This window comes from Rothia sp. HMSC065D02 (assembly GCF_001815285.1).
In the GTDB taxonomy this organism is placed as follows: Bacteria; Actinomycetota; Actinomycetes; order Actinomycetales; family Micrococcaceae; genus Rothia; species Rothia dentocariosa.
This window is the reverse complement of sequence record NZ_KV820089.1, coordinates 202,088-259,074: the sequence shown is the minus strand read 5'-3', so window position 1 is coordinate 259,074 and position 56,987 is coordinate 202,088. Positions and strand designations below refer to the sequence as shown.

The window sequence follows — 56,987 nt, the reverse complement described above, 5'->3', positions numbered from 1 at the left end:
ACCATTGCGTGCGTTCTTCTGTTCGGGCAGAACGGGGTCTACAGACTCAGCGGTGGTTTCAGGCTCGTCAGCTTCCTGAGTGAGAGTCTGCGGGGTATATTCCTCACCGGACTCGTTGGTTTCCTCCTGAGAAACGACCTCGGGATTCTGCTCTTCAGTCTCCATCTGAGAGACGGCATTGTTGATCTCCTGCTGGGGATCCTCTACGTTATCTGCAGGAATAGCGTTTTCCATACGCTCGGTCGTCCAATAGGTAATGACTCGCGGGTCTCCCTCGGGAATAGCCCCCGGGTTCTCGCCTTCCTGACCTGCCACAACCGATGCCTGGGGATCGGCGTTAAGAACGTCGTCGCTGAGAGGTGCTACTGCGGAAGCGGAATCATCGCTTCTCTCAGAGACGGTGTGGGTGTACGATGCGGAGTCGTTAGGGGTAGAAACCGCATTCGCGGGGATAAAACTTGTCGATACAAGCAAAGATGCTGCAAGAAAAAAGGGTGCACGCTGCACGGCACCCTGAAGTGAATGGCGCACGAAAGTGTCCTTTCAGGTGGGTAGAGTGGTGATTCAAGAGTCGCTATGTAATTGAGTGAATGATATGTCAACACTTGAAATTACCATTAATGTAAATAAAGATTTTTTCAAATGTCAATATGACATGCAGAAAAGGTATAGATTATGTCATGAAAAACTCACGATGTGGGAACATGTGAGATCCGTCCGCAGCATCCCACATTCCCTGTGGGTATAAAGAGAATCTTTATGTGAATGAAACGTTAGAAAAATTTCTTTATTCGCATAAGGAGCCTTTTTAGTGTGGGGGAGATGCTGGTAGGATGGCGGGAATAAGCGGTAAAAACAGAGTTCAGGGCGTTTTCGGCAAAGTGGTGCGTATTCTTAATACCCTGTAAAAACCTCAACGGTATTACTCAATAGATTTAATCCATGTAGCCATACTGAAATAGCAACTAAAATACTGTAGATTAGTGCAACAATTCCTGCTTGTTTGAGTACGGGTATAAGCGCCGGTCCCTGTTTAAACAAAACCGTTACGCAAGAATGAACGGTGGGTCCTAGAAGAATAAAAGTTACCAAAAACCAGGGATTATGTGGAACCACAAAAGCCCCTAAAAGAAGTGCTATCAGCATTTCCGCACAATAGGCGATGCGCGCTCGCCAATCCCCAAGCCGCACCGCCAGCGTGAGCTTACCGGATTCACGGTCGGTCGGAATATCGCGCACGTTATTTGCCATGAGCAGGGCGCAGGATATGAGTCCGATAGCTATCGCAGACACCCACCCGGTTACCGTCAGCTCATGAGACTGCGTGTAGAGGGTACCTAAGGTGGCGACCAGTCCGAAGTAGACAAACACGAAAATATCGCCCAAACCCATATAACCGTAGGGGCGTTTACCGCCGGTATACCCCCAAGCGGCGAAGACCGCGGAGGCGCCAATCGCCAAGAACCACCACTGGTTTGCCAACGCCACCAGAATCAAACCGGAACACATGGCTAGGCCAAAACACAAAAACGCGGCGTATTTGACAGATTTCGCGCTTGCCGCGCCGGAACCGACGAGGCGCATCGGGCCAACCCTGCCCTCATCGGTGCCTTTGATACCGTCGGAATAATCGTTTGCGTAATTCACCCCGACCTGTAGAAAGAACGCCACCAAAAACGCTAAAAATGCATACCAAGGTTTGAAAGCATCAATCTCGTACGCTGCGGCTGATCCGGCGATGATAGGGGCGACGGCAAGCGGTAAGGTGCGCAGGCGTGCGCCTTCAATCCACTCTGCGGGTGTTGCCACGGTGATCCCTCCGATAGCGAGCGTGCGAAAACTGATTCTTGGCGGGGTCTTTAGCCCCTCGTATTTGTGTATTCTCTGTACAGCATACTGTATATAGCCCGCCGGTCGGGTTTGCCCGTGCTCGCGGTCGGAAAATCGGCGAGTATCCTCAGGAATTTGGGGGCACCCGCCACACCCAGCTTGTCGGTGCAGAACTCACGCAGTATATCGCATGTAGCCCGGGGAGCATCGGGTGCACTCTGCGCCCCGGATGCGCCCCGCAGGGTGATCGCGGCAGCCAGCGCCGAGCCCCAGTGCGCATCGGGAATGCCCATGACCGCAGCTTCACGCACCGCCGGATGGCTTTCAAGAACGGCGGCAACTGCCCGAGCGGAAACCTTGACCCCTCCGGTAATAATCACATCATCGGAGCGCCCAACAATGTTCAGCATCGGGGCTCCATCGTTCTCTGGCGCATTCGGGGCAGAGGGGGTGAGCGAGCCGTAATCGTCGGTGCGGTACCACCGGCACCCGTCGGCATCAACGAAGAAATGCGATGCGGTGCGCGCGTTATCGCCCATATACCCGCTGGCAAGGTGCTCACCACCAAGCCAAACGCGCCCGGTATTCTTGGTGTGCCCTGGCGCAGAGTCGCCGTTCTGCCCGGCATCCGCAGCAGAACTCGCCACAAAACTGTCTAATAAACCCGCGTCCTCGGGAACCACACGCAGCCGCACCCCGGGCAGCGCTACCCCCGAATAGACGCACCCACCGGCGGTTTCTGCGCTGCCATAGGTGGTGACCACGTTCAGCCCAAGCTCTCGTGCTGCCTTCAGCAGGGACGCGCTCGCCGGGGCACCGCCAAGCAGGATGCCGGTAAACTGACCGAGCGCATCGTAAATCTCTGATCCCAGTGCGGGGCTGTCTTCGGCGGCTTCTAGGAGCTTATGCACCTGCGTGGGCACAAGAGAAACGAACCGGCGGGCGCAGCTGAGCCGTTCGGCGGCGTTCAGAAAGACCCCGGGTGTGAAACTAACCCCGTCGGTGATCGATGCGGCAACTACCGGCGTCGTTCCGGCGAGCACCGACCGGGCGAGAACCTGGGCTCCCGCCACATAGTGCGCGGGCAGGGCGAGAAGCCATTGCGCAGGGTCCTCAGAAACTGCCCGCCGCTGCTTCGCCGAACCAGATGAAGGGTAATCCGCAAAAAACCTCTCGGTCGCCCGAGCGGATGCCCGCAACGCCCGTACGCTTAACGCCGTCTGTTTGGGTGCACCCGTGGACCCGGAGGTGCCCACCACGAGCGCAATAGACTCCGGGTCTTGTGTTTGCCCGCGCGGGTCTTGATTATCGCGAGCATTGTTCAGTAAGTCCCCGGTGAGAGAGCGCTCGAAGGCGCGCAGAATCTCCTGCGGATCGGCGGGCTCATCGGCGCTGAGGATGACCGCGTGCGGATGCAGCGCATCCTTGTGCGGGGCAGGAAGCGGCGTGAGTGAACCGGGGAATGTGCTTATCGCGGTGTCTACCTCGCCGCTATCCGCCCGGGACTTACGGGGATTGCGGGGGCCTTCCGACACAATAGAACGGTTATTCTGCAACGTGTGAAACCCTAGAAATAGTAGGGATAGTTCGACCAGTCAGGATCACGCTTTTGCAGGAACGCATCGCGCCCCTCAACAGCCTCGTCGGTCATATACGCCATGCGGGTTGCTTCGCCTGCGAAAACCTGCTGCCCGAGCATACCGTCATCGGGCAGATTGAAGGCGTACTTGAGCATGCGAATAGCCTGCGGAGACTGCCGGGCAATATGAGCCGCATATTCCAGACCCTTGTTTTCCAACTCTGCGTGGGGCACCACATCGTTAACGGCACCCATCTCGTACATGCGCTGCGCATCATACTCTTTGGCAAGGAAAAAGATTTCGCGCGCAAACTTCTGCCCAACCTGCCGCGCCAAAAGCGCCGAACCGTAGCCCGCGTCGAAAGAGCCAACAGTCGCATCGGTCTGCTTAAACTTGCCGTACTCTTCGGAAGCAATGGTCAAGTCCGCAACCACGTGCAGGGAATGCCCGCCGCCCGCAGCCCACCCGGAGACCAGAGCGATCACGACCTTGGGCATGGTACGAATCAGGCGCTGCACCTCCAGAATATGCAACCGCCCGGCACGTGCAGGGTCAATAGATTCGGCGGTGTCGCCGCTGGCGTAGTGGTAGCCATCGCGCCCGCGGATGCGCTGGTCGCCGCCCGAGCAGAACGCCCACCCGCCATCTTTGGGGGAGGGGCCGTTCCCGGTCAGAAGTACAGTGCCTACATCCGAGGTCATGCGGGCATGATCGAGCGCCCGGTAGAGTTCGTCCACAGTATGCGGGCGGAAGGCGTTACGCACCTCGGGCCGGTTAAAAGCGATGCGTACGGTCGGCAAGTCGCGCAGGATTTCACCCGTCTCGTCGCGCTGCACCTGGCGGTGGTAGGTGATATCGGTAAAATCCTCAAACCCTTCAACGATGCGCCAGTGCTGCGGGTTGAAAATATCGGAAACCTGGGGAGGGAACGTAACAGTCATGCCCCCTATTTTACGCAGTATGAACCCGCCTATGCTCCAGACCCAAGAGGATACTCCCGTCACCCTTAAGCGATAAACCGCGAAGCAGATGTCAGTGTACGCACATTTCCCCGATAAAACCCGTTGATTCCTTGAAGAAATATTGCAGGTCTGGGCGCCATATTCAAGGGTTTTGTCGTGTGTTTACCCGATATCGTGGCAAACACGACGAAACATGTCACGTTCATATTCCTTGCGCATCCACTCCTGCTATAAGATGCTGGAAGAGCCTATTTATGCCCGCCCAGCCACCAAGGACAGAAGAATATGTCAGAGTACACGTCGCGAACTTCTGCAACACCCGATGATTCCCTCATCCACCTTCATGCAATGCGGCATGAACGGTATGCGGCGGCGACCGCGCTTTTAGGGAAGAGCGGATTTGCCACGCGCGTGGGAGGGTTTAACGCTCTGGTGCGTCTTGCCGATGAATGGCTTGCGGATGAGCGCGCCCCCGAAGAACAGCGCCTTGCCGAGGCACAGGTTATTATCGATACGTTTTGCGCGTGCATCTATGCCCCATTCCTGCCCGCCTCCAGGCATAAAGACTACATGCGGCTGAACCGAGAACCAAAGAAACGCTGGGATTCGCAGAAAAAGGCACGTTTCCGCGCCGAACAAGCCGAATTTCGTGCTGAGGCGCGGTTCTGCCAAACCGTTCTCGATACCATTCACCTGCGGGTTATGCCCCGCTACGAGGGACCGGGGCCGTGGAGCCGCCTCTCCTTCGATTTTTCGGGCAGCGTGTTCTTCTATCCGGTTAGCTTTGGGCGCTCGCAATGGGAGGGGCGTCTGAACCTGCGCGGGTGCACCTACTACGCTGAAGCCGATTTTTCGGGTTCCACCTACACCTGGTATTTAGATTGCAGCAATTCCGCTTACTACACAGAGGCCGATTTCAGCGCTTCGACTTACAACGGAGGGGTTAACGCGAGCTTCTGCAACTACCGCGGGAACGTCGATTTCAGCGAGTCCGTGTACCGTGCCAACGCCAGCCTGAGTTACAACGTGTACTGGGGTGAGGCTGCCCTGAACGACAGTATTTATGAGGGGCACGCTGATCTTGCCTGCTGCACCTACGTGGGTCACGCAAGCCTGGGGAACTGCGATTACAGGCGCGGCGCAGACCTATTCTTGAGCACCTACGCGACCTTCGCCGATCTTGACCGGTGCACCTATGGCGGGCGGGCGAACCTGAGCAAGAGCGTCTATTACGGTCGGGCATGGTTCTGGCATTCGACCTATTTGCAGGAGGCCACGTTCGGGGATTCTATCTATAACGATTCCGTCGATTTCTCCGATTCGCATTTTGCCGGCCCCGTCAATCTTGAGGATTCGGCGTATCTCGACACCACGAACTTTCAGAACACGATTTTTGAGGAGGACAGCCCCTCTTTCGCCCGGAGCGTGTATGTTCCCGAGAATAACGAGCACACGGGGTACAACTATGGGGTGGTGCGCGTGCTGACGCTGGACGAATTGCAGCATCTCGACCAGCTGCGAGAGCCGCGCTACGAGATTGAGCAAGAACTCTTCAACGTTGATGACGCTACGGATGCGAAAACGTACCGCATCTTGCGCAGAGCCTTGCTGGAGGTGAGCCACCCGATCCAGAAATGGTGCCAGGAACTGATGGCGGGCACGCTCTAAAAGCCGCGTGAATTAGTCCCTAGACAGAGGCTAGAGCTGAAAATATTAAAAATTTGCCCCGATCCGTAATGCGCGGGTCGGGGCAAATCTGTGAGCAGAAGTTCAGACCTTAGCCAGCCTTGGCGAGCTCTGCGGCCTTATCGAACTCTTGTTCAATTTCCTCGTTCTTCTCATAGGTTGCAAGCGAGACCACGACGGTCACCAGGAAGGCTAGGAAGAACCCGGGGATCATCTCGTAAACATCGATCGTTTCGGTGAGGTTGAAGACCTGGCGCCAGAAGAAGGTGACGACAGCACCCACGACCATGCCCGAGACTGCGCCCGGTAGGGTGAGCTTGCGCCAGTACAGCGAGAGGATCACGATTGGGCCGAAGGCCGAACCAAAGCCTGCCCATGCGAACTCCACGAGCGAGAGAATCGAGTTGTTCTTATCGAGCGCCATGAGAGTCGCGATGACCGCCACAATCGCTACGCCCGCACGTCCAAGCCAGAGTGACTGGTTTGAGCTGAGCTTCTTCTTCACAAAGACACCGTAAAGATCTTCCACGAGAGCCGAGGAGCAGACCACTAGCTGCGAGGATAGCGTGGACATAATAGCCGCGAGAACGGCAGCCAGAATCATGCCGGCGATAAAGGGGTGGAAGAGAATCTGCGCGAGATCCAGGAAGACTGTCTCCGCACTTTCCTTATCGGTGAGAGAAACTTCGGGGTGGGTTGCAAAGTAGGCTACGCCCACGAACGCCGTGCTGATGGAGCCTACCACGGTCAGGAGCATCCAGCTCATGCCGATGCGACGCCCGGCTTTCGCATCTTCGGGAGTGCGCAGGGCCATGAAACGCACGATAATATGCGGCTGTCCGAAATAGCCTAGGCCCCAGGCGAGCGCCGAAGCGATGCCGATAAACGTAGTTCCCGCGAAAAGTCCCAGGGCGTCGGGGCGAACGTTGGCGACGGCATCCGTGACGTGGTCGAGTCCGCCCATATTGGTAATAGCCACGATCGGCACAGCAATCAACGCGGCGAGCATCAGAAGACCCTGCACCATATCGGTGTAGGAGGCACCCATGAACCCGCCGAAGAAGGTGTAGAACATGGTGATACCGGCGACGAGAAGCATACCGGTGAGGTAGTTCTGGTGGAAGGAAGACTCGAAGAATTTACCGCCAGCAACCATGCCGGAGGAGACGTAGAAGGTGAAGAAGACGAGGATAATGATGCCTGCAAAAATACGCAGAATATTGTACTTATCGTGCAGTCGGTTGCTGAGGAACACAGGGACGGTAACGGCATCGCCAGCGACTTCGGTGTAGGTACGCAGACGGGGTGCAATATATTTCCAGTTGACCCATGCGCCGATTGTCAGACCGATAGCAATCCATGATTTGGAAAGACCGGCTAAATAAACAGCGCCGGGCAGACCCATCAGGAGCCAGCCGGACATATCTGCGGCGCCTGCCGAGAGAGCCGCGACGGTGGGGGAGAGCTGTCGTCCTCCAAGCACATAGTCGTCAAGGTCGTTGTTTTTACTGTTTGCCCACAGACCAATCACAATCATGGCGATAAAGTAAATCGCCAGTGCGATGACTTGGAACGTACCGTCGGTCATCTCTCATTCCTATCTAGTGGTTGGGATTCCGTCACGTAACTATCTGTGTAATTATGCGCAACTCTATGACTTTATGAGTGGCTTGGGATACAGTCTAACCTCTCGGAATGGATTTACCAACTCGTAATGCATTCAGCGTGTTTGCATACTACTGAATATATATTCACATCAAACGAGGTATGCCGTGGTAAAGCGTGGTTTTATGTGGGAAATTTTGACGAAACGACCCCGAAAATTCGCGGCTCTTGAGGTTGCTTTGACCACAACGTGAACGGGTAGCGTGTGGTGATGCTTTTGCTTCTTATAAATCTAAAGGATTTGTAATGATCCACGGCTTGGGGCTCATGGCTTTAGGGTCGAAGTATTCCAGAAAATCCTGCGCCGATTTCGGGAACTGTGGGGCATCTAGAATGGGAATGGAGGCGCGAATCCACTCCAAAATATCGGACTCTGCAAACCCTGCATCCCGAAGCTGTCTCAGCGTTACCGCGCCGTCGCGTTTCGCTAGACGCTTACCTTCCGTGTTGAGGGCTAGGGGGACGTGGGCATAGTGGGGCGGTTCATACCCCAGGAGTGCTGCCAAGTATGCCTGGCGCGGAGCGGAAGATAATAAATCGTCTCCGCGCACCACCTGGGTTACACCCTGATAATGGTCATCGACCACGACGGCTAGGTTGTAGGCGTAGGTGCCGTCATTGCGGCGAACCACCACGTCATCGACGGCGCCCGTGTACTCACCGGCAAACATATCCTGTACCGTAAATTCGCTGATTTCGGCGCGCAAACGCAGGGCGGGAGGGCGTATCTCACGGCGAGATTTACGCTCGGTATCACTCAGATTGCGACATGTCTCTGGATAGGAGCCGGGGATGCCGTGCGGTGCTGAGGTTGCCTCCAAAATCTCGCGGCGCGTGCAATAGCATTCGTAGAGCAGCCCCGCATCCTGGAGCTTCTGCACGGCGGCATCGTAGGCGGCAAGTCGTGTGCTCTGGCGTAAAACATGGTCGTGGCGCTGCGGGTCTTCGCCGGGCGTTGCATCCCAATCGAGCCCCAAAGATTTTAAGTCGGCGAGCTGCTGTTCGGCGGCGCCGGGGCGCACGCGATCGAGATCTTCGATGCGCATTACAAAGCGTAGCCCCTCTTGTCGCGCGAGAAGCCATGCGAGAATTGCGGTGCGCAGATTGCCCAGATGTAGGTCTCCAGAGGGGGACGGTGCGTACCTGCCTGCGCCTACTGAAGCAGGATCGTGCATTGTGAAAGAATCCTGGGTGGTGGTGCTGCGTAAGCTCATGGTTTTAATCCTAGCGGTACCTCTAAAAGTGCCTCACGCCATAGGATGCGGCAAAAAATAACAAAATAATAACAACCTCACGGGGAACTTCGTGATAAACATTCGCAAGTGTGTTATTAAACCTTTATAAAAATATTCCGTATCTGACGCTAAAGTCGAGTACCGTTAGAAGTATGGCAACCACGATTGAACTAGCGGACGGTGTTTATCGTATTGCAACCGATAACTACTGTCTAAATACCGGACTCATCCTCGGTCTTGAGAAAGCACTCGTGATCGATACCGGTGCAGGACCTCGACAGGCAACCGAAATTTATGATGAGGTTCGTCGTATTACCCGTATGCCCCTCGTCGTCGTCAATACGCACGCACACCCCGAGCGTTACTTCGGGAACGACGTTTTTGCGGCTATGGGCACCGAAGAGTTTTGGTCGCACCCACGGGCGGCACGCGCTATCAAGAAGTACGGAGATAGGCAGCGCCTGTATGTGGAGACCCTAGAACCTGAGATGGCACACCACCAGGGAGCGGCAACCGATATCGTGGTGCCAAATCATTTGGTTGCCCAAAGCGGGGAAGGCATTACCTTTACCCCGGTTGATCTGGGGGAGCGCTCGGCAACCCTCATCTACTTGGGTCCCGGCCATACCGAGGGCGATATCTTGGTGGGCATCGACGACGTGCTCTTTACGGGCGGTCTGCTGGAGCAGGGGACCGACCCATCCTTTGAAGACTCTTTCCCCGATCGTTGGGTAGAGACCCTAGGCGCGCTTCTTGAGCTTGATCGTTACCGCGTCTATGTGCCTGGCTGCGGCGACCCCGTAGAGCGTGACTTTGTGGAACGTTTTCAGGAAACCATGAAGAAGGCTATTTACGCTATTCGCCATTCGACTATTGACCCGAATGATGCGAGTACCACCGCCGCCATGTACCACCTGCCGTACGCACCCGGACCTACCCGGTTCTTGCTAGATCGTATGGCACAGCTTGACGGTACCGAAGTGCCTACCGACAGCTCTGAAACCACCGGATACACCGGTCCTATCACGATTGGCAGCCTGCACTAGCATAAGCGCAGACATATGACGACTGGGTATGACATATATTGTCATATTCATAAGAATTTCTGAAAACCTCTGCATAGGGTACGTACCATTTCGAGGTTATGGTGCGTCCCTGTGCGGAGGTCTTATTCTGCGAATCTTAGAAGGGGTAAGGCGCAGCCTAAGCTTGGGTATCGAAAATATCGTTCGGGCGGTGAATGCGCACCCGAATACCCGACTCCTCACCGAAGCCCGCCGCCATGCGTTCCAAATCCGTATTCGGTGCCGCCTGAACCGTGAAGAACCGCTCGATGGCGCGGGTAAATTGTGGATTCTGCGCAAGAGTGCCGTGTTCCAGCGCGGTGAAAATGCCGCCTCCGGCGTCGTCATAGACGACGACGTCAAGATCGGGCAGAAGCTCAGTCATGGGCAGGTTCAGCGCAGAAATATCGTATTGAAAGGTCAAATCGCCGCATATGAGGGTAACCGGAATCGGCGCGCCCGCCACATGGGCGGAAGCATCGACAGCCGTGCGTGCGTTGCCGGTGGGGTAGTAGCCCGCTAAAGAAACACCGACAGCCGTTGCGATAAGCCCGTCAATGCCGGAAAGCCCGCGGTTTGCGAGAACCCGTGCGGGCGCATCGGCACCAAGAGCGGGGGCGATAATATCTAGATCGCGCACAATACTCGACGAGCCGACGACAAGGGTTCGATGTTGCTGTGCGCATGTATTCCAGGTTTGGAGTGCAAGCGCCTGAGCGGGAATTCTAGCAGGCTGAGAAGTATGTGCACCGTCTTGGTGACATTCTTCGGATGGAGCAGAGGTCTGCGGCTGCACTGTTTCAGACTCGGCATAACGATAGGCTTCGATCGACGTGAGCGATGCCTCCTGAGCTCGCTGACCGGCAGTGACCCAAGCATCAAGCCAGGTATCATCGGCCCGCACGCCCGATCCCATAAGCGCAAAGGCTTCAAGTTCGGCGGGCGAATCAATCTCGCGAACGGCACGGGTGCCGGGTTCGTACCAGCTGGCGCGCCGAGGCGCATAGTAAGCATGCTGTACGTCGGTACGCGCTAAAAGCGCAGAAATAGGGCGCGAAAGCGTGGGATGCCCGCATAAAATAGTTCGCTCGATGCTCTGCCCCAGCTCGGAAGCCGCATGTTCCCCGAGCACCGTCGTGTACTGGGGAATCGAGGTAGCGCCGTGCCGCGCCTGCGAAGAAGGCTCCGCCAGTAGCGGCAGATTCAACGCGCGGGCAAACTCGGCGGCGAACGGCCCGGCACCGTCTCCCGCGATCACCACCGTTTTCGGGCAGTCTGGTGCGTCTTCGGGTTTAAGCGGCGAGGTCTGAACCACCTGTTCATGCTGTATCAGCCAAAGCTTCTCGACAGTGCTCAGCCGCGCAGGTTCAAGGTCAGTGGGGTATGATGCGGCCCCCGGGGCAATATGCTCGGCAAGCGATGCGGCCCAGGTGGGAAGAATCTCGGCTGTCCGAGCCGAAGGTGTGAGCGGGGTATCGAAACACACGTTAATATGCGCTGGCCCCACGGGCTCATCGCTTGCGCGCGACCAATCCTGCGCATCGCTGCCGGTCAGCGCCGCTAAACATGCCATAAAATCGGCGGTCTGCTGCCCAGGATTATGTTCGGGGTATGAGGTCAAATCAGCGCTTGCGCGCACAAAGGGAGAGAAAAAATCGGTTTGAATCGTCGTCTGATTAGCACCGGTTCCACGCAGCCTTACGGGACGGTCTGCGCTCATGATCGCCAGTGGAACCCCGGCATGGTAAGCCTCCATCACGGCGGGCAGATACTCACCCAGCGCCGTTCCCGAGGTACACACTAACCCCACGGGCAGCCGCGAAGCCTTCGCGATACCCAGCGCCGTAAACGCTGCCACGCGCTCATCAACGCGCACGTGGGCAACCAACGCACCTGCCTCTTCGGCCGCCGCAACCGCATACGCCAAGGGGGCGCTTCGAGAACCTGGGGAAACCACCACATGCCGCATGCCCGCGCGAATCAGGGAATCGAGCACGGCGACGGCGGAGAGCATGGAGTCTGGAGCGGGGGGAGTTTGAACGGTGTTGGCACAGTCGGGGTTTTCAGTCACCCGTCTATTCTAGACCGGTGTTTGGGCGTGTGAAGAATATGGGTTCCCTAAACGGGCAGTTAGCCCCCAGAACACTGACCAGAACGTTCAGAACATACCTGGCTAAAGACTCGTGGGCAAGGCTTCTTGAAGCACCAGGTAGCACCGTCGGATGCGCTCCATCCAGGCATCCCGCACTTCGCCCTCTGCTTCAACGCACCTCAGTGCCGATTCCGTAGGCGTAACCCGTCGCACTTCGAGCTCGCCGTCGCGAGCAAGCAGCGAATTTTCGGTCACATCGGCGCTCATCAGCGAGACCGTACTCAGCCCGCACGCATAGGGAAGATTCGGCAGAGCCGCCGCCAAAGACACACCGGTTGCAATACCTACGGAAGATTCCAGCGCCGAAGACACCACCGCGGGTAAACCCGCCTGTTCAACGATCTTTAGTGCGCGCCGAGCCCCGCCTAAAGGCGCCGCCTTGACGATAAGCACATCGGCGGCGTGCGCCTGCGCCACCTTGAGAGGGTCACTAGCCTTACGTACGGATTCGTCGGCGGCGATGAGCATCGAAAGGCCGTGCTCGCGCACCAGGGCACGCACCTGCGCAAGCTCATCAACCGTGGCGACGGGCTGCTCGGCATAAAGCAGATCGTACTCGTTCAGCGCCGCAAGGGCTTCGAGAGCTTCGGGGACGCTCCACCCCGCATTAGCGTCCACCTTCAACCGTGCATTCGGGAGGGCACACCGCGCCGCCGCAACGCGGGCAATATCATCGTCGAGAGTCTGCCCCTTCTCAGCAACCTTGATTTTAAGCTCGTGGATGGTTCCACGATAGTTGTTCAGCACTTCGGGAACCTGCTCGGCGCTCACCGCGGGAAGGGTCGCGTTCACCGGAATAGTGGTTCGTCGAACGGGCGGCGCCCCCAGCCAGGCAGACTCTAACGCACAGGCTAACCACGCCGCCGCCTCATGATCGTCATACTCTAAAAACGGCGCGAACTCGCCCCATCCGGCGGGACCCTGTATCAGCGCACTCTGGCGCCGATTGACTGAGCGGAAGGTCACCCGCATGGGAATATCAACCACTCGAACGGCGCGTAAAACCTGCTCTAACGGCGGCAAAGCTAAGCCCTCAGTGATGAACCCGTATCCTAGCGGCGGCACGGATGACATGGCGTTTCTCCTTAAGGTATTCTCGGTAAACTCCCAGCTTGGAATTTAGAAAACACGTATTTTTCATAGCTTAACCTGAGATAGTGTTTTCTATGTCGTGTTTACAGACACCGCATCACAGACATTTTGGAGGGAAAAAGTATGTCACAGGGTCCTCACACATCGCGTGGTCATGTTCCTCGCCATACCAGTACCTCGAATGACACGGATGATGCTACGCGTATTCTATCTCCTCAGACTCTAGCCGATAACGACAGTGCCGATGCCGATGCGACGGTTCCGTTATCGAGCATCCAATCTTCCTATGAAACCGATGATGATGCGACCGAATTTCTGAACCTTCAGGATCTGCCATCTTCCTCACCAGATACGGACGCAACCCGCGCCATCCCGAACCCGCACGAGGCGCCTAAACCCCGTGAAAGCTCTGACACAGTAGCCCTCGACGCTCTTGACGATTCTCCAACCGAAGCCATCAGCGCATCGCAGGATCCGCGTGCTCACTACGTTCAGCACACGCGTGCCGCCCAGCCGCAAACCCGTGTGCAGCCGGATATAACCCCTTCGGCTGATTACCCTGCCACGGTCGCCATGCCAACGGGTGCTCCCGGTATGCAGACCACGCCCCCGGGCACGCCGCAGTACAATGCCGCCGCGCATCCCCACGCCGCTAACCCGACGATGAGCGCCGCGAACTATGCCGGATACGGCGCTCGCCCGAACCCTGCGGCCCCCGGGGCAGGCGTTCCCGTAGAAGCCCCCATTCCTAATGATCCGCCGAGTACCAAGGTTGTGGCGCAGCACCTGGGCGTTATGGTGCTGTTCGGTGCTCTGCTCTACGCCACGCTCCAGTTCTTCATCTACAGCCGTACCGGGCAGCAGCTCGACGAAAATGCGTTTACCGAATATGCCAGCCAGTTCGCGGAATACCAGCGTCCCACCCTGGCGGCGCTCGATAACCTGCCGACGATTACCGGCGTAATCGCGGTGATCGGCATTATTATTGGGCTGATCTGGAAGCACCGTATCCTGCCCGCTATCGTGGGTATTCTTGCGGGCACGGGCGCGTGTTTGAGCGTCCACGCTCTCAAGAATTATGTGGTCACCAAACCTAATTTCGGTATTCAGGAAGCCCTCTTGAACTCCGCACCAAGCGGGCACACGGCATTCGCCGCTTCTGCGGGCGCCGCTCTGTTTATCGCAGCGCCTCGCGCGCTTCGACCCACGATTGCGGTCTTGGCGGCGATGGCGACCTGCGCTACGGGCGCATCTACCATTATTAACGGCTGGCATCGCCCAGCGGATGTTATCAGCGCGATTTTGGTAGTTGCTCTCTGGACCGTTCTCGGCTTGGGCGTTCTTCGGTACCTGCGCCGTGCAGAATTTAACGCACCGACCCCTCGCGTGGTGGGAGCCATCGCGGTGCCTCTGCTGACGATTGCAAGCCTGTTCCTCTCGTTCTGCGCGGTCGCGATGTATGCGGTCACCATGTTTTCCACCATGCCCGGGGGAGTGTTCGTTGCCTCAACCTGCCTGATTTTGGCGGTTAGCACGGGCACCACGGCGATACTGGTGCGGCTTCTGCGCCCGCGTAACCAGGTATCTTCTCCCTATACGCGCGTGTGGGAATACTAAGGACGTATTCGTATCACGTTATGAAATATATGCCTCACTTTTTGCCTAGCCCCTAACACAGGCATAGAATTTAGTACAGTTCATGCAGATTTTAGGACGTTCGTATCCTAAAAGAACAACCATCATCGGCGAAAGGTTAGAACTCATGGCGGGTACTCACGAAGGGCGTGTGATTGTTTTCCCACAGCTCACCGAAGTTCTTACCCCCTTTGAGACTAAGCCGCAGGCAAAGAAACTTCTTGATGCCGATGGTGGCAGCATCACCCTAATGGAGCTGGCAGGCGGTCAATCTTGGCACGAACACCACAGTGTACATCCGGTGATTGTGCAGGTGCTTAAAGGCAAGGTTGATTACAGCGCCAAGGGGCAGAGTATTATTCTGGAACCCGGTAAAATCATCCACACCACGGCAAAGCTGTTGCACTCGGTCACGGCACTCGAAGACTCGACCCTGATGGTCATTATGCTGACCGGAGAATCACATCCGGAGCCTAATATCACTATTGAGGTTGAACAGGTCTAGGGCACAACGCCTTAGAAATAAATAAATCCCTTTAAGCACGGTAATGTCCCGTATTCAGCGACGGATACGGGACATTGTCGTATATTCTCCCCAACAGGCAAAGCTGTTATGAGCAGGTTTTCTGTGAAACGGTAAAAACCCCGCAGATACCTTCCTCACGGAGCACTTGGAGGAAAACGTATCTGCGGGGCTGGTCTGAAACAGGGCAAACGGACTAGGCGTTTGCTGCCGCATCCTGATCTGCGGGGGTTTCATCCACGTGGGTGGGATCAAGCACACGCGCTAAGAATGTTTTGGTACGTTCATGTTGCGGGCTGCCGATCACCCGCTCAGCGGGTCCCTCTTCGACGACCACGCCATCTGCCATGAAGACGACCTTATCGGCGACATCGCGGGCGAAGCTCATCTCGTGGGTCACCACGATCATCGTCATACCTTCGTCGGCGAGATCACGCATAATCGTAAGGACATCGCCCACCATTTCGGGGTCGAGCGCGCTTGTCGGCTCGTCGAAGAGCATGAGTTCGGGGTTCATCGACAGCGCCCTAGCGATCGCCACACGCTGCTGCTGGCCGCCCGAAAGTTTACTCGGGTAGGCATTTTCCTTATCTGCCAGCCCCACTTTCGCCAGCTGTTCGCGGGCAATCTTCTCTGCCGTTGCACGATCGCGCCCCAAGACCTTAATCTGAGCAATCGTGCAGTTATCAAGCACGCTCAGATGTCCGAACAGGTTAAACTGCTGAAACACCATGCCCATGCGGGTGCGCAAGGCGTTAATATCGGCATCCGGATCGGTTACCTCGACACCGCCCACGGTAATGGTTCCCGCATTGGGCTCTTCGAGCAGGTTTACACATCGCAGAAGCGTTGATTTACCCGATCCCGAAGGGCCGATCAGACAGACGACCTCGCCCGGTTCAACCTGAATATCAATACCGCGCAGCACCTCGTTTTTGCCATAAGACTTGTGTAGCCCCGTGATGCTCACCGATGCCGCCGATGTTACTGTGTCAGTCATGACAATCTCCCAAAGTCTTTGTCGTGGTTACTTGCGTGATGCGCCCGTGCGCTTCTCAAAATATGCGGATAGCTGCCCCAGCGGCACGGTAATAATCAGGTAGCACAGGCCCGCGACCACCAGGGGAGTGAGCCCTGCGCCGGATGCGGTAATACCTTCACGCCCGAATTTCGCCAGCTCGTACTGCGCGATTTGTACACCCAGCAGGTACACGAGCGAGGAATCCTTAGTCAGCAGAATAACTTCGTTAGTCAGCGGGGGGAGCACGATGCGGAATGCCTGCGGAATAATTACCGAGAGCATCGCCCGGGTGTGCGACATGCCCAGCGACCGTGCCGCCTCATACTGACCTTTCGGAACCGACTGTAGTCCAGCACGCAGCACCTCGCTGATATAGGCAGAGGACACCAGTCCAAGGGAGAGTGTTACCGGAATGAGGTTATCGACAAACCGGATTTTGAAGGCTAGGGGAATGCCGTAACCGAAGGCAAAGAACACCAAGAGCGCCGGAATGCCACGGAAAATTTCGACATAGATTGTAGCCAGCCACCGATAGGGTGCGATCGATGAGATACGCATGAGTGCCAGGATAAGACCAAGGCTTAGACCCACGGCGAAACCCAGGGCCGTGTAGATCAGGGTATTCTTGAGCGCTACCGTAATAACGTTCGGGAACTGCTTTTGCGCAACCTCAAGGTTGAATACCTGACTGGACAGCGTTTTCCAGTCGGCAAGGGCAATAATAAGAACCGCGATAACCGCCAGCAGAGCGTACTGGGAGTACCGGAACATCGCCTGTTTTTTGCGGGGAGATAGTTTATTCTGTGCCATCGTTACACTAACGTAGTCTGTGTTTATCGTGATATTCAGGATGCGCGGTGCACGTGAGCGAACGAACGCGCACCGCGCTAATCGCGGTTAGTTTGCGCTGGATGAAGATGCGGATGAGGGCGAAGACTTAGCCTTGGTCCACTTTTCCTTGATCTTATCGAGTTCGCCGCTGGACTTGAGCTGCTGAATTGTCTTATTTGCTTTATCTAGCAGGGCTTTCTTCTCGGGGGCTACTGCACCGGCAATCTGGTCGGCGTTTTCCGAGGTCTGGTAGGCGATCTTGAAAGAGCCGGGGTCTTTGGTTAGCGCCTCAGAAATAACCGAGAGGTTTGCCGAGACGGCCTGCACTTGACCGGTCTTCAATGCCGAGAACATGAGCTCGTTGTCCTCGTACTGCACAACATCCGCACCTTTTTCTTTGGCGTAGGATTCGCCGCTGGTTGCCTGCTGAGCGCCTACTTTGGCGTTCTTAAGATCTTCGACGGAGGAGATCTTAGAGTTTTTGGGGACCAGAATTGCCTGATTGTCTTCAAAATAGACATCGGTGAATTCCATCTTGGATTTCCGCTCGTCGGTCACGCTGATACCCGCGAGAGCAATATCGCATTGTCCGCTGGTGAGTCCGGTGCCCGAATCGAGGCCTTCAAAGCTGATGGAGGTGAGTTGTGCTTCTGCGCCCAGGTCTTTGGCGATAGCGTTTGCGATATCTGCATCGATACCTACGATTTTTCCGTTTTCTTCGTATTCGAAGGGCATGTAGGGGGTGTTGGTGCAGACGGTGAGGACGCCGTTGTTGATAAGGTTTACTTCTCCATTTTCGCCGTCGGATGCGGTTGAGACGCATCCGGTGAGGACGAGGGGTGCGAGCGCGAGGAGTGCGAGGGACTTTTTGAGGTTGGGTTTTGCGGTGAAAATCGACATGGTGTGCTCCGTGTGTAGAAAATTTTGATGTTTTCCATTGTGCACCTGTGCGATAAAGAATGCAAGTATGCCTATAAATATTCACTATTTTTCTGAGTAAATGAAGAATTATGTATGCATAGTATGCATAAAACCAGGAATACTGTCGCGCCGTGGCGGGCGGCGGGAGAAACGTGCTGCACGTGCGCAACACCGGGCACAAGAGTGCATATTTTCGTGAGTTAAAGTGTTCGCCACCTCAGATGACGCATCAGGAGGTGCTCAACTACCCCACGGGCGGTAGAACATGCCACAATTGAAGGCGTGAGCAACGTAGAGAAAAATGTTCAGGGTACCCGCGCAACCCTTGACAAGAAGACCGGCGATATCGCCGCCATGTTTGACACCGTCGCAAAGCGCTACGATCTGATGAACGGCATCTTGTCGCTGGGACGGCACATCTACTGGCGCAAGCAGACCGTCGCCGCCGTGGATGCGCATCCCGGGCAGAAGGTCCTCGACGTTGCCGCCGGTACCGGAACCTCATCTGAGCCTTTCGCTGACGCCGGGATTGATGTTATCGCCGCAGACCTTTCCGAAGGGATGCTGGAGGTCGGGCGCAAACGCCGCCCCGATATGACCTTCGTGCGAGCGGACGTTACCGACCTTCCCTTCGAGGACGACAGCTTCGATGCCGTCACCATGTCCTACGGTTTGCGTAACGTTGCGGATTACCTCCGTGCGCTAAGCGAACTGTACCGGGTTACTAAGCCCGGCGGGCGCATCGTGGTACTGGAATTCTCAACCCCAACCTTCGCCCCTTTCGGTAAGGTGTATAAGGAATACATTATGAAGGCGATACCGCCCGTAGCGCGCGCGATCTCCTCGAACCCGGAATCCTATGTATATTTGGCGGAGTCGATTATCGATTGGCCGGATCAGAGAACCCTTGCCCACAAGTTCGCACAGGCGGGCTGGCAGGATGTCAAATATCGTAATCTCAGCGGCGGAATTGTTGCCATTCACCGTGGCTTCAAACCCCAAAACTAACACTCAGCACATCATCATTGAGCAACACGCAGCATACAGCTACGCACCAACACACCGAAGAAGGCATCGTGAGCACCTCAGAGCAATCCATTGCAGCCACCGACCTGATGGCAGGACTCGATTTCAACCTGCCCGCCGGGTTTGAGCTCATTGCGTCCGACCCGCAGCTTGGCCCCCAGATTCTTACCTCGCTGGCGCGGATTGAAGAGCGGCTTGCCGAGGCTATCAGCTACACCGATAAGCTCGCCGATGTTGCCGCCCGACACTTACTGCTCGCCGGTGGAAAGCGCGTGCGTCCCCTCTTGACTCTGCTTGCCGCCGCTGTGGACGGACAGATTAACGACGACGTGATTGAGGCCGCAGTGGTCGTCGAACTCACCCATCTGGCGACCCTCTACCACGACGATGTGATGGACGATGCGCCCAAACGCCGCGGAGTCGATACCGCCCAGACCATTTGGGGAAATTCCGTCGCCATCCTGACGGGTGACCTCATTTTCTCGCGTGCCTCGCTGCTGGTCTCCGATCTGGGCACGCGACCCATGAAAATTCAGGCACAAACCTTCGAACGCCTAGTGCTGGGGCAGCTCTACGAAACAACCGGTGTACGCGAAAACCAGGATATTCTCGACCACTATATCGCCGTGATCGAGGGGAAAACCGGCTCGCTGATCGCGGCGGCGGGGGAGTACGGCTCACTCTTGGCGGGCGCCTCCGAAGAGGTTATTCAGATGCTCGCCACCTACGGCGAACTCGTGGGCGTGGCATTCCAGCTCGCCGATGACGTGATCGATATTGTCAGCGATGGTGCATCCTCCGGGAAAACCCAGGGCACCGATCTGCGTGAGGGCGTGCCGACCCTGCCGACCATTCTGCTCAACCGTGCCGCAGAGGCCGGGGACGAATCAGCCCGTCAGGTTCGAACGCTCATTGAGGCAGACCTGAGCTCTGACGAGGCGCTTGCCGCTGCCGTATCCGCGCTCGCCGCGCATCCGGTCATGCAGGAAGCGTGGCAGATAGCCTATGACTGGGCGGATCGCGCGATTGCAGCCATTGCACCGCTGCCGGATTCTACCGCGAAGGCGGCACTGGAATCCTTCGCGCATGCCGTGGTGCATCGCGAGGGCTAAACCGCGTGATACGGTTGCTTCAGGAAGACTTCTTCACGAGAATGTGTATATCGATGCAGCGTAGTGTGTGAAGAACGCCCAGGTGGAGCTGAACTCGATAGAGTTCTTTAAGGGAAACTATGGCCCACAAAACCGTTACCGCATATCAATCTGCCGCAATATTCCTCAGCTCGGTTATAGCGGCTGCGGCAACGTTTGCTATATCGGTTATTGCTGCGTACTTTTTATCGCACAGTGAGTTTAGGCAGTTTCAGTCCGCATTCTGGCCTCTCGTGTTCGGAATTTACGGCATAACCGGCGCTATTCAGCAGGAGACAACGCGGGCAGTCGGGGAGTCCCTTCTGCAGAATCCGGAATCACGAACACACACCAATAGACTTTCATATTCCGCCGTGGCAGCCCTGTTAGGTCTGGGTATTGCCGTGATCGTCGTCATGACTTCACCGCTGTGGTTCTCCGCTTTCCCCACCTACCCGCAGATGAGTGTTGTACTGATAGCGTTTGGCGTCGTAATGTACGCCGTCTATGCTGCGGTTAGTGGCGCATCCGCAGGGCGGGATTCCTGGTATTTTTACGCCGCTTTAGGCAGTGGTGAGGCACTGATACGTTTGGCGGCAACACTGGCGGCGGTAGCGTTGTCGTGGCACCTGCTCGGATTTGAGACCGCCGTGGTTGTTGCCTCGCTGATCTGGCTTCCGTGCGTCGTATTTTCACGTACCGGGCGGCGCGTCTGGCACGCGAGCATTGATGTTAGTTCGCGGCGGTATGCACGAAATATTGTGATGCTCATGCTTTCATCCGCCGGTGCATCGATTCTTATGACGGCGTTCCCCTTTTTCTTACAGTTCACAACGCAGGATCAAAGCGCACAGTTCAATGCCTTGGTTGCCGCTATTGGTGTTACACGTTCGCCGATTATGATGCCGCTTCAGGCCTTTCAAGGGGTCGCCATATCGGCTTTCTTAAAGCACCAAGATCACCCACTGCGCGCTTTAGCACGCCCGTGTCTGTGGGTCCTGGGAATCGGCGGTTTCGGTGCACTGCTTGCCTATCTTATCGGACCTTTTCTCTTTGACATTTTCTACTCTAAATATGCCGGTCTTGCACCCGGATTGATGCTTGCTATGTTGACCCTCGAATCCGCGATTATCGCCTTGCTTGTGCTCGCCGGAAATCTGGCTATTGCCTTGAATATGCACCGTTTATATGTGAGCGGTTGGGTTTGTGCGGCTGCGTTGGCCTTGCTCCTGCTGCACGTGTCGCTGGATGTGGTGAGCCGTACCGAGCTCGCCCTCGGGGCTGCTCCGCTGTGCGGATTCACGGTAATTCTGGTGGGAATCTTGAGGGGCTCAAAAGCAGAGACCCATAAAAGTACCGATAAATCTGGCCTCTTCCAGGATGCACCTGCTGCTCGGCATGAGATGCCGTGAGGGCTGAAGATCGAGAAGCGTTAGTTTAAGAATGCTTGTGTTTATCTGTTACATTCCCCTCATAAATCCCACAGAATCCCACATGATGGGCTATCATTGACCAAATAGCCTACATCAGGTAAACCTAAAGAACGTCTGTGCCCACACATCATTGAGAGCACAGAGCACCCGGAGAGTCGCGCCCAAACCCTAGCGCGCCTCCGTTCACGACGACATGCCCCATCTACCCTCAAGGCGCATCGTCGCGTGACGTGCATACATGAACATCTAGACCGAGGTAACCACTATCATGGGTACAAAACCCGCCAAGACCCCGGCGAAGCGTGAAGGCTTCTCCAGCCGCAGGGTCTTCCTTTTTGCCGCCATCGGCTCAGCTGTTGGTCTGGGAAATATTTGGCGTTTCCCCGCTGTTGCTTACAAGAACGGTGGCGGCGCCTTCATGATCCCGTACATCGTGGCGTTGCTGACCGCAGGCCTCACCTTCCTCTTCTTCGACTACGCGATTGGCCACCGCGGGCGCGCATCGTCTCCGTTGGCATTCCGCCGCCTCAACCGCAAAACCGAGTTTATCGGTTGGTGGCATATGGGCATTAGCGCGGTTATTGCCATCTACTATGCCGCAGTTATCGCCTGGGCAGTGCGGTACATGATTTTCTCATTCAACCAGGAATGGGGCAGCGACGCGAAAACTTTCTTCATGAAGGACTTCCTGAAAGTGGGGGATCCGAAGCTTTCCTTTGACTTTAACCCCGGCATTCTCATTCCGCTCGTGCTGGTGTGGATTTCCCTGATCGTCATCATGGCGCTGGGCGTACAAAAAGGCGTGGGTGCCGCCAATGTGGTGTTTATGCCCCTGCTGATCTTTATGTTCGTGGGTCTGGTCGCGTACTCGCTCACCCTGCCCGGCGCGATGAACGGCCTGAACACTCTGTTCACTCCCAACTGGGGTGCGCTAACCAATGGCGAGGTGTGGGTCGCCGCCTACGGACAGATCTTCTTCTCGCTCTCCATTGGCTTTGGCATTATGGTGACTTACGCATCCTACCTGAAGCCCAAGACCGACCTGACCGGCTCGGGTGCCGTCGTGGGCTTCGCCAACTCCGGATTTGAGCTGCTGGCGGGTATCGGCGTGTTCGCGGCGCTGGGCTTCATGGCGCAGGCACAGGGCATCGCCGTGGATAAAGTTGTCGAAGAAGGAATAGGTTTGGCTTTCATTGCCTTTCCCACCATTATTTCCCAGGCGCCAGCGGGGGCGCTCATCGGGTTCCTGTTCTTCGGTTCGCTCCTCTTCGCAGGGTTCACCTCGCTCATCTCAATTCTTGAGGTCATTATCGCCGGTGTACAGGATAAAGCAGGCACCTCACGCCTGACCTCGACTATGATCGTGATTATCCCGCTGGCGATTATCTCGACACTGCTGATGCCCACCGCATCCGGCCTGTACATGCTGGATATACTCGATACCTTCGTGAATAACTTTGGCATTCTTGCCGCTGGCCTCACCTCTATTGTCGTGATCACCTATGGCGTGCGGGCTCTGCCGACCCTGCGGGAGCACCTAAACTCTGTTTCCTCCTTCAAAGTGGGTTGGATCTGGATGATTCTCTTGGCGGGCGTTACCCCGCTGATCCTGGGGTACAGCCTGATCTCCACGCTCGTGAAGACAATTGCCGAACCCCATGGAGGGTACCCTGCAGATTTGCTTGGTATCTTCGGCTGGGGCATGGTCGTACTCCTGATCGTTGGTTCCATCGTGATTTCATTCCTGCCGTGGTCGCATAAGTCACGCGCCGCCGAGGAACCCCCGGCACCGCCCGTTATCGGCGGTAAACTCGCCCACACGCATGTGGACGATGCCGCGCTGAAAGCACATGCAAAAGCACAGGGTGAGGAGGCATAATGAGCGGTGCAGCTATCGCTATGATGATCGTGGCAATCCTCATTATCTGGGGCGGCCTGGTGTTTGCCCTCGTAAACCTGAGCAGGCACCCCGAAGAACCTGAGGATGATGCTGTCGAGCAGGCAGCCACCGAATAATACCGTCGCGCGGGCATGTCTGCGGACCGTGCCCGGCACGTAAAAACATAGAATACTCGCGCATTCGGCGCGAATAAAAAGTGTTGGCATGAGGACTCTGATCGGTCCTCATGCCAACACTTTTATGCATGTACGGCAAGAATTCAGGATTTATCGCGGGCGTTCGCCGCAGAATCCTCGGTGTCTTCGGGCGAGAGCTGCACCGCATCCAGAAGATAGTTCTGCTCGCGGTCTTCGCCACCCTCAGAGGACTGAGAAATCTGCACAATAGGGATCATGCCGGTCTCGACCGCCGTGAGTTTCGACGGGCGCGAGGTGCGTGAGGCGCGCACCGCATCCACCGTGAAAATTACGATAGCCACCCAAATCAGAGATAAGCCAATCCACTTATCCGGGGTAATCCTATCGTGCAGCACGAAGAGCGCCAGGAAGAACTGAATGGTCGGGCCCATATACTGCACCATGCCGATCACCGACAGAGGCAGCGCCCGCGCCGCCGCCGAGAAAAGAACCAGCGGAGTTACCGTGACAATGCCGGTGGAAGCGAGCAGCCAGAAATGCCCGGGGCCTTGCGAAAACAATGTGAGTTGTCCCTGCGTATTCATCCACCACAGCACCACGAGCGCCACCGGAAGCAAAATAAAAGTCTCAAGCGATAGCGACACCACCGGATGCACACTCGACCCCACCCGCGCCTTGAGCAGCCCATACGTTCCGAAGGTGAAGGCAACACCCAAACCCAGCCACGGAATCTGTCCGTACACCACGCTCATAATCAGCACCGCCACGGTCGAAATCCCAATAGCGATCCACTGAACTTTTCGCAGCCGCTCGTGCAGGAACACGACCCCCAACGCCACGGAGACCAGCGGGTTAATAAAATACCCCAGCGACATGTCGATCGTATGCCCGTGCGTGGTGGAGTACACATAGATCATCCAGTTCGCGCCAATCAGCAAAGACGCCACCGTCAAAATACCCATAGTGCGCGGAGTACGCACCGCCCGGTTAAATGGCTTGGTCAACCGAAAAATAGGGAGCAGAACCGCGCAGAACGCCAGCGAAAAAATCACACGCGAGAGCACAATCTCCAGCGCAGACGAAGACGCCATGAGATAGAAATACAGCGGCAGCATACCCCAGATCGCGTAGGTGGTAAAAAGGCAGATAAAACCATTGCGGGTCTGTGCAGCGTGTGCCGCCGTGCCTGATGCGGGTGCTGTAGCGCTGTGAGCGTTCTGCGCCATAGTGTGAGGGCTCCTCCCTACCTGTGAACGAAAGATGAGATGTGAACTTCTAACAACTCTACTCTTCACCGCACTCTTGCACGAGTGCGAGGTATCGGCTGGCGGAGGGGAGTTGCCTATTAAACGCCGATGGGGCGCAACATAATACAGCGTTGCGCCCCACCGGAATGATGAAATTTCTAGGTCAGGATAATATGCCGCAGGTACGGATTAAAGACCCTGTATGCCTGCTGATATCGCGTTGTCTACAGACCGAAGAACCGCGAGAAGAAGCCCTTCTTCTTGCCGGTTTCCTGAGTCTGCTCCTGTTCCTCGTGCTGATCGGCCTTCTGCTCGGCGGGCTTGATCACCGGAATTGCAGTTGCCGGGGTGCTCTCGGTCTGCGGTGCGGATACGTCGGTACCTGAAGCGGCAGGTTTGGGCGCCTGCTTCGGCTGCTGCTGGGCACCTGCCGCAGCGGGCTTCTGTGCGCCGGGCTGAGGAGCTGCCTGTCCCTGACCTGCACTCGCGCCGGGTTTGCCAGCTGCGCGCGGGGTGATCGATGTGCGGGACTTCGAGGCATCGGAGGCACCGGGCTTCGCCGCCTTAGCCTGACCCGCAGGTGCGCCGGTCTGTGCCGCGGCAGCGTTCGGAACAACATCGCCGGGTAGGGTATTGACCGTTACGCGACCGTGCTCGGAATCCTCGCGCGGATCCTGATCGAAGGGAGCCTCGGTATCCGGGTAGAGGTTCTCGGTCGTGCGTACACCCGCCACCGGTTTCTGCGATGCGCCAGCGGGTACAGCGCGCTTTGCGGCCGCCGCGGGAGCCTGAGGCTGAGCCGGTGCTGCTTCTTCCGGTTGTGCATTTTCCTGTGCGGGGGCGCTCTTTGCTGCCTGTGCGTCCTTAGGCGTCTGGGCGTCCTCGGGTTCCTGAACGGCGGGTGCCTGCTCGGCTTCGGCACGTGCTGCCGCACGCTCTGCCGACTGCTGTTCGCGCAGAGCCACCTGCTCTGCAGCCTCGGCAGCGGCAGCCTGCTCAACTTCGGTGCGTTCAGCCGCCAATTCCGCACGGTACTGCTCAGCCTCTGCGGCAAGCTGCGCAAGTTCTTGGGCGGTAACCTCGGGCTTTGCGCGCTCGATACCGCTGATGCGCCCCTCATCGAACCATAGCCGCAGGGCGCCGTCGGTCATGGTGAGTACCACGGTGGCCTCGGTATCCCAAGCGGTATGGAACCCGCGCTGACGCGCATAAGAATTAACGGCGAGTGGATGATCGTGAATATCTTCGCTTTGCAGAGCCTTCGCAATCACGCGCCCTACACCTTTGTACGTGGGCGCATCCAGGGTCAGTTCGGGGCTGTCGATCAGGCTCCATGCCCGCACAGACCCCGACGGCAGGGGATAGTGGGCGTACAAACCGGTCACCGTCTTAGTTGCCAAAGTCAGGCGACGCGCCAATCCCTCTGAGAGCGGAATTTCGTCGGTACTCAGCTCCAGAACTGAGTCGCGTTCACCGGCATCTCGCGCCTGCAGCGCCGCTGAGACTACCGCATTTGGAAAATATCCCAATTGCTGCCATGACCAAATCCAGGTTCCACGGTTTTCAGATTCGGTACCGAGCAGGTAGGGTTGAAAAGACACCGGATCGGCGGCCTTGAACGTGAGGGACTGTTCGGCGAAGTTTACGTCGTAGTCAGCAGACCCAATAAGTTCAGCCAACCGCGCCTGGTATTCGGTCGAGATAAAGATTGATGCGTCAATAAGATCCTGCAAAGAATTCGTCATAGGTTAAGGGTAACAACCTTTTTGGTGTGAGTACCCACAAACTGCACCAATTTTGTGGGTCGGATGGAGAAAAAATTTGAACAAGAGACAACTCGGTAACCGATGCTAGAGCACACACGCAAAAGTGTGTTCCCTAACCTATCATGACGTTATAAATCGGCGTGACGGCGGATGCTTCGCTAAAATCAATAGAGTAGCGGGTAGCTTCCCGCCGGGACCTAAGATGCAAGCTGACGATAAAGGAATGGAAAACCATGACGGATACCCGACGTTCTGAACCGACGAGTAGAGCCGCCCGCACCCAGGATGCGCTCAACCGTATCGGTAGCTGGCTTCTTGATGTCGTCAAGGCTGAGCCCGGGTGGAGCGAGATGATCCTCGACGTAAAACCCCTCGCCGGGCAGGTCTATATTCGCGTGCGTGAATTCCGTGACGGCGAAGAGTACATCGGTTCGGTGGGCCCCCTCAAGGAGGATTCGCCCGTACTGCCCGATCTTCGCAAGCTCCAGCGCGCCGCCTACGACGGCAACCGCGGCACCTGGTTTACCGCATCTGTGGTGGTGGCGGCCAATAACTGGCCCGAACCGAAGTTCAGCGTGGGGGCATCCTATAACCGCGACGAAGAACCGGAAAACTGGGGTACTGAAGGAACCCTGAGTGCTTCAGATGTACGTGAGCATCTGCACATGTTCCCGCGCGATTCCGAGCGTATTCCTGCTTGGGCGACCGAACGTATGCACGGTCGTGCTCGCGATGTTTCAGGTTTGCATAAAGAAACCGATTACGAGATCCCCAATCCCTACCTCGCCGCTGCACTCGAAGCTTTCAAGAAGGATGTCAAAGAGCGAACCCTCATTAACGTAGTGCGCACCATGCTCGGCGGCGATTTGCTCGTGGATGCTTCCGGCTCAACTATTGTTCCCGCAGGGCACCTTGATATTGGTCCCGAATCGCAGCTGCGCTACCAGGTTATTCGCCTTGAAAACGGGATGCAGGCGCTATGCGTATTCTCGTCGGCAGAGTACGTTTCGAAGAGCTACATGCGTGAAAACTCCGACGATGACGAGCTGATTCTGCGCGAACCCGCCGTCAAGATTTTCATGGATTTCTTGAGCAACCCCGACCTTGATCTGATTGCGATAGATCCGGGTTCCAACCACGAATGCTATATTGAGCGCGCCCAGGTGCAGTGGGTTGTGAACTCGCCCCGTAACGACGGCGCGAAAATGGCTCTTATCAACGACAATATGCAGCAGCTTCTCGGTTCGTTGGTGGCACCAAACTCTATTCTGGTGGTGGCGATTGACCCCAAGAGTAAGGTACAGGGGCCAGCATTCGTCCCCGATGATGAAGGCAACCCCACGAATATGCTGGCGTTCACCTCGCCGATTGAAGTTGCCGCTATCGACCCTGCGATTGAGGTGCGTGTAGCGCATGCGATTGAGGTGCTGACCCTCGCGGAACAGCTCAATGCCCCGGGTATTCAGATCAATTACTTCAACCCCAGCGCTGTGCTCGACATCAAGCAGATCCGCGAGCTCCTCGATATTGTGCGTGAACAGGAAGCGGTCTTCGGCGCTTCTCCCGCTGGTGCTAGTGCATCCGCATAGTTCGTAAAACCCGTCACGCTAAAATCGCCCGGAAGAAACACCCACACGGTGTTGTCTCTTCCGGGCGATTTTGCGTTTGGAGAGGGTTGTAATCCTGTAAACGGGTTTAAAATATGGGGCCGGTGACTCCACCTCACTGAAAGTCACCGGCCCCATGCTGCAGCCGTGCGTCATGTTCTCGAACCTACAGGAGAACAGACGCTGCCGTATCTTACGAACCAGATGCGGCGGCTGCCACGGCCTCGCGAACACGAGAACCGAGCTCAGGGTGAACGCTATCCCAGTATTGGAACGCGCGTTCACGAATCTCGTCGGAACGAACAGCGCCTACGTGACCGGAGATGTTGCTGATCAGGCGTTCGCGTTCTTCGTCGTTCATGGTTACCTCGTAGAGGGTGCGTGCCTGCGAGAAATCATCATCATCCGGGCGCAGGGTGTAGGCGGTGCGTACCAGCTCGCCATCAGACTCCCAGCTACCTTCGCCAGCGCGTGCCGCATCTGCATGCGGTCCACCCAGACTATTCGGCGCGTAGGTCGGAACGGACGGGTCGTTGAAGTTATAACGCATCGAACCGTCATGCGAATAGTTGTTCACCGGCGCTGCGTGTGGTGCGTTCACGGGCAGCTGTGCGAAGTTGGTGCCGATGCGGTAGCGATGCGCATCCGGGTAGGAGAAGATACGACCGAGCAGCATCTTATCGGGCGAAGCCGCGATACCGGGCACAAAGTTCGAGGGGGAGAAGGCAGCCTGCTCGATCTCGGCGAAGAAGTTCTGAGGGTTGCGATCCAGCACCATGCGACCCACCTTGATCAGCGGGTAATCTGAGTGCGGCCAAATCTTCGTCAGATCGAAGGGGTTAATGCGGTAGGTCTTCGCGTCCTCATAGGGCATGATCTGCACATAGAGCGTCCAGGCGGGGTAGTCGCCGCGCTCGATAGCCTCGCGCAGGTCGCGGCGGTGGAAGTCAGCATCCTTGCCTGCCATTTCATCGGCCTGAGCCTGGGTGAAGAACTCGTTGCCCTGCTCGGTCTTGAAGTGGTACTTAACCCAGAAGCGCTCGCCTTCGGAGTTAATCCACTGGTAGGTGTGCGATCCGAAGCCATCCATATGGCGCAGGGTTCGGGGCAAACCGCGGTCGCCCATCAGCCAGGTTACCTGATGTGCTGATGCGGGGTTTAGGCTCCAGAAATCCCACTGCATATCGTTATCGCGCAGACCCGAACCGGGCATACGCTTCTGCGAGTGGATGAAGTCGGGGAACTTGATGGCGTCGCGAATGAAGAAGATAGGAGTGTTGTTGCCTACCAGGTCGTAGTTGCCTTCGGTGGTGTAGAATTTCACCGCGAAACCGCGTGGGTCACGCCAGGTATCGGGGGAGCCGGATTCGCCCGCCACGGTTGAGAAACGAATCAGCAGCTCGGTTTTAACGCCCGGCTGAAAGAGCGCCGCACGGGTGTACTGCGAAACATCTTCGGTGGTTTCAAAGTAGCCGTATGCGCCGGTTCCCTTCGCGTGCACCACACGCTCGGGCACACGCTCACGGTTGAACTGAGCGAGCTTTTCAACAGCGTAAGCATCGTGCAGAACGATGGGACCATCAGCTCCCACGGTGAGCGAATGATCATCTGAAGCCACCGGCGTGCCAGTGCTCGTGGTGGTGTAAGAACCGGGATGAATGGGGTTCTGCGGGGTCTGATACATATTTGCTTCTCCCTGTGTTTTTGGTGATGCTATGTGGTTTTCGACGAGCATTCTTCCTGTTTTAGGGTGCAGCTAACGAACACCGAGGCGCTGTTTCACGCCCGGAGTAAGGTGTGGGAATGTGGTTCGTTAGTGCTGAACGCTCGCTGCGGCTTGCACCTGGCTCTTCGCCAGTTCTGCTTCTGCCTCAGTTTGACAGTCTGCGCAGACGCCTCGATACAGTACATCTGCGCTGATAATCGCCATGCCGTGGAAGTCGCTGGGAGTTAGGCAGGGCGCTGAGCCGATAGCGCAGTCTACATCCTGAACTTTTCCGCAGCGAATGCAGAATGCGTGGTGATGGTTATCGCCCGTGCGAGTCTCATAGAGCCCTGGGGTTCCCGGCGGCTCAAACTTACGCAGCATGTCGATATTCGTCAGATCCGTGAGGATCACATACACCGACTGCACGGTAATGGTAGGAATCTCTTGCCGCACAGCGGTAACTATTTCCTCGGCATTGGCATGGGGATGAGCCTGAACCGCACGTAGAACAGCAAGCCGCTGTTTCGTGACCCTGCGCCCCTTAGCGCGCAAGTTTTGCGACCAAGATTCCGTGAGAAGTTCGGTCGCGGATTCTGCTGCCAACGGTAGCACGCCGGTGTGGGAGCATCCGTGAAGAGGGTGCTCGGGTTCCGGGTGTGCGTTCGTATCTAGGGGTTCGGTCATGAACAATACTCTACCGTTAATCTGACTTTTTCACAATTACAATTACGATAAATTCATAATAAGAGTCGTGTTCGGGGTACTTTCACCATGACACTATGTCGCTAAAACTGCGAATTTCTGGGGGATAACAGAACACTTCGAGACTTCATGTGACCTTGCTCGCATTCGAGGAACCTGTGGATGCGAGAATACGAAATACACGCTGGTGGCGAATCTGGATGTCTGCCTCATATATATATCCCGTATGCTGTAATCTAATACGTTCACGGCAACACGATTTCTAAAGGTACACGCAATGCACAAACACTATAACGGGCTTAAGACCGCCCTTCTGCTGGGCGGCATGGTCGGTCTGCTGATGCTTATCGGCGGCGGCCTTTCAACATACTTCCGCAGCTCAATTTTTATCTGGGGTTTCGCCCTTGTGAGCTTGGGTACCGTTGCATATTCATACTGGAACTCCGATAAACTCGCGCTGCGTTCCATGAACGCCTACGCCGTTACCCGCGAGGAGGTTCCGGTTCTGTATGACATCGTCGAGGAACTTTCCTCGCGCGCCGGGCAGCCTATGCCGCGCCTATATGTGGCACCCACCCAGACTCCAAACGCCTTCGCGACCGGGCGCAACCCGCGCAATGCCGCCGTCTGCTGTACCGAGGGTATCTTGCAGCTTCTTGACGAACGCGAAATGCGCGGTGTGCTTGGGCACGAGCTCATGCACGTCTACAACCGCGATATTCTTACAAGCTCGGTGGCAGCCGGTATCGCAACCCTGATTACGGCGGCGGCACAGATTGTTGGTTTTGGCTCCATGATGGGCGGGAACCGTGAGCGCGGCGGCGGAAACTTCTTGAGTATAATCCTGATGTCGCTTCTGGCTCCCATTGCTACGGCGGTTATTCAGATGGCTATCAGCCGTACCCGCGAATACGATGCCGATGAAGACGGTGCAAAGCTCACGGGCGATCCGATTGCGCTTGCCTCCGCCCTGAATAAGTTGGAGAAGGGTGTTTCGCTCTACCCTATGGATCCCAAGAATCAGCAGGTTGTGAATACCTCGGCATCTATGATTGCGAACCCCTTCGGTGGCCTGAAGAACCTCATGTCTACTCACCCACCGATGGATAAACGCATCGCCCGCCTGCAGCAGATGGCGCGCGATAACGGTCAGCTATAAAACCTGCGTACGTGTTTGTCTTATAGATGAAAGGCGGGGCGGTTACCAAAACTGGTAACCGCCCCGCCTTAATGGTGCACTGATGCTACGTGCACAGCAGAGGTGTCTAGCGATAATTCACGAACTGCAGATCAACGTCAAGATCTGCGCCTTTAAGCAGTGAAATCACGCTCTGCAGATCATCACGAGACTTTGAGGACACACGTAGCTCATCGCCCTGAATCGTAGCCTTCACACCCTTAGGTCCTTCATCGCGGATCAGCTTGGAAATCTTCTTAGCCTGATCCTGTGCGATACCTTCCTTGATGGAGCATTCGATGCGGGTCTCTTTACCCGAAGCGTAGGGGTCGCCTGCGTCCAGGGACTTTAGCGAAATACCGCGCTTGACGAGCTTTGATTGGAAAACGTCGAGCACCGCGAGAGCTCGTTCTTGGGCGTTTGCCTTAATGAGAATCTTCTCGCCTGAGAAGTCGATCTCAGCACCGACACCGCGGAAATCGTAACGCTGCGAAACCTCTTTTTGTGCCTGGTGCAGGGCGTTGGCGACCTCTTGTTTATCAACTTTTGAGACAATATCGAAAGAAGATTCGCTTGCCATAAAACTATGTCCTTTCGTTGTGTTTGTGCGGAATACGACGGTATCTGTCCCTCATAGAATACCTGTTTTCTGTTGCGCTCACAGATAATTTTCAGGTTCTTTGATGCGTTTCTCAGCTGTTGTTAACCTTGAACATCCAGAATGGAAACATGGCTACACAATACTCGTCAACGACCGGCAGCGTGAATCGCGAAGAAGCTCGCGATGCTGAAGCCCTGCTGTTCCTTGACCTCTACAGTTCGATTGGTTCTGAACCTGAGAACATCCCTGAGGCAGAGCGAGTGGATGCGGTTCAGAGCGAAGATTCTTCGGATGTTGTTGAGCCTCCTGCCTTCGAGGGAATCGGCTCAACGCTGACAGATCCCAAACTCGTTGCCCGCTTCGAGGGAGTGCGGCGCGATCTTGCTCGTGAGATTCGAAGCGAGATGTGCACAGTTGAACAGGCGCTACGCTATCTTGAGCATTTGGAAATTACGCTTCTGATGGAGCAGGACGGCGACCTGTAAACTCGCCTGAAAAATAGCCTCCGAAAACGAAAAACAGCCCAAAAAGTTGTATTCGTCACAAAGCTAGGCTCTGGCTTCACAAGTTCATTAAAAACCTGTACAGTAGTCTCTGTTCGCTTGAGCGAACTTCTAGCCTAGCTAGTTCGGCAGATTACCCGAGCGGCCAAAGGGGGCTGACTGTAAATCAGCTGGCACAGCCTACGGGGGTTCGAATCCCTCATCTGCCACCCTAAAAAGAACCCGGTTACTTCGGTAGCCGGGTTCTTTGCATCTGGCACCCTCGCACACCCGACAAAAATGCCCGCTCACGGCAAAAAAATAGGGTTTATGACGCGCTTTAAACTATTTATTAGTCTGTGAGTGAAAAATTAGCGCAATGTACGTGCAGGGTGTAGCGTTATCTCCATGGCTACTATTGAAATCACCCAGCAGAACCTTACCTCGACTGTCGAGGGTAACGATATCGTATTCCTCGATTTCTGGGCAGACTGGTGCGGTCCCTGCAAGCAGTTCGCTCCCGTCTACGAGGCAGCCTCCGAGAAGTACAGCGATATCGTCTTCGGCAAGGTGGATACCGAGGATCAGAGTCAGCTGGCACAGGCCGCAGGCATTACCTCCATTCCCACCATTATGGGTTTCCGCGGCGGTATTCTCGTCTTCTCCCAGCCCGGTGCGCTCAATGAGTCCCAGTTTGAGCAGGTGATTACTTCGATCCGCGAACTCGATATGGATAAGGTTCGTGAAGAAATGGCAACTGCAGAGCAGAACTAGCCATTTCATCATAGAGATAGTTAGGTGATAAACCCGCCCGGTGAAGGGTGGTTTATGCGTGTGGAGTCGGTACTTTTTACGGTACCGGCTCCACACGCATATTAAAAATCCCGGTAATCCGGAATACTGATACGCGCACCATACCTGGGTTTGCGAATGCCCGCCTCCTGAATAAGGCGCACAACCCGCTGCCGATGACCGGCGTAAGGGGCAAGCAGGCGAAGCATTCCGGCGTCGTCGGTGCGTTCTCCCGTAAAAGCAAACCCCACTGTATGCGCTAAGTGGTAGTCGCCCACGCTGACAGCATCCGGATGCCCGCAGAAACCTTGAAGAGCTTCCGCCACCGACCAGGGACCAACCCCCGGAATATCGTCGAGAGCCGCCGCAAGGTGTACGATACGACCGGTTGCCCCAAGGCGTTCGAGTGCATCGGCACGTTGGGCAAAATGGTAAACCGCGCTGTATCGGGCGGAATCTACCCGCGCACGATGCCAATCCCATGAGGGAATTGTGCCTAGAACCTGAGCAGTAGGGTACACCCGCAGATGAGGAGGCTGTGCCGAATTGCCGCTGAAAGGTGCGGCCTCGCCGTATCGCATGATAATCCAGCGCAGCGCGTCAAAAGCCTCCGGTTGGGTCACCCGCTGTTCTACGATCGCCGCTAACATATGCCGGGTAAGCTGCCCGGATGCGCTCAGCCGCAGCCCCGGATTCTCGCGATAAGCACGCCGAATTTTCAGCGGCAGATGCTCAAAAGCGGGGAGCTTCGCAAATTCTTCTCGGGGATCGTGCAGGCCCAGCCACGCGGGCATAAGGGAGGCAAAGTCTTCAAGCTCGCTATAGACCTGTTCGGCGGGGAATGCATCGTCGGATATAGCGGGGGAGAACTCCGCCCACAGGCAAACCTGAACCGGAGCATTCAGCGCAGAGGTTGCGCCCTCGAAACGACGAGTAAAGTGCAGTGTCGCAGGCAGCTGCAGGGACGGCGTGCGCGCCCCGATCCACAGAGTATCGTCTGCCGCGTGTGAGCGCTCAGAACGCGGGGCACGCAGACGGTGAAAAGTCGGATCGGTCGGGCCGCGCTGTAAACGACCGAGTGTCTGCCCTACATGCACAGGAACGTGCGGGTAAATAAGCGCCTGTATCCCTACCGTGATGCGCGCCGCCAGCGCCGAGGTGCGCATCGGTAAGCGGGAAAGCTCGATGCGGTATGCGGCATCAGGCACGGATTCGGTGGGCACAGCATCCTTAGCGTGTAGGGGAGAAAATATGCGCGTGAGATATATCTTGAGTTAACTGCGTAAAAAAGGCGCAGATCTCGGGATAACGTTTAATAATAGGATACCCTGAGTAGTAACTATATATTTCACAGGTGAGCGGGCGCACCGGCGACGTAGCGTAACTTAAGAACGTGTGTGCTTGCCACCGGGCACCAAACACAACAAACACGAGGAAAACGCATGGCGGCTGAGGTGAGTGCACCCGACTCGGAACCTACCGAGAAATCGGCGAAAACTTCTGCATCACAACATACCGGGGCACATCGTTCGGTGACCGCGGGCAGAGTACTGGTGGCGATTATGCTCGCCCTAGCGGTTTTTGCCCTCTATTGCTATTACTCCGTTCAGCAGCTTAAGCACTGGATTACCCCTTCATGGGATCTTGCGATTTTCACGCAGATGGCGCAGGCATATTCGCATTTCGACATGCCAATTGTGCAGATTAAGGGGACCGATTTTAATCTGTGGGGCGATCATTTTCATCCTATTCTGGTGCTTTTAGGGCCTGTGTATGCGGTTTTCCCCTCGCCGCTGACGCTTCTAGTGGTCCAGAATTTTATGATTGCCGCCAGCGTCTATATGATGGTGCGGTTTACACAGCGGGCATGTGCCCTCTCAAGCGCCAAACCCGAACCCGCAGGAACTTTTGTGGGTGTTCTTCTGGGTGCTGCCTTCGCCCTCAGCTACGGGGTGCAGCAGGCGGTGGCTGCGCAGTTCCATGAGGTTGCGTTCGCTCTGCCGTTCTTGTGTGGGGCGCTGGGTAATCTGGTGCTTGCCGGTCGCATCAATGCTGATGAACGCTCCCGCTATATTATTCGTGCTTGTCTGTGGGCTGCCCCGCTTGCCTTCGTCAAAGAAGATATGGGCGTTACTGCCGCGATGATCGGTATTGTCGCATTCGTCCGCACTGGGTGGATACGCAAAGGGCTCGACGAGCTCTTCCCCCAGAATCCTGAGGATAAACCGCTGCCGCGGGGTGAGCGCATCCGCAACACCTTTAATTCCTGGGTTAAGACGCGGGGTGCCGCTGAATCAACCATGCTGATACTCTGGGGTCTCTTCTGGTCTTATGCCGCGGTTGCGCTTATTCTTCCGCTCTTTAACGCCAACGGGCAGTTCGATTACGGCGATAAGGTTGATGTATACGGCGCTTTCGCCGATCCGCTCGGTTCTGCGATCACCATCTTTAACTATGACCAGAAGGTCTGGACGATTCTGCTGCTGCTCTTTTGCGGCGCGATCATCTGGGTTGCAAGCCCGTTCGCTATCGTCATTCTACCCACGCTCCTGTGGCGTTTGCTCTCAAATACGGAGGCGTACTGGCTGAGCACCTGGCACTACTCGCTCGTGCTGATGCCCGTGGCGTTCCTCGCTCTTCTAGAGGTTATCCTCAACTTGCGGTACGGGAAGGTGCTGGCGCATCCTAAGCCGCTTGCGGAAGACGAAGAATCAGAGGATGAACCGGCAGAAACCGGGGATAAACCCATCGGATGGGTAGAGAATCTGCGCCAGTCCGTCCGCCGTGTTCCGCTCTGGTTCTTCCCGGCGGTTGCGCTGCTGGTCTCGGTGATTCCGACCGTTACGCCCGCATCCGACCAGCCGCTTGCCGATTTGACCAAGTCTTCGTTCACCAACAACCGGCTGACGGCCTCCGAAACGAGCCGTATGCAGGCGGTTGAGGCGGTACCGCAGGATGTAAGCGTTGCGGCAGACCTCTCGACCCTCACCCAGCTGATTCCGGGTCGAACCGTCTACTGGATTGGGCATGCGGGGGAACCGGCGCCCGACTACGTGGTGATCGATAAGCGCGGCTCAGCGTGGGGAGGTAACCCGCCGCAAAACACCGCACAGTATGCTGCTGACCGTTATGGGCACCCCTATGCGCAGGTGGGTACTTACGGTTCCCTTGAGGTCGTGCGTAAAATATCTTAGGCGTACCCATCCCACCGCCCTGCGCGCTGCATTCCGCAAGCGCGCAGTAGTATGGGGAAATAGCCTTGCACATCCATGTTTCCATGACCTGAAGGGGCTATTTTGCTTAGAACCCGCGGTGAAAAACCGGGGTTTTGCGCGCATCCGGCGCGTTGCCGCACCAAAGTAGGGTACACTTATAAAGACGGGTACCCCCGATACAGGTCTTGTGCGCCCCAACCGGTCGAATCGGTTACTAACCTCATTCTTGGCGCCGAACTCAAAATCACCGAACTCAGTATGCTATGCCGCCTCGTGGCGTCAATACACATCGCACCTCATTCCAGATGTGCCGAGACTTGCGTGTCACCGAGAAATTCAAGACCAACCCCCAGCGTAGAGAAATACTATCCCTGAGCGCCTCCGCCTTACCGGATGCCCGGGTTGCGTTGTCTTGCTCGCCCGCCTGACAATAAGGCGCGCAGAATGTGGCTGGAATGTGTAGGGGAATCCGAACGGCGCCGAAAAGCGTGCGCCCGAACACCCCAGCAAAATGAGGAAAAAGTGACTGAAAATATTCCTGCCGAAAACGCTGAACAAGGCGCTACGCTCGGCAATACCGAAGAGACCTTATCTGTAGAAAAAACCGTTGAAGAATCTTCCCTAGAAACCGGTGAAAAACCCGCGAACAATAAAGCAGAAGCTGCAGAAAGCATGACAGCAGAGTCTAGAGAAGACAACGCGGCCACTAAGAAAAATACTGAAGACAACACTCACGAAAGCCACGAAGAAGGCCCCCGATTCACCGACCTGGGACTAGACCCCCGAGTGCTCTCCGCACTCGAAGAAGTCGGCTACGAGAAACCTTCCCCCATCCAGGAACAGACCATCCCGCTGCTGCTGGACGGCAACGATGTGGTGGGTCTGGCCCAGACCGGTACCGGCAAAACCGCAGCCTTCGCGCTGCCCGCGCTCTCCCGCATGGCAGAACTTGCCGATATCAACGGCGTTTCCCGAGACACCCAGGTGCTTGTACTCGCCCCCACCCGTGAGCTCGCCCTGCAGGTTGCCGAGGCCTTCTCCTCCTACGCAACCCACATGGAAGACTTCACCGTGCTTCCTATCTACGGCGGTTCACCCTACGGACCCCAGCTTGCCGGACTGCGCCGCGGCGCACAGGTAGTCGTCGGCACCCCCGGGCGTGTGATCGACCACCTCGAAAAGGGCTCGCTCGACCTCTCAAACCTGCAATACCTGGTACTGGATGAGGCCGACGAAATGCTGCGCATGGGCTTCGCCGAAGACGTAGAAACCATTCTCGAAGGTACCCCGGACGCCAAACAGGTGGCACTCTTCTCAGCCACCATGCCCAACTCGATCCGCAAAATCGCTCAGCAATACCTCAACGACCCCACCGAGGTGCGCGTCAAAACCAAGACCACCACCGGGGCGAACATCCGCCAGCGCTACATGCAGGTCATGCACTCCCACAAACTTGACGCCATGACCCGCGTGCTCGAAGTCGAAAACTACGACGGCATTATCGTCTTCGTGCGCACCAAAAAAGAAACCGAAGAAGTAGCCGATAAACTCAAAGCACGCGGTTTCCAAGCGGCAGCTATTAACGGCGACATTCCCCAACAGCTGCGCGAACGCACCGTGGATGCGCTGCGCGACGGGCGCATCGACATTCTCGTAGCAACCGACGTAGCCGCCCGCGGACTGGATGTTGAACGCATCTCCCTCGTGGTGAACTACGATATTCCGCACGACACCGAATCCTATGTGCACCGCATCGGGCGTACCGGTCGAGCCGGACGCGACGGCGAAGCGATACTCTTCGTAACTCCGCGCGAAAAATACATGCTGCGGCAGATCGAAAAGGCAACCCGTCAAAAGGTTGAGCCAATGCATATGCCCACCGCGCAAGACGTGAACAGCAGCCGTAAACAGCGCTTCGCCGAGCAGATCACCGAAACGATCGAAACGGAAGACCTAAACTTCTTCCGCAAGATCATCGAAGACTATGAAAACGAGCACGACACCACGGCAGAAGACATTGCCGCCGCGCTCGCCGTCATTGCACAGCAAGGTCGCGCCTTCTTCCTCGATGAAAACGACGATATTGCCCGTAAATCCCGCGCTTTCGCCGACGACACCAAGGACCGCGGCAAACGCGGGCCCAAGAAGGGGCGAAACCACAGCGACGAAGGCATGGTGAACTACAAACTCAACGTGGGCCGCGCCTCTCGGGTTAAAGCCTCTGCCATTGTGGGCGCGCTTGCAAACGAGGGCGGTATTAAGGGCTCACAGATCGGCTCGATCGATATTCGCCAGCACTTCACGATCGTGGGTCTTCCCGAAGACCTGCCCAAGGGTTTCTTCGATCGTCTGCGTGATACCAAGATTGCCGGTGAGTTCATCAACATCCGTAAGGATCGGGGGCCTCAGGGAGGCGGTGGCCGCAGTTTCCGCCGCAACGATCGCCGCGATGGCGGGTTCCGGTCCCGTCGCGATGATCACCGTGGTGGTCGGGATGATCGCCGCGGAAAGTCACACGGTAAACGCTACTAGTCTGTGAAAGTTAGCCGTAAAATAAGGCGTTTCGTTATTTCATAAAAGCGGGATGCGCCCGCCGGTATTGTGGACGGAAAAACCGGTGGGCGCATCCGCGAATAAACGGTGTAAAAACGCCTATTTTTAGGGCTAAAACAAAGTGTCACAGAACACCTAACCCTTATTTGCGCGGGTGGTTTAGGATACTGTAAACTTTTATCTGTTGCCCCGATAGCTCAGTGGTAGAGCGCCATCTTGGTAAGATGGAGGTCCCGGGATCGATTCCCGGTCGGGGCTCTCGCATTGGCCTGCAAGGTTGATGTTCTGGCGGTGTAGCTCAGCTGGTTAGAGCGCACGACTCATAATCGTGAGGTCGACGGATCGAGCCCGTCCACCGCTACGCCCCGATAGCTCAGTGGTAGAGCGCCATCTTGGTAAGATGGAGGTCCCGGGATCGATTCCCGGTCGGGGCTCAGCTAAGCCTGTCTCGTATGAGGCAGGCTTTTTTGTTTGTGCCTTTCGGGTGGCTAAATGGGTCACACGTATCTAAGGGTGTTGGGTCTCTTCGGGTTCTGTCTGCCCGAAAAGCGCATTCTCAAGCTGGAAGGTCGAGTGGCTAATAGATACCTCGAAATGCTCGGATACGCAGGTTCGGGCTTGCCGCAAGATTTCCAGGGCCTCACCATTCGTGAAGCATTTATCGGCGATAACGATATGAGCGGTCAGTACGGGCAGACCCGTTGCTATGGTTGAGGCATGTATATCGTGAACCTCATGTACACCCGGCACGGTCAATATATGGCGACGCACTTCTTCAAGATCCAGCCCTTGGGGAGAGAACTCCATCAGTACACCGGTGGTCTCACGCATGAGCTTTGCCGCGCGAGGAACAATTAGCGCCGCAATGAATAAGCCCGCAATGGCATCGGCCTGCATGAAGCCGGTGAAGACTATAACGAGTGAAGAGACGATGACGCCCACGGAACCAAGTGCATCGTTGAGGACTTCAAGGAACGCAGCGCGCATATTAAAGTTCGCATCACGGCGCCCAGAAAGCACCATGATTCCGGCAATATTTGCCGCCAAACCAATGACGCCGAAGAGCAAAAGTTCGGAAGCCGGTACCTCTGGAGGCTCGAAGAGACGATGAATCCCTTCAAAGGCCGCATAAAGACCGACCGCCATCAGTAAGGTGGCTTGGGCGAGTGCTGCAAGAACTTCGATGCGTCGGAATCCCCAGGTTCGTTGTGCCGTTGCGGGCTTCAGCGCGAGAGTCGCCGCTATCAAAGCGACTAGCAGTCCGGAGGCATCGGTGAGCGCGTGCGCCGTATCGGTAAGAAGGGCGAGACTGCCCGTCATAAGAGATCCGACGAACTGGATTACGACAATCGCTGCAGCAAGCCCAAAGGCGAGTGCAATTCGCGGACGCAGGTCTGGGTTCTGGGAACGGGTGCGGGCAGAAGAATACTGGTCTTCCGAGCTCATGAGCGTACCTTTTGTTGTTCTGGCATGTCTTGGTGTGGGGAAGGGGCTTACCAATAATATATAAAAGTTATTTTATATATCTAGGGTAAAGCCTCATAAACCTTATGCCAAGACATGCCAGAAGTATGTGGTAAATCGCTCAGAAGAGGTGAGATAAATCCTCGTTAGTCTAATTGGTTTTCTGGAAAATCGGCAGCTCCGAAAGCAATTCGTAGCTTCGAATGCGGTCTTCAAACTCCCACGGCGTGCTCGTGATAATCACTTCGTCTGCACCGGTGCGGGCAACCAAATCTTCGAGCTTGCTCTGAACCGTTTGCGGGGAACCGACCACCGCCTCCTGAAGCATTGAGGAGATATGCCGTTTCTCGGCAGGACTCCACAGCTTTTCCATATCGTCGACTGGCGGAGAAAACTGCGGACGCCCGCGAATAATCCCTAGGGCGTGCTGTTGCGCAGTCGTGAAAAGATGCTGCGCCTGCTCATCTGTTTCGGCAACCAGCGACCCTGCGCCCACAATAACGTAGGGTTTATCCAGGGTTTGAGACGGGGTGAAGTTATTGCGGTAGACATTGAGCGCATCCTGCAGGGCAGCCGGGGCGAAGTGTGAAGCAAACGAGAACGGCAGACCCAGCTTAGCCGCCAAAGAAGCCCCGAAAGTTGATGACCCCAGAATATAGAGCGGCACATTGGACCCTTGCCCGGGGATAGCGTGCACGCGGCGCATGGGGGAGGGCTCACCCAGATACCGCTGAATCTCTTCTACCTCGGCGGGGAAATTCATGGCCGCAGAATTATCGCGACGAAGCGCCTGCGCGGTCATGGGGTCGGTACCGGGCGCGCGACCCAAACCCAGATCGATGCGCCCGGGATGGAACGCCTCTAAGGTGCCAAACTGTTCTGCCACTACATAGGGGGCGTGGTTGGGGAGCATAATGCCGCCCGAACCCACCCGGATGCGCTCGGTTGCGGCGGCGAGCTCTGCCATTACCACGACCGTCGCCGAAGACAGCAGCGAGCCCGCGTTATGATGCTCGGCAACCCAGAAACGGTTGAACCCAAAACGCTCAGCTGCCTGCGCCGCCTGAACCGTCTTGCGCATGGTTTGCGGGTGAGAATCATCGGGGCGCGTGGGCATAAGATCAAGAACCGAGAACGGGATAGACATGATGGCTCCTTTCAGAACGAGAAAAAGTACCCTTTTAGTCTACGCTCCCTATGCTCATGGATACCTTCATGTTCGCGGTAAGCGGCGGCAGCTACGGTACCAACCCGATAGACTGGTGGGTATGAGTATTAACCCTGACATTGTGGGTCGCGTGTACCCCGCCGAGGGCACCTATGTCGTCGGTCGCGAGAAGATCCGGGAATTTGCCCGCGCCGTACACGCCGAAAACCCTCTGCATCATGACGTTGAGGCGGCACGCGCCGCAGGCTACGCAGACCTGATCGCCCCGCCCACCTTCGCTATCATCCTGTCCCAAGCTGCCGATGCCGCTCTGATTGGTGATAAATCTGCGGGCATCGATTTCTCTCGTGTGGTGCACGCCGACCAGCGCTTTACGCATCACCGCCCCATCGTGGCGGGGGACGAACTGCGCACCGAAGTTCATGTGGATTCCGTGCGTGTGATGGGTGCGGGCGCCATGCTCACCACCCGCGAAGAAATTACTGATGCCGACGGAAACCCCGTTACCACCTGTATCTCATCCCTGCTGGTACGCGCCGACGAGGAGGGCGAATAATGTCCGTAAACTTTGCAGAACTCGAAAAAGGGCAAGAGATCGGCACCCGAACCGTCGAGATTTCGCGTGCATCGCTGGTGCGGTATGCGGGCGCATCCGGTGACTTCAACCCGATTCACTGGAACGAGCGTTTTGCCCAGTCCGTGGGGCTTTCCGGCGTGATCGCGCACGGTATGCTCACGATGGGCACCGCCGTGCAGCTGGTGAGCGATTGGGCGGGCGATCCGGGCGCGATCGTGGACTACCAGACCCGCTTCACCAAACCTGTACCGGTGCCGGATGCGCCCGGCGGCGACAACCCGGACACCCCCACGAATACGCTGACCATCACCGGCAAGGTAGGCGCCGTGGATGAAGATGTGCGCACGGCTCGCATCGACCTTACCGTTACCGCTGACGACGGTGAAGGCAGGCAGCAGAAGGTTCTGATGAAGACTCAAGCCGTAGTGAAATTTGCCTAGGCTGCGCCTTGCAGTCGATACTCTGTGTGACTGTGCGTTGAATTATGGCAGGCCCGCTCCAACTATGGGGTGGGCCTGCCATAAGGTTTAGCTGACCCTAACGGAATAAAACGTGACAGACCGGTATTCTTAAAGACATGACTGAAAAGCTGCTGAGTGAGATCACTACCGCCCAAGTTGGCGGCCCTGCCCGCACATACATTCGCGCCACGACTGAAGCCGAGATTGTCGAGGCCGTTTCCTCCGCCGATGCCGCCAACGAACCCGTGCTGATCGTGGGTGGCGGCTCAAACCTGCTGGTTTCTGATGCCGGGTTTGACGGTACCGTTGTGCATATTGCATCCACCGGGGTTGAGGAGCTGCCCATTCCTGCGTGCGGTGGCGCGAATGTGCGCGTGCAGGCGGGTACTGTGTGGGATGATTTCGTGCAGCTGAGCATTGAAAAAGAATGGTCCGGCCCGGCGGCACTGTCGGGTATTCCCGGGACCGTGGGTGCAACCCCCGTGCAGAATGTGGGCGCCTACGGGGTGGAGGTTAGCGAGTTCATTGCGTCCGTGCGCACCTGGGACCGCGAGACGGGGAATTTCAAGACTTTTGCGAACGCCGATCTGCGTTTCGGCTATCGCGATTCAATTCTGAAGCAAAACATGGTGAACGGTTCACCGCGTTATGTGGTGCTGACCGTGGATTTCCAGTTCACGCTCGGCAGCCTGTCTTCACCCATTAAGTATGGGGAACTGGCGAAGAGCCTGGGTGTGCAGGTGGGGAAGCGTGCCGAATCCGCGCTGGTGCGGGATAAGGTGCTGGCGCTGCGTGCCTCCAAGGGGATGGTGCTGGATGCCTCCGACCGCGATACCTTCTCGACCGGCTCGTTCTTCACGAACCCGATTGTGCCGGTGTCTGTGCTTGATTCTTTGCCTGAGGATGCGCCGCGTTTCCCGGTAGTAACGCGCACCGGAGTGTTCGGAACCGAGCAGCAGGAGAGCGAGGAGCATGTGAAGCTCTCCGCCGCCTGGCTGATTCAGCACGCCGGGTTCGAGAAAGGCTTCGGGCTCGAAGGTGATTCGCGCGAGATTGCGGGCGGTCGCGCCTCGCTCTCGACCAAGCATACGCTGGCGATTACGAACCGTGGGGATGCCAGCGCTGAGGATATTTTCGCGATCGCCCGGGCGGTGCGCGCCGGTGTTGCCGAGAAATTCGGGGTTGAGCTGGTGCCCGAGCCGGTTGTGGTGAACGGGAAGATTTAGGACTCTTCAGCCTCTTATTCCCGCGAATACTCCCGCGAGCAGATAGGATTTTGACGAAAAGATAGCGCTCAGTTATCTGCTCATCGAAATCCTATCTGCTCGTGGTTTGTGGGGTCTGTAAGTTCAGAAGTTTTCTTGCCGTTCTCAGGGGCGCATCCTATTCTTGCAGATATATCGCTGCGTAAGGAGCTATCGTAATGACCGTGATGACCAATCAAGAGTTCAAGCAGAACGTCAGCCAAGCACAGAAAACGGCACAAACCGAACCAGTCATTATTACCAATCGGGGCGAACCCGCATACGTGCTCATGACCTATACCGAGTATGAGAAGACTTTGCAGTCTAAATCCGTTCGGAGTGGTTTAGACGCTTTGATGCCACTCGACGCCGCCGATATTGAATTAGAACTACAGCCGCGCAGCCGTGCCCAACGCCGTCCTGTGGATTTTGAGGATTAGTTGGCGGATTAAACGGATCACCCACCCCATACGAAACTCAAACTGTGATGTGGGTGGGGTGGCGTTGTTAATCCAGCAGGTCCAGAATCTTGTTGCAGGTTTTGGCGTTACGCAGAGTCAGCTGGTTTGCGAAGGCTTTCTTTGACATGAACTTTCCGTACTGCGCTTTCTTGTAGTCGGGCGTGCTGTAGTTGCCGAAGTAGACGGCGCAGGTTCCTATGTGAAGCACCTCGTCGGGAACATCCAGCGTTTCGAGCTCGGTGGCGAGCGCATCGCGATCAGCATCAATGGTGAAAAACATGGCGTCCAGGCGCGGCATGTCCTCGTTCCACCACGCGGGCAGGTTGTGCGCATCCTCACGGTATTCGTCAGCGGTGAGAAGCGAGAATGGAATCTCAAAATCGTAATGCTCCGCCAGCAGCTCGGTAATCTCCTGTGCCACGGTGGTTTTATCCCGCGAACTCACAAATAGCAGGTTCCCCGAGTTGATATAGCTTGTGACGTTCTCGTACCCCAGTGCAGCCAGCCGCTTCTTCAGCTCGGGCATCGACACCTTGCGCAGCTTCCCCAGGTTAACGCTCCTGAGCAAAAGAATGTACTGCATATGCTATGACTCGCTCCTTGAGTCTGCGCTGAGCAGGGTAAAAATGTGGTCGAGGTGTTGTGTGACATCCGCTATCTGATGTTCCGACAGGCTCGGATAAAGTCGATGTATAGCTTGGCGAATGGCTTCATCGGGGTTTATAGACTTGATGTCTTGCAGTAGCTGAGGGCTTGCCTGAAGCGTCTTGCGGCGCTGATCTTGAGAGTCGGTACTGACCGTAACCGCACCTTCTGCGACCATGGCATTAACCATTGTCGAAACACGGCTCTGCGCTAGATGGGTGCGCTCTGCAACCTGGTTAATAGTCGTGTTGGGGTGCTGCACAATATCCTCAAATACCATCGCTTCACTCGGATGTACCGACATATGGGTAAGTGACCCAGCCGTGATAGTAATATCGCGCAGCATGCGTGCAAGTTGATACAGTTCCCCCAGAGTCATGATTCCAGTATAAAAGGTCGAGATTCAGGCATAAGTATATCTGCTAAGATATATCTGTGGAGATATAATTATGACGCTGATAGATATTTTGGTTTCTTGTGCCCTAATGATGTTGGTGCTACGGCAAATTAGAGGGCGAAAACTCACAATTTTTAGCCTCATCTGGCCAATACTTCTCGTCGGATGGGCTGTTATTGAATATATGACGGGCTTCCCCCTGCACAACAACGGGTGGATGCTCATCATTGGATGCATAACGATCGGGCTAATTCTCGGCGTGGCGTGCGGTATGACGACGGCAGTGTATACGCAGAACCGCCAGATATATGCGCGAGCAGGCGGCTGGGCTGTCGTTTTCTGGCTGGTCGGGATGAGCGGACGTCTTGTTTTTGGCTTATATGCAGAACACGGTGGGGCGGAACAGATTTATCGATTTTCTCTCGACTGCTCCATTCCCATAGACGCATGGGCCAGCGCCCTTATCCTGATGGCTCTCTGCGAAGTCACGAGCCGCACCTTTGTACTAGCGTGGAAGCTGGCGCATGCACGTCAAGCTCTGCCTGCTGCCGCATCATGATGCTGCACTTAGCACACCTGACCTTACTCTTTCGTAGCAGTGGAAGCCTCGTAAAACCACGGCACCGCTGCATCGTCTTCATTCTCCTGCGAGGGCACACCGGGGGCAACCGGAAGATGCGGAATCAGCAGATCCACCTCGTCGCGGCGCAGAATCTCGGGGTCGGTTACCGCAGGCACGAACCCGGGCACCCGATCCCAGCTCCAATAGTAGAATTTCTCGGGTGAGCTCCACGCGATCGTGCTGAACCCGCCACTGGAATCTTCATCAAACTGATCTTTGACCCGCGCCTCATACAGGTACGGTGCCCGCTGACCGGTTGTCGGGTCCACCCCGTACCAGATACGCGTGATGAGCGCCCGCAGCATGGCTTCACCCGTATTGACGTGCACGGAAGAGAGTTGACCGTAGTCGTCGTAGAGAACCTTTCCTTCGCCCGGGGCGAGTACGGGCGGCTCGGTTCCCAGAGAATCCACAATATGCCCCACCAGTGCCTCGATATAGGCGCCGCGCCCGGGGACCTCATCGCGAAGCTCCCAGACCAGGTTTCCTTCCGCATCTAGGATCGCGACGGCGCACACCTCCCAATCGGTGGCACGCCACGGGGTCAGATGCTCCGCCACAAACACCAAACGGTTATTCCAACGGCGCATGACGAGCGTAAAATCTACGCCAAACCAGGGCCGCGCATGATTCAAGTTAGGCATAATCCCCGAGATGGGCATTAGCTCGGCGTAGACTTGGCGGTCGCCCTTCATGGAATCCCAATCGGGTTCGCAGGCGTCCAGATACATTCTGAAGGGGACGCTTTGCGGGCTTTGAATTAAAAACTCCCCGGAAACGAGCCTCTGCCACGGATACTGGGCGCCACGAATATCCTCACCCTGCTGAACCGTCATGGGCCAGGGGGTAAAAGTAGCCCGATAAGCGGAGGCGGGCGCATACGTGCGTTTCGCCCGTCGGTAAGGTGCCGTCGGCAAGTAGGGGAGTATACGGCGTACGTACTTGGGAATATCCTCGCCCGTGTCCGGGGGATAGATGAGGGGATCGGTATGTTCGAATGTGTAGCGCGCATCCTCGGTCGGAACGCTCCACGCCAGCTGCGCCGGAGGGTGGCAGTAGCTCAAAACCGTTGCCCGGTAGTCGGTCGTCACGTCAAGGTATGTTCGAGAACTGTAGTCGGTAACGTACGCCAGCCGAATAATATCGTCACCCTGGCGCATATGGTATGAATAGTAACGCTTGTCTTCGTTCAGGTCTAGGAACTCACCGTCCTCAAGCGCCGTATGCTCAACGCTGAGGCTGCGGTACAGTGCCATGAAGACCGCCTCAATATAGACCGAGCGCTGCGGATCGTCATCGTGCTGTTCCCAGTGAAAAGCGAAATTACGATCCACCCGGGCGCGCGCGTACGTGCGGTCAGAGGGCTCTTGCCAGGTCAGAAAAACGTGTGCCGTAAAGTAAAGATAATCCTCATCAGCTTCGAAACTGAACGTGATATTGCCTGAGAAATACGTGTCCCGATGCACCAGATCGCCCCGAAAGCGCCGTGAATTTTCGGGGTCGAAAGGTTGGGGGTTCAGCTCCGCCATCAGGTGAAATTCCGAACCGATATAGTGCAGCACACCGGGCCCCAGATATTCTGCCGGGTGCCTGCCTGCGACCGGCTGGCCGTTTTCAAGCGGGGCAGGCGTGTGGGCTATGGGCCAGGGAATATAGGTGACTGCGGGTGTGTCTGCCATGCCGCGCTCCTTGAGGTTGATGTCTGGACCGTTTTATCTCATCTGATACGCACTGAGCCCCACCCTGTACACCATCATGAGGCGGCAACACGCGATGTTTAGTCATCATAACGTACCGGCACCCGGAAATACGCCAGCACCTCATAGTGTGTGCCTGCGGCATGCCACGGATTACACGCCCTTTGTCTTCTGCGACTTCACGAGAACCTGACCGACCGATAAAAGCCGAGAAGGTGAGAGATTCCCACCTTCTCGGCACACTATGTTTCATATCATTCCTGCGTTGGAGGTTTTAGCCGTTAGAGCGATTTCCCGCGCTTTTCGGGCAGCGCGAAGGTTGTTATTGCCGCAAGAAGGAACGCCGCCGCGAAAACAGCGAACAGTACTCCGGTGCCGCCGAAAGAGATGAGCGGTGGAACGATAAGCGGTGCCAGAATTGATGCGATGCGCCCCAGTCCGGCCGCCGTGCCGGTGCCGGTGCCGCGCAGCCGGGTGGGGAATACTTCCGGGCTAATGGCGTAGAGCGCGCCCCATGCGCCCAGGTTGAAGAACGAGAGGAAGCACCCACTGAGGATAATGTAGAAATCCGAATGCGAGAGGCCGTAGCATACCGCCGCGCCCGCCGAGCCTGCTAAAAATACGGCGAGGGTGGCGCGGCGCCCCCACCTCTCAATCAGGTAGGCGGCCACTGCATATCCGGGCAGCTGCGCCAGGGTCATAATCAGGGTGAATGCGAAGGACTTCACCAAGCTGAACCCCTGTGCGCTCAGCAGCGAGGGTATCCAAATGAACGCCCCGTAATACGAGAGGTTGATACAGAACCACACGGTACACAGCGCCAGCGTGCGTTTACGCAGCGGAGCCGACCAGATGGAGGTTGCCTCCTGGGCATTGCTGGCAGGAGTCTCAGGCGCATTGTCGCTGGCGGTTTCATCTGCGTGAGTTCGTGTGCTGAGGGCAGCGGAGCTCTCAAATTCGGCAACCACCCGTTCTGCCTCGTCAGTGCGCCCTTTCGACTCTAAGAAGCGCACAGATTCGGGTGTTCCCCAGCGAATAATCAGCGAATACAGTGCTGGGATCACGCCAATGGCAAGCGCCCATCGCCAGCCGTTTGGGTTTGGCACGATAAAGGTGCCGATAAGAGCTGCAAGAACCCATCCGAGCGCCCAAAACGCCTCTAAAATAACGACCACGCGACCGCGAATAGCCCGCGGCGAGAACTCCGACATCAGCGTGGATGCGACCGGCAGCTCAGCCCCGAGCCCCAGTCCCACGATAAACCGGAAAACCATCAAAACGGCTAGTGAACCGGCGAGTGCGGATGCGCCCGTCGCCAAACCGTAGATGAGCAGAGTTGCGGCGAAAACGTAGCGTCGCCCAAAACGGTCGGCGAGAAGCCCGCCGACGGTGGCACCGAGAGCCATACCCAAAAATCCGATGGAGCCTAACCAGCTTGTTTCGGTGGGGGAGAGCGCCCACTGTTTGGTCAGTGCCGCCATGATGAAGGAGATCAGCCCAACATCCATGGCGTCGAGCGCCCAGCCGATACCGGTGACGCCCAAGAGCTTGGTGTGTTTCTTAGTAAAGGGGAGAGTTTCTAATCGTGCTGTCAGAGAGGTCTTTGCCATGAGGAGCCTAAGATAATGCGAAAGTATTGACGAGGATTAGGTACCTAAAGGGGAATTTTGTTCCCGTGGCTAATAGTTTACATCAACATAAGGTAACTATGACCTAAACATGTCATATAAAGTCTTAAACCCTCTGAGAGTCCCGGGAAATATAGTGTTCGCCCGCAGGCAGCACAGGACTGTCTAGCCGCGAGAACCTGGCGGTACCCTCAAAACAGCACGAATATACGCCATGCGGCCGTGATTCGTATCGACAATATTCCCCGCCAGCAGAGGAGCCTGGGGCGTATTATCGGCATCTCGGGTGGAGGCAGGATACGGTACCGCAGTCTGCGAAACCTGACAGTGCGCCAGTACCTCACGGCCCACGGGCAGGCCATCACGTATCTAATACCGATTGGATATGCGGGGTAAGACCCGCAGTAACCTACGAGTGTCCCTGTGTATAGGCGGGCGCGGCGGGCAGATGCTCTAAGATGGCGCGCACATCGGCGGGGATCTTGGCGCCAATGACCGGATCAACAGTCAAAACATTGTAGGCGTTGTGCCAATAGCGTGCATCTTCTAGAGGGACGCTCCAGATGAGGCGGGCACTGGGATAGACGGTACCGCGTATAACAGCGCTGTAATCGGTTTCCGTGAGAACTCGCACGGGATCATTCGTGTGTGCCTTAACATCAATCGCGCGAAGAACACGATCGCCGCAGCATAGGTGAGCGGAATCCAGAATATTCCTCTCATTCATAAACTCCATATACTCGCCCTCGGCAAGAATGGGGGGCATCTTGAACATGCTTGCGTGAATGGTGTTGATAACGGTTTCGATAAATTCCATGCGCAAGGGGTCGGAATCGCGCAGAGTCCAGCTTAGGTTCAAATCTTTGTCAACAATTGCTACAGCATATTGATGGTCGCGATTTTGCCAAATAGTATCAGAGGATACTGCAAACTGTAATTCATCATGAAATGCTCGATAATAAAACTGTAAATCTTGTGCAATATAAATATTGCTAAAAATAAGATCGGCATAAAACTGGTATCCCGGGGGATATCCGGGTTTAAAAAGGGGAGGAACGATGTATAAATCAACGTAATTATCATCGCTCGTTTCAAGATGCAGTTTGCCGGGATGCAAATATTCTGCCGGATGCGCACCCGGCTCTGGCTTTCCATCAATCAGGGGTCGGGCATGGGGAACCGGCCAGAGTGTAAATTCTGTTGTATAGGAAAGTTTTTCCATGATTCTCTCTGCGTGTGTAGAGGTGCATTTCCTTAATATGAGGTAAAAGGTCTAAAAATAGAAGATATTGCCATATTGTTATCAAATATTTATAAACCTTGTCCGCTATTAAGGTGTTGTGATAACAATACTATAATCTTTTGGCGCCGCGATAGTGAGGGTGTCATAAAAGATATTTTTTACGATGTTAGGCTATCAGGGAGTTCCCAGGCGCGGGTGCTAGGCTGTTGATGTATCGTGTACGCACAGGTGAGAGCCGCCCTGAGAAGAGGTGATGTGTGAAAACCTTAGAGGATGAAGTTACAGAGAGTGAAACCAGCAAGTTTCACCTGTGGCTAGAGAAAAAGAAAGCTCGGATGCACGCTCACCCGGTGCTGAAACATCTCTACAAGCCTCTTGTGATTGCCGTAGGCGGCTTCTGTTTCATTGCCGGTCTGATTATGCTTGTCACACCTGGCCCCGGCTGGCTGTTTATCTTTATCGGTTTGGGAATCTGGGGAACCGAGTTCGCATGGGCGCATCGTCTGAATCAGCGACTCAAAAAGCTAGTGATTTCACTCTGGCACCGCTACGTAGCCTGGCGTGAAAAACGAAAAGCCCAGAAGGCAGCGCGTAAAGCATAGCCTGAAAGATATACCTGCCTACTTTGAGTTTGTGCCCCGCATCCTGATTGAGGATGCGGGGCACAGGCTTATCCGCTAGGTTCGGGGCAACCAGAAAGCTTATTCACCAAGAGGCGGGTACAGGCAACGTTTTGCTCATTCCCACGCATATCGTTCAAAGCTTGTGGGCTAGGCTCAACATACGTAGGCGCGGAACCGTTCTTACGGCACCGCGCCCACGAGTTACTTTGAGAAAGGCTACTTTAGAGCTTTCCAACCGCGATTTTGAGCATGCGGCGTACTGGCTCAGCGGCACCCCACAGCAGCTGGTCGCCCACCGTGAAAGCACTAATGTACTGCGGACCCATCGCCAACTTGCGGATGCGACCCACCGGAATATTCAGCGACCCGGAAGCGGCAACCGGAGTCAGCCCCTGCATCGTGGCGTCCTTAGTATTCGGCACCACCTGGGCCCACTGGTTATCTTCAGCGATAATACGCTCAATTTCGGCAACCGGCAGGTCTTCGGTCAGCTTCATGGTGAGTGCCTGAGAATGCGAACGCATGGCCGCGATACGCACACACAAACCGTCCATTATCACACGGTTATCGCCCTCAAGACCCAAAATTTTGTTGGTCTCGGCATCAGACTTCCATTCCTCGCGGGACTGCCCATTGCCCAGGTCAGAGTCAATCCACGGGATTAGCGAGCCGGAAAGCGGAACCCCGAACTGCGCGGTATCAAGGTCACCCGAACGCTGTTTGGCAAGCACCTTACGGTCAATCTCCAGGATCGCCGCTGCCGGATCGTTAAGCTCGGCAGACACCTCATTGCCGAGGTCGCGGAACTGCCCCAGAACCTCGCGCATATGACGGGCGCCGCCTCCCGAAGCCGCCTGATAGGTCATCGAGGTGGTCCATTCCACCAGACCCTGTTTGAAGAGACCACCCAGCCCCATGAGCAGGCATGAGACGGTGCAGTTGCCGCCAATAAAATCTTTCACACCGGATTCGAGACCGCGGTCAATCACATCACGGTTAATGGGGTCGAGCACGATAATGGCATCATCGTTCATGCGCAGGGCAGAAGCGGCATCAATCCACAGGCCCTCCCAGCCGGACTCGCGCAGCTTCGGGTGAACCTCTTTCGTGTAGTCACCGCCCTGTGCGGTCACAATAATCTTATGCTGGCGAAGCTCATTCAGATCGTACGCATCCTTCAGCGTAGAAGGTTCAAGCGTGCCGTCGAAGGTGGGGGCTTCACCGCCCACATTGGAGGTTGTGAAAAAAACGGGAGAAATATCGTTGAAATCGTTCTCTTCAAGCATGCGCTTCATCAGCACGGAACCAACCATGCCGCGCCAACCTACAAAACCTACTGAGTCACCGGGATTAAAATTCATAATTTCTAGTCTACCCCGTGTGCCACATATCGCGTGGAACAGCGTCATAACCCCTAGTCAGTATGGGGAAAGACCAGGTGAAGTGCGAGGAGCGTGATGAGCTGTGGCGTAAGATGTTGCGAGGTGAACGAATGTACCTCAGACAAACGAGACTACACTTTGCCGTTCGCACAGGCGAACGTTGTTGTAGGGAATTTCCGCGCCAGGTACATCAGAGGCGGGCTAAGGTCTGAAACGAGTAGTACATGGGATTTTTCCCGCCCGAAGCATCCAGCAGGTAGCCGCGCTCGCTTTTTTCCCAGGCACTTTCACCCAGGATGCGCCATCGCGCCGGTTCGTCCGCAGCCATAAATCCTTCTACCGCGAGTTCGGGGGCGTAGGTATCACCCGTAATCTCGTTACCTTCCTGACAATAGAAGAAGGTGCGTTCGATAATCTCGACGCGACCAAAGGAAGGTAAATCCTCGCGGGAAAGCGCCTCCGCATAGACGGAGCCGCCGCCAATGATCCAAGCATCAACTTGCTGATGTGGTGAATCCGGGTGCTGGTTATCGTTGGGCGTTAAAGGCGTGTTGCCCGCGAGGGTGAGCGCCGCATCCAGCGACGGAACCCAAAGCGCGCCATCGCCTTTAAGAGGCGCGGCTGAATCGCTTGTAATATTGCGGCTGATGACGATATTGGTGCGCTCGGGCAGCGGTCGAAAACGCGGTGGAAAAGACTCCCAGGTGCGCCGCCCCATGATGACGGGCTTACCCATGGTGACGGTTTTGAAATGCGCGAGGTCTTTGGGGGCACGCCAGGGCATGGTGCCGTCGCGCCCAATAATACCCGCATCGGTCTGCGCCCAAATAGCGCCGAGGCACGGTTGTGCGGGGGAGGGGGATTCATCTTCACGCATCGATTCTCCTAAACCGCGATGGGGGCAGAAATCCCCGAATGATGCTTATAATCGATGAGCTCAAAGTCTTCATACTCGTAATCAAAAATAGAAGGTTTCTTCGTTTTGATAATGAGTTTGGGGTACGGGTAGGGCTCACGCGGGGGATAGGGGTTACCTTCGGGGTCGTTGCCGTAACCGAGCTGCTTTTTCACCTGTTCCAGGTGGTTGGAGTAGATATGGCAGTCGCCGCCCGTCCATATGAACTCGCCGGGTTCCATGCCGACCTCGTGGGCTATCAGGTAGGTCAGCAGGGCGTAGGAGGCGATATTGAAGGGTACACCCAAGAACATGTCGGCGCTGCGCTGGTATAGCTGGCACGATAGTTCCTTCACTTCGTCAGGGCGCTCGTGCACGTAAAACTGGAACATGGCGTGGCAGGGCGGCAGTGCCATCTCATCAACCTCGGCGGGGTTCCATGCCGAGACAATGTGGCGGCGTGACGACGGGTTCGTTTTGAGAGATTCGATCACTTTCGCGATTTGATCGATGGTGCCGCCGTCGGGGGTGGGCCAGGAGCGCCACTGCACCCCGTAGACCGGGCCGAGGTCACCATTTTCGTCAGCCCATTCATCCCATATAGTCACGCCACGTTCCTGCAGCCAACGTATGTTTGAGGAGCCGCGCAGGAACCACAGAAGTTCGACCGCCACCGATTTGAAGTGCACGCGCTTGGTGGTAATCAGGGGGAAAGAGTTACGCAGATCGAAGCGCATCTGCCGCCCAAATACGCCGAACGTGCCGGTGCCCGTGCGGTCTTTGCGCTGAGCATTGGCGGCAATAGCATCACGGTTCTCGTCAAGAATTTCGCGTAGCAGATCCTCATAAGGCGTTGGGATGCTCTGCTGACCAGAGGCGTGATGCGCGGGCGTGCTCATGGTGATTTGACTCCTGGGTGTAGGCACTGTTGTAACCAGAATTCTATTGTACGGGTACAGGGGGAGTGGAGCCGAGTAGCTTTTCCACATTAAGCGTAAAACTGGATTCTTGACGCTCAGAAAATATAGCTTTATCTGTTTTTGCTGAGGCTTTTGTATTTTTCGAAGCTGTTGCCGTACCCGTCGTCGTAGTAGCCCATAAATTGGTTACTCCTTGGCTATCAGTGCGTTGTTAGCTGTTCCCGCCGGTATAGGATGTGCTCTCGGGGTACTCATCAGGAGCATCAATCCACTCCCCATCCTCATACAACGGGTCAGGAAAACCACTAGGAAAATATTTCCTTCCTATTGAGACCAAGGGTGCTTAGCATCAGGGTCGGTAAAAAACTACTTCGTGACCCGGTTCCAGTACCCGCTCTCCTGAGTGAACACCGGAACAATGAACTCATCCTTATATTCGCGTATATACCTCATAGCGTTTATATAGAGGGATCTGGCTCAGTAAATTCACTATGCACCAGGTGCACCTTCGAGGCAAGAACCGGATCATAAAACGGTGACTCAGGATAATACCGAGGATCAGCAACATAAATACCCGTAGCCTGCGGATCATGATTAATAACCCCACCAAACAGCTGACCTGTCTTATCGTAGAGAGGATCCGGGGCTCCGTTCGGGAAGTTCCTCCGCTGTTCTTCTTCGAAATCAGACCAGGGGTATCGCACACCTTCACCAGCAATCATCATGTTCTCAGCACCCATCAGCTCCTCAAGCTGTGGAATATACGAAGACGGAAGACCAACGCCATACCCTACCACCACAGGATACTCTTCATAGAGATATCCACGTAAGGTTGAATAATAATAAACAATATCTTCAATCAGTTGGAGCATAAACTCGGCTCCATAGCCATTATATAGATCAGGGTGGGTAGAGAAGATATCTTCAAAATTCTTATAAAACACAAAGATGCCTTTGCGCATATTAATACCATAGATATCCCTAATATTTCCTTTGACCGCCATGGCATTAATATATCCATGCTCAGGAACTTTAAAATTGAGTTCACGTAGAAGCCTTGTGCCGCAATCCTCAATATCCTCCACATTTGTACAGTCTACTTCAGCGATATACCACCCCTGCTCCTGTAAATGAGGCTTCATCACCTGATCCCAGTACTCACTCTCGTAAGTGAACACCGGAACAATGAACTCATCTTCATGTTCGTTTTCATAAACCATATAGTTATTTCCTTAAGAAATCCTACACAGGGGGTATTCATAAAGAATCTACTTAAGTCCCTTATGAATAAACCCTTAAGTAACATTCCAAATTTTTAACCTCAAATGCTATCACGTCTATCCCATTCCTATAAGCCTCGGACCATCTAGGGTACACCGAAACTCTATTCGGTAAGCTAGTTGACTTCATTATTCTGACTACTAATCCGCCAAATAGGTTATACCCGAGCGCACAACCTCAGTCATACCAGCCTTATCCACCGAATCCATCACCGAACATAACGCAGCCGATAACAACCGCGACTCAGCATAAGAACTAAACCGGTACTGCTGCAGGCTATGTTTCTTACTCGCAGTCAGGGTCAGCATAAAATTCTCAAGCGACCAATCTGTAGAAGTTTGAACGACCTTGACCATATCGAACCCATGAGCTTGCACCCATGCCTGATCTATAGATTGATTCTCGAACCCAGGACCAGTTGAATTAAGCGGATACAGGCTGAACCTCAAGATGACTATTCTTCTACGGGATATCCTGCATCACCAGTAAATGCGGGGCTCTCCGGGTACCTTTCAGGATCAAAAATCCAATCCCCCCTCTCATCACACCGAGGAGCCGGGAACCCCTGAGGGAAATATTTTTTCTTCCGCTCCTCATGCCAAGTCC

The 56,987-nt window shown here is 55.8% G+C and carries 51 protein-coding genes and 4 tRNA genes (1 of these 55 cut by a window edge); 25 read left to right on the top strand and 30 right to left on the bottom strand.

All coding sequences use genetic code 11. The features are described from left to right. The 4 genes from HMPREF3016_RS05260 to HMPREF3016_RS05245 form a co-directional block, all read right to left on the bottom strand. Window positions 1-531, bottom strand: the 5' end (the start) of a protein-coding gene (locus tag HMPREF3016_RS05260) for a trypsin-like serine peptidase (RefSeq protein ID WP_070740710.1). Its footprint begins 714 nt before the window's first position; the window shows 531 of its 1,245 coding nt (coding positions 1-531); the start codon lies at window positions 529-531; its stop codon lies off the left edge, out of view. A 363-nt stretch (window positions 532-894) separates the two neighbouring features. Beyond that, window positions 895-1,809 (bottom strand): 1,4-dihydroxy-2-naphthoate polyprenyltransferase, encoded by a 915-nt coding sequence (locus tag HMPREF3016_RS05255; protein ID WP_070740708.1) that lies wholly within the window; start codon window positions 1,807-1,809, stop codon window positions 895-897. Window positions 1,810-1,859: 50 nt separating this feature from the next. After that, complete coding sequence (locus tag HMPREF3016_RS05250) at window positions 1,860-3,365, bottom strand: AMP-binding protein (RefSeq protein WP_246828466.1); 1,506 nt, start codon at window positions 3,363-3,365, stop codon at window positions 1,860-1,862. 32 nt (window positions 3,366-3,397) lie between these two features. Beyond that, window positions 3,398-4,351 carry a 1,4-dihydroxy-2-naphthoyl-CoA synthase gene (locus HMPREF3016_RS05245; RefSeq protein WP_070450967.1) on the bottom strand — a complete coding sequence of 318 codons (954 nt, stop codon included), beginning with the start codon at window positions 4,349-4,351 and terminating at the stop codon, window positions 3,398-3,400. Window positions 4,352-4,657: 306 nt separating this feature from the next. On the opposite strand from HMPREF3016_RS05245, the gene HMPREF3016_RS05240 reads away from it, so the two are divergent. Next, window positions 4,658-6,040 carry a hypothetical protein gene (locus HMPREF3016_RS05240; RefSeq protein WP_246828465.1) on the top strand — a complete coding sequence of 461 codons (1,383 nt, stop codon included), beginning with the start codon at window positions 4,658-4,660 and terminating at the stop codon, window positions 6,038-6,040. 109 nt (window positions 6,041-6,149) lie between these two features. Here the strand turns inward: HMPREF3016_RS05240 and putP are convergent, their stop codons facing one another. Beyond that, window positions 6,150-7,646, bottom strand: a complete 1,497-nt coding sequence (gene putP, locus HMPREF3016_RS05235; protein WP_070740705.1) for a sodium/proline symporter PutP — start codon at window positions 7,644-7,646, stop codon at window positions 6,150-6,152. Between the two features lie 301 nt (window positions 7,647-7,947). Beyond that, window positions 7,948-8,937 (bottom strand): tRNA glutamyl-Q(34) synthetase GluQRS, encoded by a 990-nt coding sequence (gene gluQRS / locus HMPREF3016_RS05230; RefSeq protein ID WP_246828464.1) that lies wholly within the window; start codon window positions 8,935-8,937, stop codon window positions 7,948-7,950. Between the two features lie 173 nt (window positions 8,938-9,110). Between gluQRS and HMPREF3016_RS05225 the strand changes: the two genes are divergently transcribed. Next, on the top strand, window positions 9,111-10,004 hold the full coding sequence (locus HMPREF3016_RS05225) for an MBL fold metallo-hydrolase (RefSeq protein WP_013397713.1): 894 nt from the start codon (window positions 9,111-9,113) through the stop codon (window positions 10,002-10,004). A 157-nt stretch (window positions 10,005-10,161) separates the two neighbouring features. On the opposite strand, the gene menD is transcribed toward HMPREF3016_RS05225, so the two are convergent. Both menD and HMPREF3016_RS05215 read right to left on the bottom strand, forming a co-directional pair. Continuing rightward, window positions 10,162-12,093, bottom strand: coding sequence for a 2-succinyl-5-enolpyruvyl-6-hydroxy-3-cyclohexene-1-carboxylic-acid synthase (menD, locus tag HMPREF3016_RS05220; protein WP_210399783.1), 1,932 nt, complete (start codon window positions 12,091-12,093; stop codon window positions 10,162-10,164). A 102-nt stretch (window positions 12,094-12,195) separates the two neighbouring features. Further along, the gene (locus HMPREF3016_RS05215) at window positions 12,196-13,248 is read right to left on the bottom strand and encodes an o-succinylbenzoate synthase (protein ID WP_070740702.1); all 1,053 of its coding nucleotides are present in this window, start codon (window positions 13,246-13,248) and stop codon (window positions 12,196-12,198) included. Window positions 13,249-13,389: 141 nt separating this feature from the next. Here HMPREF3016_RS05215 and HMPREF3016_RS10955 point away from each other — a divergent pair, with 141 nt between their 5' ends. After that, window positions 13,390-14,883, top strand: coding sequence for a phosphatase PAP2 family protein (locus tag HMPREF3016_RS10955; protein ID WP_141757704.1), 1,494 nt, complete (start codon window positions 13,390-13,392; stop codon window positions 14,881-14,883). A 145-nt stretch (window positions 14,884-15,028) separates the two neighbouring features. Beyond that, a complete protein-coding gene (locus HMPREF3016_RS05205; protein ID WP_238382373.1) occupies window positions 15,029-15,406 on the top strand; it encodes a cupin domain-containing protein in 378 nt (125 codons plus the stop codon). 214 nt (window positions 15,407-15,620) lie between these two features. On the opposite strand, the gene HMPREF3016_RS05200 is transcribed toward HMPREF3016_RS05205, so the two are convergent. From HMPREF3016_RS05200 to HMPREF3016_RS05190, 3 genes are all read right to left on the bottom strand, one after another. After that, window positions 15,621-16,424 (bottom strand): amino acid ABC transporter ATP-binding protein, encoded by an 804-nt coding sequence (locus tag HMPREF3016_RS05200; RefSeq protein ID WP_048753661.1) that lies wholly within the window; start codon window positions 16,422-16,424, stop codon window positions 15,621-15,623. Window positions 16,425-16,451: 27 nt separating this feature from the next. Beyond that, window positions 16,452-17,255, bottom strand: coding sequence for an amino acid ABC transporter permease (locus HMPREF3016_RS05195; protein WP_070740699.1), 804 nt, complete (start codon window positions 17,253-17,255; stop codon window positions 16,452-16,454). An 87-nt stretch (window positions 17,256-17,342) separates the two neighbouring features. Further along, window positions 17,343-18,176, bottom strand: coding sequence for an ABC transporter substrate-binding protein (locus HMPREF3016_RS05190; RefSeq protein ID WP_070740696.1), 834 nt, complete (start codon window positions 18,174-18,176; stop codon window positions 17,343-17,345). Window positions 18,177-18,479: 303 nt separating this feature from the next. On the opposite strand from HMPREF3016_RS05190, the gene HMPREF3016_RS05185 reads away from it, so the two are divergent. The 5 genes from HMPREF3016_RS05185 to HMPREF3016_RS10765 all read left to right on the top strand — a co-directional run bounded on the left by HMPREF3016_RS05185 (window position 18,480) and on the right by HMPREF3016_RS10765 (window position 23,802). After that, the gene (locus HMPREF3016_RS05185) at window positions 18,480-19,205 is read left to right on the top strand and encodes a demethylmenaquinone methyltransferase (protein ID WP_070740693.1); all 726 of its coding nucleotides are present in this window, start codon (window positions 18,480-18,482) and stop codon (window positions 19,203-19,205) included. A gap of 68 nt (window positions 19,206-19,273) precedes the next feature. Next, the gene (locus HMPREF3016_RS05180; RefSeq protein ID WP_070740688.1) at window positions 19,274-20,335 is read left to right on the top strand and encodes a polyprenyl synthetase family protein; all 1,062 of its coding nucleotides are present in this window, start codon (window positions 19,274-19,276) and stop codon (window positions 20,333-20,335) included. Between the two features lie 119 nt (window positions 20,336-20,454). Further along, entirely contained in the window at window positions 20,455-21,765 is a 1,311-nt protein-coding gene (locus HMPREF3016_RS05175; protein ID WP_070740685.1) for a hypothetical protein, read from the top strand. A 289-nt stretch (window positions 21,766-22,054) separates the two neighbouring features. Further along, a complete protein-coding gene (locus HMPREF3016_RS05170) occupies window positions 22,055-23,665 on the top strand; it encodes a sodium-dependent transporter (protein ID WP_070740682.1) in 1,611 nt (536 codons plus the stop codon). Further along, window positions 23,665-23,802: a methionine/alanine import family NSS transporter small subunit gene (locus HMPREF3016_RS10765; protein ID WP_080513847.1), complete on the top strand. Its 138-nt coding sequence runs from the start codon at window positions 23,665-23,667 to the stop codon at window positions 23,800-23,802. Before HMPREF3016_RS05170 ends, HMPREF3016_RS10765 begins: the two co-directional genes overlap by 1 nt. Window positions 23,803-23,945: 143 nt before the next feature. Here HMPREF3016_RS10765 and rarD read toward each other — a convergent pair whose 3' ends face one another. Beyond that, a complete protein-coding gene (rarD, locus tag HMPREF3016_RS05165; protein ID WP_070740679.1) occupies window positions 23,946-25,049 on the bottom strand; it encodes an EamA family transporter RarD in 1,104 nt (367 codons plus the stop codon). A 245-nt stretch (window positions 25,050-25,294) separates the two neighbouring features. Next, the gene (locus HMPREF3016_RS05160) at window positions 25,295-26,815 is read right to left on the bottom strand and encodes a DUF6882 domain-containing protein (protein ID WP_070740677.1); all 1,521 of its coding nucleotides are present in this window, start codon (window positions 26,813-26,815) and stop codon (window positions 25,295-25,297) included. A 254-nt stretch (window positions 26,816-27,069) separates the two neighbouring features. Here HMPREF3016_RS05160 and HMPREF3016_RS05155 point away from each other — a divergent pair, with 254 nt between their 5' ends. Beyond that, window positions 27,070-28,425 carry an SseB family protein gene (locus tag HMPREF3016_RS05155; protein ID WP_048753674.1) on the top strand — a complete coding sequence of 452 codons (1,356 nt, stop codon included), beginning with the start codon at window positions 27,070-27,072 and terminating at the stop codon, window positions 28,423-28,425. A gap of 211 nt (window positions 28,426-28,636) precedes the next feature. Here the strand turns inward: HMPREF3016_RS05155 and HMPREF3016_RS05150 are convergent, their stop codons facing one another. After that, window positions 28,637-30,127: a catalase gene (locus HMPREF3016_RS05150; protein WP_070741101.1), complete on the bottom strand. Its 1,491-nt coding sequence runs from the start codon at window positions 30,125-30,127 to the stop codon at window positions 28,637-28,639. 129 nt (window positions 30,128-30,256) lie between these two features. Beyond that, window positions 30,257-30,835 (bottom strand): Fur family transcriptional regulator, encoded by a 579-nt coding sequence (locus HMPREF3016_RS05145; protein WP_004005395.1) that lies wholly within the window; start codon window positions 30,833-30,835, stop codon window positions 30,257-30,259. Window positions 30,836-31,130: 295 nt separating this feature from the next. On the opposite strand from HMPREF3016_RS05145, the gene htpX reads away from it, so the two are divergent. Beyond that, on the top strand, window positions 31,131-32,012 hold the full coding sequence (gene htpX / locus HMPREF3016_RS05140) for a zinc metalloprotease HtpX (protein ID WP_004005394.1): 882 nt from the start codon (window positions 31,131-31,133) through the stop codon (window positions 32,010-32,012). A 106-nt stretch (window positions 32,013-32,118) separates the two neighbouring features. Here the strand turns inward: htpX and HMPREF3016_RS05135 are convergent, their stop codons facing one another. After that, window positions 32,119-32,610 (bottom strand): YajQ family cyclic di-GMP-binding protein, encoded by a 492-nt coding sequence (locus tag HMPREF3016_RS05135; protein ID WP_048753676.1) that lies wholly within the window; start codon window positions 32,608-32,610, stop codon window positions 32,119-32,121. Between the two features lie 149 nt (window positions 32,611-32,759). Between HMPREF3016_RS05135 and HMPREF3016_RS05130 the strand changes: the two genes are divergently transcribed. The 3 genes from HMPREF3016_RS05130 to HMPREF3016_RS05120 all read left to right on the top strand — a co-directional run bounded on the left by HMPREF3016_RS05130 (window position 32,760) and on the right by HMPREF3016_RS05120 (window position 33,887). Then, the gene (locus tag HMPREF3016_RS05130) at window positions 32,760-33,116 is read left to right on the top strand and encodes a hypothetical protein (RefSeq protein ID WP_048753678.1); all 357 of its coding nucleotides are present in this window, start codon (window positions 32,760-32,762) and stop codon (window positions 33,114-33,116) included. A gap of 145 nt (window positions 33,117-33,261) precedes the next feature. After that, window positions 33,262-33,343 (top strand) — tRNA-Tyr (locus HMPREF3016_RS05125). A gap of 178 nt (window positions 33,344-33,521) precedes the next feature. Continuing rightward, window positions 33,522-33,887: a thioredoxin family protein gene (locus HMPREF3016_RS05120; RefSeq protein ID WP_004005389.1), complete on the top strand. Its 366-nt coding sequence runs from the start codon at window positions 33,522-33,524 to the stop codon at window positions 33,885-33,887. 101 nt (window positions 33,888-33,988) lie between these two features. On the opposite strand, the gene HMPREF3016_RS05115 is transcribed toward HMPREF3016_RS05120, so the two are convergent. Continuing rightward, on the bottom strand, window positions 33,989-35,128 hold the full coding sequence (locus tag HMPREF3016_RS05115; RefSeq protein ID WP_246828463.1) for a DNA-3-methyladenine glycosylase family protein: 1,140 nt from the start codon (window positions 35,126-35,128) through the stop codon (window positions 33,989-33,991). A gap of 219 nt (window positions 35,129-35,347) precedes the next feature. On the opposite strand from HMPREF3016_RS05115, the gene HMPREF3016_RS05110 reads away from it, so the two are divergent. The 5 genes from HMPREF3016_RS05110 to HMPREF3016_RS05090 all read left to right on the top strand — a co-directional run bounded on the left by HMPREF3016_RS05110 (window position 35,348) and on the right by HMPREF3016_RS05090 (window position 40,107). Further along, a complete protein-coding gene (locus tag HMPREF3016_RS05110; protein WP_070740673.1) occupies window positions 35,348-37,099 on the top strand; it encodes a DUF2079 domain-containing protein in 1,752 nt (583 codons plus the stop codon). Window positions 37,100-37,564: 465 nt separating this feature from the next. Further along, entirely contained in the window at window positions 37,565-39,652 is a 2,088-nt protein-coding gene (locus HMPREF3016_RS05105) for a DEAD/DEAH box helicase (RefSeq protein ID WP_070627547.1), read from the top strand. A 207-nt stretch (window positions 39,653-39,859) separates the two neighbouring features. After that, window positions 39,860-39,931 (top strand) — tRNA-Thr (locus HMPREF3016_RS05100). Window positions 39,932-39,960: 29 nt separating this feature from the next. Beyond that, window positions 39,961-40,034: transfer RNA gene (locus HMPREF3016_RS05095), tRNA-Met, on the top strand. Between the two features lies 1 nt (window position 40,035). Continuing rightward, window positions 40,036-40,107 (top strand) — tRNA-Thr (locus HMPREF3016_RS05090). Between the two features lie 73 nt (window positions 40,108-40,180). Here the strand turns inward: HMPREF3016_RS05090 and HMPREF3016_RS05085 are convergent. Beyond that, complete coding sequence (locus HMPREF3016_RS05085) at window positions 40,181-41,119, bottom strand: cation diffusion facilitator family transporter (RefSeq protein WP_004005385.1); 939 nt, start codon at window positions 41,117-41,119, stop codon at window positions 40,181-40,183. A gap of 169 nt (window positions 41,120-41,288) precedes the next feature. Then, complete coding sequence (locus HMPREF3016_RS05080) at window positions 41,289-42,284, bottom strand: LLM class flavin-dependent oxidoreductase (RefSeq protein ID WP_070740670.1); 996 nt, start codon at window positions 42,282-42,284, stop codon at window positions 41,289-41,291. Window positions 42,285-42,405: 121 nt separating this feature from the next. Here HMPREF3016_RS05080 and HMPREF3016_RS05075 point away from each other — a divergent pair, with 121 nt between their 5' ends. The 4 genes from HMPREF3016_RS05075 to HMPREF3016_RS05060 all read left to right on the top strand — a co-directional run bounded on the left by HMPREF3016_RS05075 (window position 42,406) and on the right by HMPREF3016_RS05060 (window position 45,027). After that, entirely contained in the window at window positions 42,406-42,861 is a 456-nt protein-coding gene (locus HMPREF3016_RS05075; RefSeq protein WP_070740668.1) for a MaoC family dehydratase N-terminal domain-containing protein, read from the top strand. Then, a complete protein-coding gene (locus tag HMPREF3016_RS05070; protein ID WP_070740661.1) occupies window positions 42,861-43,322 on the top strand; it encodes a MaoC family dehydratase in 462 nt (153 codons plus the stop codon). Before HMPREF3016_RS05075 ends, HMPREF3016_RS05070 begins: the two co-directional genes overlap by 1 nt. A gap of 137 nt (window positions 43,323-43,459) precedes the next feature. Next, window positions 43,460-44,569 carry a UDP-N-acetylmuramate dehydrogenase gene (locus tag HMPREF3016_RS05065; protein ID WP_070740658.1) on the top strand — a complete coding sequence of 370 codons (1,110 nt, stop codon included), beginning with the start codon at window positions 43,460-43,462 and terminating at the stop codon, window positions 44,567-44,569. 197 nt (window positions 44,570-44,766) lie between these two features. Next, a complete protein-coding gene (locus tag HMPREF3016_RS05060; protein ID WP_023133167.1) occupies window positions 44,767-45,027 on the top strand; it encodes a type II toxin-antitoxin system Phd/YefM family antitoxin in 261 nt (86 codons plus the stop codon). 67 nt (window positions 45,028-45,094) lie between these two features. On the opposite strand, the gene HMPREF3016_RS05055 is transcribed toward HMPREF3016_RS05060, so the two are convergent. Further along, window positions 45,095-45,631 (bottom strand): DUF1697 domain-containing protein, encoded by a 537-nt coding sequence (locus tag HMPREF3016_RS05055; RefSeq protein WP_070740655.1) that lies wholly within the window; start codon window positions 45,629-45,631, stop codon window positions 45,095-45,097. Between the two features lie 3 nt (window positions 45,632-45,634). Beyond that, window positions 45,635-46,072: a MarR family winged helix-turn-helix transcriptional regulator gene (locus HMPREF3016_RS05050; RefSeq protein ID WP_048752574.1), complete on the bottom strand. Its 438-nt coding sequence runs from the start codon at window positions 46,070-46,072 to the stop codon at window positions 45,635-45,637. A gap of 202 nt (window positions 46,073-46,274) precedes the next feature. On the opposite strand from HMPREF3016_RS05050, the gene HMPREF3016_RS05045 reads away from it, so the two are divergent. Beyond that, window positions 46,275-46,649 (top strand): DUF1453 domain-containing protein, encoded by a 375-nt coding sequence (locus HMPREF3016_RS05045; protein WP_239661966.1) that lies wholly within the window; start codon window positions 46,275-46,277, stop codon window positions 46,647-46,649. Window positions 46,650-46,672: 23 nt separating this feature from the next. Here the strand turns inward: HMPREF3016_RS05045 and HMPREF3016_RS05040 are convergent, their stop codons facing one another. The 4 genes from HMPREF3016_RS05040 to HMPREF3016_RS05030 form a co-directional block, all read right to left on the bottom strand. After that, complete coding sequence (locus HMPREF3016_RS05040; RefSeq protein WP_070740651.1) at window positions 46,673-48,391, bottom strand: hypothetical protein; 1,719 nt, start codon at window positions 48,389-48,391, stop codon at window positions 46,673-46,675. A gap of 299 nt (window positions 48,392-48,690) precedes the next feature. Beyond that, window positions 48,691-50,019 (bottom strand): MFS transporter, encoded by a 1,329-nt coding sequence (locus HMPREF3016_RS05035; protein ID WP_004005371.1) that lies wholly within the window; start codon window positions 50,017-50,019, stop codon window positions 48,691-48,693. Window positions 50,020-50,202: 183 nt separating this feature from the next. Then, window positions 50,203-50,388 carry a hypothetical protein gene (locus HMPREF3016_RS10760; protein WP_246828462.1) on the bottom strand — a complete coding sequence of 62 codons (186 nt, stop codon included), beginning with the start codon at window positions 50,386-50,388 and terminating at the stop codon, window positions 50,203-50,205. Window positions 50,389-50,446: 58 nt separating this feature from the next. Beyond that, window positions 50,447-51,259 carry a hypothetical protein gene (locus tag HMPREF3016_RS05030; protein WP_013397678.1) on the bottom strand — a complete coding sequence of 271 codons (813 nt, stop codon included), beginning with the start codon at window positions 51,257-51,259 and terminating at the stop codon, window positions 50,447-50,449. A 278-nt stretch (window positions 51,260-51,537) separates the two neighbouring features. Between HMPREF3016_RS05030 and HMPREF3016_RS05025 the strand changes: the two genes are divergently transcribed. Continuing rightward, a complete protein-coding gene (locus HMPREF3016_RS05025) occupies window positions 51,538-51,882 on the top strand; it encodes a PGPGW domain-containing protein (RefSeq protein ID WP_048754332.1) in 345 nt (114 codons plus the stop codon). 242 nt (window positions 51,883-52,124) lie between these two features. Here HMPREF3016_RS05025 and asd read toward each other — a convergent pair whose 3' ends face one another. The 5 genes from asd to HMPREF3016_RS05000 form a co-directional block, all read right to left on the bottom strand. Then, on the bottom strand, window positions 52,125-53,264 hold the full coding sequence (gene asd / locus HMPREF3016_RS05020; RefSeq protein ID WP_070450950.1) for an aspartate-semialdehyde dehydrogenase: 1,140 nt from the start codon (window positions 53,262-53,264) through the stop codon (window positions 52,125-52,127). 211 nt (window positions 53,265-53,475) lie between these two features. Further along, window positions 53,476-54,162 (bottom strand): dihydrofolate reductase, encoded by a 687-nt coding sequence (locus tag HMPREF3016_RS05015; RefSeq protein ID WP_070740647.1) that lies wholly within the window; start codon window positions 54,160-54,162, stop codon window positions 53,476-53,478. A gap of 8 nt (window positions 54,163-54,170) precedes the next feature. After that, window positions 54,171-55,079 (bottom strand): thymidylate synthase, encoded by a 909-nt coding sequence (locus tag HMPREF3016_RS05010; RefSeq protein ID WP_070740643.1) that lies wholly within the window; start codon window positions 55,077-55,079, stop codon window positions 54,171-54,173. A gap of 479 nt (window positions 55,080-55,558) precedes the next feature. Further along, complete coding sequence (locus HMPREF3016_RS05005) at window positions 55,559-56,320, bottom strand: hypothetical protein (protein WP_070740640.1); 762 nt, start codon at window positions 56,318-56,320, stop codon at window positions 55,559-55,561. Window positions 56,321-56,521: 201 nt separating this feature from the next. Further along, entirely contained in the window at window positions 56,522-56,830 is a 309-nt protein-coding gene (locus HMPREF3016_RS05000) for a hypothetical protein (RefSeq protein ID WP_048751120.1), read from the bottom strand. Between the last annotated feature and the right edge of the window lie 157 nt (window positions 56,831-56,987).

Bases quoted from the DNA above. Each gene is read 5' to 3' on its own strand.
- HMPREF3016_RS05245 (WP_070450967.1), bottom strand. From the start codon at position 4,351: ATGACTGTTACGTTCCCTCCCCAGGTTTCCGATATTTTCAACCCGCAG.
- HMPREF3016_RS05240 (WP_246828465.1), top strand. From the start codon at position 4,658: ATGTCAGAGTACACGTCGCGAACTTCTGCAACACCCGATGATTCCCTC.
- putP (WP_070740705.1), bottom strand. From the start codon at position 7,646: ATGACCGACGGTACGTTCCAAGTCATCGCACTGGCGATTTACTTTATC.
- gluQRS (WP_246828464.1), bottom strand. From the start codon at position 8,937: ATGAGCTTACGCAGCACCACCACCCAGGATTCTTTCACAATGCACGAT.
- HMPREF3016_RS05225 (WP_013397713.1), top strand. From the start codon at position 9,111: ATGGCAACCACGATTGAACTAGCGGACGGTGTTTATCGTATTGCAACC.
- HMPREF3016_RS05215 (WP_070740702.1), bottom strand. From the start codon at position 13,248: ATGTCATCCGTGCCGCCGCTAGGATACGGGTTCATCACTGAGGGCTTA.
- HMPREF3016_RS10955 (WP_141757704.1), top strand. From the start codon at position 13,390: ATGTCACAGGGTCCTCACACATCGCGTGGTCATGTTCCTCGCCATACC.
- HMPREF3016_RS05205 (WP_238382373.1), top strand. From the start codon at position 15,029: ATGGCGGGTACTCACGAAGGGCGTGTGATTGTTTTCCCACAGCTCACC.
- HMPREF3016_RS05200 (WP_048753661.1), bottom strand. From the start codon at position 16,424: ATGACTGACACAGTAACATCGGCGGCATCGGTGAGCATCACGGGGCTA.
- HMPREF3016_RS05195 (WP_070740699.1), bottom strand. From the start codon at position 17,255: ATGGCACAGAATAAACTATCTCCCCGCAAAAAACAGGCGATGTTCCGG.
- HMPREF3016_RS05190 (WP_070740696.1), bottom strand. From the start codon at position 18,176: ATGTCGATTTTCACCGCAAAACCCAACCTCAAAAAGTCCCTCGCACTC.
- HMPREF3016_RS05175 (WP_070740685.1), top strand. From the start codon at position 20,455: ATGGCCCACAAAACCGTTACCGCATATCAATCTGCCGCAATATTCCTC.
- HMPREF3016_RS05170 (WP_070740682.1), top strand. From the start codon at position 22,055: ATGGGTACAAAACCCGCCAAGACCCCGGCGAAGCGTGAAGGCTTCTCC.
- HMPREF3016_RS10765 (WP_080513847.1), top strand. From the start codon at position 23,665: ATGAGCGGTGCAGCTATCGCTATGATGATCGTGGCAATCCTCATTATC.
- rarD (WP_070740679.1), bottom strand. From the start codon at position 25,049: ATGGCGCAGAACGCTCACAGCGCTACAGCACCCGCATCAGGCACGGCG.
- HMPREF3016_RS05160 (WP_070740677.1), bottom strand. From the start codon at position 26,815: ATGACGAATTCTTTGCAGGATCTTATTGACGCATCAATCTTTATCTCG.
- HMPREF3016_RS05155 (WP_048753674.1), top strand. From the start codon at position 27,070: ATGACGGATACCCGACGTTCTGAACCGACGAGTAGAGCCGCCCGCACC.
- HMPREF3016_RS05150 (WP_070741101.1), bottom strand. From the start codon at position 30,127: ATGTATCAGACCCCGCAGAACCCCATTCATCCCGGTTCTTACACCACC.
- HMPREF3016_RS05145 (WP_004005395.1), bottom strand. From the start codon at position 30,835: ATGACCGAACCCCTAGATACGAACGCACACCCGGAACCCGAGCACCCT.
- htpX (WP_004005394.1), top strand. From the start codon at position 31,131: ATGCACAAACACTATAACGGGCTTAAGACCGCCCTTCTGCTGGGCGGC.
- HMPREF3016_RS05135 (WP_048753676.1), bottom strand. From the start codon at position 32,610: ATGGCAAGCGAATCTTCTTTCGATATTGTCTCAAAAGTTGATAAACAA.
- HMPREF3016_RS05130 (WP_048753678.1), top strand. From the start codon at position 32,760: ATGGCTACACAATACTCGTCAACGACCGGCAGCGTGAATCGCGAAGAA.
- HMPREF3016_RS05120 (WP_004005389.1), top strand. From the start codon at position 33,522: ATGGCTACTATTGAAATCACCCAGCAGAACCTTACCTCGACTGTCGAG.
- HMPREF3016_RS05110 (WP_070740673.1), top strand. From the start codon at position 35,348: ATGGCGGCTGAGGTGAGTGCACCCGACTCGGAACCTACCGAGAAATCG.
- HMPREF3016_RS05105 (WP_070627547.1), top strand. From the start codon at position 37,565: ATGTGGCTGGAATGTGTAGGGGAATCCGAACGGCGCCGAAAAGCGTGC.
- HMPREF3016_RS05085 (WP_004005385.1), bottom strand. From the start codon at position 41,119: ATGAGCTCGGAAGACCAGTATTCTTCTGCCCGCACCCGTTCCCAGAAC.
- HMPREF3016_RS05080 (WP_070740670.1), bottom strand. From the start codon at position 42,284: ATGTCTATCCCGTTCTCGGTTCTTGATCTTATGCCCACGCGCCCCGAT.
- HMPREF3016_RS05075 (WP_070740668.1), top strand. From the start codon at position 42,406: ATGAGTATTAACCCTGACATTGTGGGTCGCGTGTACCCCGCCGAGGGC.
- HMPREF3016_RS05070 (WP_070740661.1), top strand. From the start codon at position 42,861: ATGTCCGTAAACTTTGCAGAACTCGAAAAAGGGCAAGAGATCGGCACC.
- HMPREF3016_RS05065 (WP_070740658.1), top strand. From the start codon at position 43,460: ATGACTGAAAAGCTGCTGAGTGAGATCACTACCGCCCAAGTTGGCGGC.
- HMPREF3016_RS05060 (WP_023133167.1), top strand. From the start codon at position 44,767: ATGACCGTGATGACCAATCAAGAGTTCAAGCAGAACGTCAGCCAAGCA.
- HMPREF3016_RS05055 (WP_070740655.1), bottom strand. From the start codon at position 45,631: ATGCAGTACATTCTTTTGCTCAGGAGCGTTAACCTGGGGAAGCTGCGC.
- HMPREF3016_RS05050 (WP_048752574.1), bottom strand. From the start codon at position 46,072: ATGACTCTGGGGGAACTGTATCAACTTGCACGCATGCTGCGCGATATT.
- HMPREF3016_RS05045 (WP_239661966.1), top strand. From the start codon at position 46,275: ATGACGGGCTTCCCCCTGCACAACAACGGGTGGATGCTCATCATTGGA.
- HMPREF3016_RS05040 (WP_070740651.1), bottom strand. From the start codon at position 48,391: ATGGCAGACACACCCGCAGTCACCTATATTCCCTGGCCCATAGCCCAC.
- HMPREF3016_RS05035 (WP_004005371.1), bottom strand. From the start codon at position 50,019: ATGGCAAAGACCTCTCTGACAGCACGATTAGAAACTCTCCCCTTTACT.
- HMPREF3016_RS05030 (WP_013397678.1), bottom strand. From the start codon at position 51,259: ATGGAAAAACTTTCCTATACAACAGAATTTACACTCTGGCCGGTTCCC.
- asd (WP_070450950.1), bottom strand. From the start codon at position 53,264: ATGAATTTTAATCCCGGTGACTCAGTAGGTTTTGTAGGTTGGCGCGGC.
- HMPREF3016_RS05015 (WP_070740647.1), bottom strand. From the start codon at position 54,162: ATGCGTGAAGATGAATCCCCCTCCCCCGCACAACCGTGCCTCGGCGCT.
- HMPREF3016_RS05010 (WP_070740643.1), bottom strand. From the start codon at position 55,079: ATGAGCACGCCCGCGCATCACGCCTCTGGTCAGCAGAGCATCCCAACG.
- HMPREF3016_RS05005 (WP_070740640.1), bottom strand. From the start codon at position 56,320: ATGGTTTATGAAAACGAACATGAAGATGAGTTCATTGTTCCGGTGTTC.